A 56,651-nucleotide genomic window follows, 5' to 3' on the forward strand; every position below is an offset into this window, starting at 1 on the left:
GGACGGTATCTCCGGCTCCTGCCGGCTGTCGCAGCCGGCGGCCGCGGCAAGGGTCAGGGTGAGGGCGACCGCCACGGTGGTGGCGACGGACCGGGCCCGGGACCGGGTGAGGAACTGGCTCATCGGCGACCTCGCTGACCAATCACCTGTGGAAAACCGAGAGTAGCGGTTCCGGGCTACCCTTGTGGTCGCGCGGCGGTCGCGCCGGTCGTTTGTGGACCTTCGGACACCGGCGGGTTGACAGGCGCGCCATCCTTGACGGGTGACTCGAATCCCTCGGCCCACCGCGCTCGCCGTGGCGGTCGCCGCGGCGCTGGCGGCGGCGTCCCTGGTGGTGACGCTGCTCGCGTGGCGCCCGAGCAGCATGGTCTCCGTGGTCCTCGCCCTGCTCTGCGTCCTGCTGGCGATGATCGCCGGAGTGGCGGCGACGGACGTCCGGCAGCGCCGCGAGGAGGCGGGCCGGGACACCGGCCCGGAGTCGACGAAGGGGCCGGGCCAACCGGTCAGCGGCGGCGTGGACGCCGACACCGTGGAGGCGCTGGACAGCCGGGACGCGCTGCGCGCGGTCGAGGAGCGCCGCCGCGCGAACGGGCTCAGCGACCGGTGAGGGTGGGCTCGTACAGCCGGTCGACCCCGCGCCCGGCCAGGCAACGGTAGGTCCGCTGCGGGTCGGACTCCGGCGGCGGCAGGACCTCCAGGTGCCAGCCGCTGGTGTACGGGATCCCGCTGGTCAGCCGGAACGTCACGGGATTGCAGACCTTGCGCACCGCCGGGTCGGCGGTCACCTCGTCGTGTCCCGCGCCGACCAGGGCGGCGGGCAGCTCGCCCTCGGCGTACGTCTCCCAGGTGTGCCGCCCGTCGCAGGGCAGCCGCGGCGCCTCGGCCCGGCTGCCGCGCACCCGGATCGGCCCGAAGCACTCCAGTTCGGCGGCGCAGAACGCGCCCGCCGGCAGGGCCTTCGCCCCCGGCGAGCCGGCCACGCACCCGGGCAGGGTGCCCCAGCGGGCGGCCGGGGAGGTGCCGGCCGCGCTGGCCACCGGCGTGGGCGTCGGCGTGACGGGCGCGGCGCCGCTCGCGACCCAGGCGCCGGCGCTGGCCGAGGCGGCCAGGGCGAGCACCCCGGCGCCGCCGAGGAACCACCGCCGCCGCCACCGCCGGCGCGGGGTGGGCACGGTGGGGTGGCCGTCCTCGACCGGGGGACGCGGCACCGGGCGGCCGGACTGGCCCGTGCCGTACAGGCCGCCGGACGTGGACGGGCTGCCGGTGCCGCTCGCCGACCCCGACGAGCCGCCGGAGGCCGGGCCGCCCGCCGTCGGACCGCCGGAGACCGGGGCGCCGCTGACGGGCGCGCTCACCGGGTCCAGCGGCAGGCCGGCGAGCAGCCCGCGCAGCTCCACCGCCGACGGTCGTTCCCCCGGGTCGTTGGACATGCCCCGGCGGAGCACGTCGACAAGTTCGTCCGGCACGCCGGGCAGCCCGGGGATCGGCTGGTGGAACATCTCCAGGACGGTGACCAGGCTGGGATTGCGATCGGACTGCCAGCGCGGCGGCCGGCCGTGCATCACCGCGTAGAGGGTGGCGCAGAGCGCGTAGATGTCCACCGCGGGCGACGGCGGGCTGTGGTTGAACATCTCGGGCGGCGCGTACGCCGGGGTCAGCACCTCCAGGGTCACCGACGCGTCGCGCACCTCGGCCAGCACGGCGAGCCCGAAGTCGGCCAGCACCGCCGGGTTGAACTGGGAGTACAGGATGTTGGCGGGCTTGACGTCGCGGTGCAGCACCCCGTTCGCGTGGGAGTGGGCCAGCGCGTCGGCGATCTTCACCCCGAGGTCGCGGGTCTCCGCCGGGCCCAGCGGCGAGGTGCGCATCCGCTCGGCGTACGACCCGTCGCAGAGTTCCATGATCAGGTACGGGTGCCGGTCGACGGTGACCCCGACGTCGAACAGGTCCACGACGTGCGGGTGGGACGACATCTTCCCGGCGGCCCGCGCCTCGCGCAGGAACCTGGCCTGGTCGCGCTCGTTGTCGAGCGTGCGATTCTCGATCTTGACCGCGACCTCACGCCCCACGGAGATCTGGGTGGCGCGGTAGACGGTGGCATGACCACCCCGGGCAAAGACCTGCAAATCGGTCAGACCAGGCACAATGGGCAGCCGCAGGGCGCCGGGCGGGGTGTCGGTCACGGCTCGAAAATACCCAATCAGCCCGGGAACTCAGTGGTCCGCATTCGCGGGCGGACCGGCCGGCACCGCGGCGCGGCGGGCGTCCCAGCGCAACGCGAGGGCGGTGGCCAGCGCCCCGACGCCCTCCCAGGCGGCCACCGCCAGGAACCCGGCCGGTGCCACCTCGGCCAGCACCACGATGGTGAAGACGACACACGCGACCAACCGGAAGAAAACCGCGAACCGGTAGAACGGCCGCCACTCGGTGGCCGTCGCCAGCAGGTAGTAGACCCCCATGTTGAACGACGCCATGGCGGACGCGGTCAGGAACGTGCCCGTGTAGTCGCCGGCCGCGCGGCGATCCGGCACCTCGAAGCCGAGCAGCCGCAGCTGCGCCTCGGGCCAGAGCAGCCCGAGCGCGCCCATCAGCAGCGCCAGGACGCCGAAGACCGCGATCGTCCAGCCGGCGCTGGAGCGCGGCAGCCTCATCACGTCCTCCCGGTGTCCGGCACGGGCCACCGCAGCGGACGCCGTGGCGGACCTGACACGGTAACGGCTGCGAAGGATGTCCGCATCGGCGGAACCGGCAGACTCAGGACGCGGCGCGCCCGCCCGGGTCGGCCGTCGCCGCCAGCCGGTCCCGCAGCGCGTCCGCCGCGGCCCGCTCGCTGCGCTGCTCCGTCGCGTACGCCAGGCGGACCGCCTCGTCCACGCTCGCCAGCGCCTCGGCGAAGCGGCCGTCGGCGGCGAGCGCCTCGGCCAGCACGCTCGCCGCGATCACCTGGCTGCGCACGTCCTCGGCCGGGGCCGCGACGGCCCGCCGGGCCCAGTCGAGGGCCTGCTCGCGCTGGCCGTGCGCGAGCAGCGCCTCGGCGTACCGGGCCATGGTCTGGCGGCGGGAGAAGAGCATCGACGGCGCGTTGGCGGCGGCGGTGGCCACCGGGGCCAGCAGCCCGACGGCGGTGGCCGGGTCACCGGCGGCCAGCCGGGCGGTGGCCAGCAGCACCCGCGGGCCCACCTGGACGGGCGCCTGCGGGTTGTGCGGCTCGACGGCGGTCAGCACCGCCCGGGCCGCCCGCTCGGCCGTGGAGTGGTCGCCCAGGTCCAGCGCCACGAAGCCGCGCAGCGTGCCGGCCATCCCGGTGAGCAGCGGGTGCGAGGTCCGCTCGGCGTACGACACCGCGTCGGTGAGCAGGTCGGCGGCGTGTTCCGGCTCGCCCAGCCCCCGGGCGACCGCCCCGCGCACCACCAGGGCGAAGCCCTGCCCCCAGTCGTCGGAGACCGCGGCGAAGTCCCGGTACGCCCGGCGGGCCGCCCGGTCGGCCTCGGCCAGCTCGCCCAGCTCGGCGGCGGCGAACGCCTCGACCGCGCGCAACGTGCCGACCGCCCACGCCTCGCCGACCCGCTCGCCGAACGGCAGGAACACCCGCGCCATCCGGCACGCCTCCCGCAGCCGGCCGGCGAGCAGCCGGGCGAACGCGGTGGTGCCGCGCAGCCACGCCCGCCCGTACGGGTCCTTCAGCTCGGCGAAGAGCCGGGCGGCCCGGCCGAGCACGGCGTCCGTACCGGCGAAGTCGCCCCGCGTGGTGGTGACCCAGGCCAGGTTCTGCAACGACCACGCCTGCCCGCGCCGGTCCTGCGACGTGAGGCTGACCTGGTACGACGCCGCGAGCCGGCTGCTCGCCTGGCTCAACCGGCCGGCGATGAAGTCGGCCATGCCGAGCCGGCGCATCGCCGAGGCGCGCAGGTTCGGCAGTTCGCCGGCCGTGGCCACCTGCAACGCCTCCTGCCAGCAGGTCGTCGCCCGGGCCTGGTCGCCCAGCGTCTGGTGGGCCTGCCCGGCCAGCAGCAGGGCGCTGGCCCGGGTGCCCGCCTCGTCCCCCGCGTTGGCGGCGATCTTCTCGGCGTACGCGAGCGCGTCGGCCGCCCGGCCGACCTGGAGCAGGGCGCGGGCGTGCAGCACCCGCAGCGCCGCCGGGACCGCGCCGCGGGCCAGCTCGGTGGCGCGCTCGGCGTACTCGACGGCGGCGGCCGGCTCCCCGGCCTGCAGCGAGCGGCGGGCGGCCCGGCCCAGCGCGGCCACCCCCAGCGGGCCGACCGTGCGGGCCGGCGCGTCCGGGCGCAGCTTCACGGCGTCGGCGAGGGCGGTCGCCCGCTCGACGTGCTCGGCGACGAACGCGTCCCGGGCGGCGTCGCCGAACCCGCCCGGGGCGGCCGGCCCGCCCGGCTCGCCGGGCGCCGCCCAGCGGGCCAGCGCGGCGTGCCGCTCGGCCAGCTCGGCCTTGCTCACCCCGGAGTACGCCGCCTCCCGCATCAGCGGGGTGGCGAAGGCGTACCCGGCACGGGTGCGGTGCAGCATCCGGCGTTGCAGCAGCTCCTCGACGGCCCGTTCGAGTTCGACGGCCACCACGGCGGCGGGCCGGCCGTCCCGCCCGGCTCGCTGCTCGCGCAGCGCCGTCAGGGCCCCGCCCGGTACGGTGTCGCCGACGACGGCGGCGTCCCGCAGCACCGACCGGGCGTCCGCCGGCAGCGCGTCGATGCGCGCCGCGAGCACGGCGGCGAGGTCGCGGGAGAGCAGCCGGCTGCCGAGCGAGCCGGGGGCGAGCCGCCAGGTGGCGCCACCCGACCCGCCCCGCTCCGGGCCGACGGTCAGCGCGCCCCGCTCCATCAGCAGGGTGACCAGCTCGGCCAGGTAGAACGGGTTGCCCTGGGCGGTGGCGAGCAGCCGGTCGGCGTCGGCCTGCGGCAGCTTCCCGCCACCGAGGTAGCTGGTGAGCAGCCGCGCCGCGTCGGCACCGCGCAGCGGGGGCAGGGCGTGCACCTCGGCCTCCGAGACCCGGGTGAGCGCCCCGGCCGTGCGGACCAGCTCGGGGCGGCCCAGCAGCAGCACCAGGACCGGCCCGGCGAGGCGGTTGAGGGTCAGCGCGAGCGCCTTGATGGTCTCGGCGGTCGCGTCGTGCAGGTCGTCGACGACGATCACCAGCGGCGCCTCGCCGGCCATGGCGGTGAGCAGGGCGGCCACCGCGTTCGGCACGGCCTCCGCGTCGGCGGGCGGCTGGGCGCCGGCCCACTCGCCCTGGTCGGCCGGGCCGGCGCCGGGCAGCTCGGCGTACCCGAGCAGGGCCAGCAGCTGGTCGGCGGCGACCGGCGCGGGGTCGTCGCGCAGCCGGCCGAGGCGCTGGTTGAGCCGGCGCAGGCGCTCCTCGACGGCCGGCCGGGTCAGCGCGGTGGCCGGGTCGTTGGGCAGGCCGACGGCGGCCCGGACCAGGTCGGCCAGCGGGGCGAGCCGGCGACGCTCGCCGAACGCGGCGCAGCGCACCGAGAGCACCCGGGCGCCGCTGTGCGCGGCGTACCGGCCGGCGCCGACGTCGTAGCCGGCGGCGAGCCGTTCCACCTCGGCGGCGAACCGGGACTTGCCGATCCCCGCCTCGGCGGTCATCAGCAGCACCCGCGGTTCCGCCCGGTCGATCACCTCGGCGAGCCGGCCGGCGACCCGGCCGATCTCGGTCTCCCGGCCGACGAACGGCGCCTCGTCGCCCAGGCCCGACCGGGTGCCCGGGGCGTCCAGCAGCCCGAGCAGCTCGTACGCCTCGACCGGCTCGCGCTTGCCCTTGAGACGCAACGGCCGCAACGCCCGCCAGGAGGCCACGTGCCGGGTGGCCGCCGAGGTGCGGGCGCCAGCGTAGACCGCGCCGACGGCGGCGGCGTCGGCGAGCCGGGCGGCGGTGTTCACCGTGTCGCCGATGACCGTGTACTCGATCGCCGCCTGGATGCCGGCGATCACGTCCCCGGTGTTCAGCCCGACCCGCAGGCCCAGCGGCGCGCCGCCGCCGCGCTCGTCGTCGAGCACCCGGCGCACCGCGCGCTGCATGGACAGCGCGGCGCGGACGGCCCGCTCGGCGTCGTCCTCGTGCGCGACCGGCGCGCCGAAGACCGCCATGATCCCGTCGCCGGTCAGCTTGTCGACGTGCCCGCCGAACGTCTTGACCGCGCCGGCGAGGGCGGCGAGCACCCGGTCGGTGACCGCGCCGACCCGTTCCGGGTCGAGGTCCTCGGACCAGGAGGTGAAGTCGGACAGGTCGCCGAAGAGCACGGTGACCACCCGCCGCTCGGCGGCGGGCAGGGTGGCGGCGGCCGGCAGGGCGGCGCCGCAGTTGTGGCAGAACCGGGCGCCGGGCACGGCGACCGTCCCGCACACCGGGCAGGTCACGGCCGCTCCACCCCGAGGTACTCCAGCTGGGCCCGCACCGACCACTCGGCGGCCCACCAGAGCGAACGGTCCACGTCGGCGTACACCTTGGCCACCACCTCGCCGGCCGTGGTCGCCCCCTCGGCGACGGCCTGCCGGACCTGGTCGAGCCGGGCCCGGCGGTGGGCGAGGTAGAACTCGGCGGCGACGCCGCAGTCGGCCAGCGCCGGGCCGTGCCCGGGCAGCGCCGGCACCCCCCGGTACGTCGAGAGCAGCTCCAGGCTGGCCAGATAGTCGCCGAGGTGGCCGTCGGGGTGGGCCACCACGGTGGTGCCCCGGCCCAGGATCGTGTCGCCGGTCAGCACGACCCGCTCGTCGCCGCGCGCGACCAGGAAGCAGACCGAGTCGGCGGTGTGCCCGGGGGCGGGAACCGCGGTGACGGCGAGGCCGGCCTGGTCGAGCGGGGCGTTCGCGTCGAGCGGCGCGCCGCCGTGGCAGTGCGCGGGGTCGACGGCCCGCACGGGCGCGCCGCCGAGCAGCTCGCGCAGCCGGGGCGAGCCCTCGGTGTGGTCCGGGTGCCCGTGGGTGATCAGCACCGCGGCGACCGGGCCGTGCGCCGCGATCGCGGCCAGGTGGCCGTCGTCGGCGGGCCCCGGGTCGACCACGACCGCCGGCTCGCCGGGCCCGGACCGCAGCACCCAGGTGTTGGTGCCGTCGAGGGTCATCGGTCCCGGGTTTGGCGCGCGCAGCAGCGTCACCCACTCCGGCAGCTGGTCAGCCAGCGCCGCCACGGCTCCCGTGATGTGCCCGGTCATGCCAGCGATCGTACGACCCCGACCGCCACTCCCCGCGATCTTGCAGTTCCGGCCCCTGGTATGTGCCCGTTCACGGCTTTCGCCCGGGCCGCCACCGCAGGACCGCGGGGCACGGGACGGGAATCAGGCGACCTCGACGATCAGTTCGAGCTCGACCGGGGCGTCCAGGGGGAGCTCGGCGACGCCGACCGCGGAGCGGGCGTGCCGGCCGGCCTCGCCGAAGACGGCCCCGAACAGGTCGGACGCGCCGTTGATCACGGCCGGCTGGCCGGTGAACCCGGGCGCGCTCGCGACGAAGCCGGCCACCTTGACGATCTTGACCACGTTCTCCAGGCCGACCAGCGCGTCCACGGCGGCGAGGGCGTTCAACGCGCACCGCGCGGCCAGGTCCTTGGCCTGCTCGGCGGAGACCCCGGCGCCGACCTTGCCGGTGGCGAGCAGCTTGCCCTGCGCCATCGGCAGCTGACCGGAGACGTAGACGTGCTGCCCGGACTGGACGGCCGGCACGTAGCTGGCCACCGGGGGCACCACCTCGGGCAGTTCGAGCCCGAGTTCGGCGAGCTTCGCGTGCGGTCCGTTACTCATGCCGCCACCTCGCTCCGCTCGGCGTCGTCATGAGCTGACTTCGCGCCGGACCTGATGATTCGCTCACTCCGCTCGCTCATGCCCGCCACCTCGCTTCGTCCGCTCGTGCCGCTCATGCCTTCGGCCGCTTCAGGTACGCGACGAGCTGTTCCGGGTTGGGACCGGGGACCACGGAGACGAGTTCCCAGCCGTCCTCACCCCAGTTGTCGAGGATCTGCTTGGTCGCGTGGACCAGCAGCGGGACGGTGGCGTATTCCCACTTCTGCATCGGCGCAGGGCTCCCTAGGAGGCGACGAGTTACCGGGCACAGCCTACGATCCGGCGCCCGCCGTCCGACGCGGGACGCCGCTCACCGGGCGGCCGGTGGTTCCCCGCAGGCACCCTCGTGGTCGTACGGCTGGGGACAGCGGGACCGGTCCGGCATCAGCAGGTCGCAGAAGACGCGGTGGCGGTTGTTCTGGTCGTCGGCGGTGGAGACGGTGGTCTCCCCGGCGTCCAGCTCGCGCAGGAAGCCCAGCGAGACCGCGACCGTGCCGGCCAGCGCGGTGGCCGCCGCCAGGTCCGCGACCCGGATCGGCAGGTGGATGACGTAGCCGGGCCCCTCGTCGTCCGTGGACCGCTCGGCCGGTCGGCTCAGCACGCGCAGCGCCTCGCCCTGGTCGGCGAACCGCCGGTACGACCGCTCGTTGACCGGGTACGACCGCTCGGCCGGCTGGCCGGTGGCCGGGCCCTCCTCGTCGACGGAGGGGGTGCGCCGGCTCCGGCTGGCGCTACCGACGGGTGGAAACTGGGCTCGGGAGATGTTGTCCGTGTCGCGCATGCACTGCCTCCGGCCTCTCGCCTGATCAGGTCGCCATCAGGCTCGGACCATCCGTCCGGTCCGCACCCGCACGCCGGCCACAACGTAGGACCGATGCCGGACCGGAACAACAGGGCGCGCATGGAAGGCTACGCGAAGTCACATATGTGACACTTCGCCAGTCCGGCACCCGACGGCACCGGGCGCGCTCGCGCGATCCACCGTCGGCGCGGCCGGCCCGGGGACCACCCCGGGCGGCGGTTCACCGCTACCCTTCCCGTCGAAGGGGCGCGCAGGACGGCCCCCTTCGTCCGACCAGCCCGTCGCGTCCGGTGCGGACGTCGACGCGCCGCACCCCCGGGGGACCGACATGACCCAACCACCCAACGGCGGCGCCACCGGATCGCCCGGCGACCCGCCCATCGGCGACCGCGCCCCGGAACCGTTCGGCAGCCCGGTTCCCCCGGCTCCGCCGGGCGCTCCCGCGGGCTCCCCGGTTCCCCCCGGTCCGCCGGGCACCTTCCCGGGCGGCCCGGTCGCCCCGGGTCCCGCCGCCCCCCACCCGGCCGCTCCGGGCTTCGGCGGCGCCCCGGCCATCCACGGTGGTCAGCCGTCCCCCGGCCCGGTTCACGCGCCACCGCCCGCCGGGCCGTTCGCCGCGCCGCCGCCCGGCGCCCCGGTCCACGCGCCACCGCCCGCCGGGCCGCAGCCGGGTGCCCTACTGCCTGGCGCGCCCCAGCCCGGCGGGCCGCAGCTCAACGCGCCCCAGCCCGGCGGGCCCCAGGCGGGCTTTCCCCAGGCGGGCTTTCCCCAGGCGGGCCCGCCGCAGCCCGGCGCGCCGGGAGCCGTGCCGCCGGGATACCCGCCGTACCCGGCACCGGCACCGGCCCAGCCGCGGAAGAAGCGGGCTGTGCTCATCGCCTCGATCGTGCTCGCCCTGGCCGTCGTGCTCTGCGGCGGCGGGGGCGTCGCCGCGTTCCTGACCCTGCGCACCGTCGAGAGCGGGGAGGGCGCGAAGGAGCCGACCGCCGCGGTGCAGAACTTCCTCGCCGCCGTCTACCAGGAGCGGGACGCGAAGAAGGCGGCCGGCCACGTCTGCTCCGCCGCGCGGGACGACAAGCAGATCGCGGCGAAGGTGGCCGAGGTCAAGCGGTACGCCGAGGAGCACGAGGGCGCCCGGTTCCGGTGGACCGCTCCCAAGGTGGACAACCAGACCGACGACCGGGCGACCGTCACCACCAAGGTGACCATGACCACCTCCGACGAGAAGGTGGCCGAGCAGGACCTGCGCTTCACGGTCGTGCAGCAGACCGGCTGGTGGGTCTGCGAGATCGCCTGACCCGGGCGGAGCCGCCGCGCGCCGGTCGTGACCGGCCGCGGCGGCCGCCGCCGGGGACGCGGTCGGGTGGATAGGCTCGACGGGTGCGAGCAGCTGAGCGGCCGGCCGACCCGGCCGGTACGGAGTGGACGGCCCGGCTCCACGTGGTGACCGGCAAGGGCGGCACGGGCAAGACCAGCGTGGCGGCGGCCCTGGCGTTGGCGCTGGCCGCCGACGGCCGGCGCACCCTGCTGGTCGAGGTCGAGGGGCGGCAGGGCATCGCCCAGCTCTTCGGCACCGATCCGCTGCCGTACGAGGAGCGGCACCTCACCGACGCCCCCGGCGGCGGGGAGGTGCGGGCCCTGGCGGTGGACGCCGAGGAGGCCCTGCTGGAGTACCTCGACATGTTCTACAAGCTCGGCGCGGCCGGCCGGGCACTGCGCAAGTTCGGCGCGATCGACTTCGCCACCACCATCGCCCCCGGCCTGCGGGACGTGCTGCTCACCGGCAAGGTCAAGGAGGCCACCACCCGTACGGCCGGCCCGCGCCGGGCGTACGACGCGGTGGTCCTCGACGCGCCGCCGACCGGGCGGATCGGCCGGTTCCTCAACGTCACCGCGGAGGCCGCCCGGCTGGCCAAGGTCGGCCCGATCAAGACGCAGAGCGAGGGGGTCGCCGCGCTGCTGCGCTCCCCGATCACCGCCGTGCACGTGGTGACGCTGCTCGAGGAGATGCCGGTCCAGGAGACGGTGGACGCGATCGCCGAGCTGACCCAGCTCGGCTTCCCGGTGGGGCGGGTGGTCGTCAACGCGACCCGGCCGCCGCTGCCGGCGGGGCGGGCGGTGAGCTCGGCCGAGCTGCGGCGCGGGCTGCTCGCGGCGGGCCTGCCGGCGGACCGGGCGACCGTCGCCGGGCTCGCCGGGGAGGCGCGCGACCAGCTGATCCGCCGGGAGCTGGAGGACTCGCTCCGGGCCGACCTGGTGGAGCTGGGGCTGCCGCTGACCGAGTTGCCGTTGCTGCCCGGCGGGGTGGACCGGGCGGGCCTGGAGACGCTGGCGCGGGCGCTCGTCCGGGCGGATTGACTCACACTGGCGCCGGCACGGCACAGCGAGGCCCGGGAGCCCGATACGCTCGATTGGTGCCTTCCGAAGACGCGGCGCCGCAGCTGGACGTCGACCAGATCCTCGCCGACCCGGGCGTACGGATCGTGGTCTGCTGCGGGGCGGGCGGGGTGGGCAAGACGACCACCGCCGCGGCGCTCGCGCTGCGGGCCGCCGAGCAGCACGGCCGCCGGACGGTGGTGCTGACGATCGACCCGGCCCGCCGGCTGGCCCAGTCGCTCGGCCTGACCGAGCTGGACAACACGCCCCGGCAGGTCAAGGGCATCGACGCCGAGGCCGGCGGCGGCGAGTTGCACGCCATGATGCTCGACATGAAGCGCACCTTCGACGACGTGGTGCTCCAGCACACCGACCCGGCGAAGGCGGCGGAGATCTTCGCCAACCCCTTCTACCAGGCCATGAGCTCGACCTTCGCGGGCACGCAGGAGTACATGGCGATGGAGAAGCTCGGGCAGCTGCACGCGCGCGGCGAGTGGGACCTGATCGTGGTGGACACGCCGCCGTCGCGCTCGGCGCTGGACTTCCTGGACGCGCCGGCCCGGCTCTCCCGGTTCCTCGACGGGCGGATGCTGCGACTGCTGCTGGCCCCGGCGCGCAGCGGGGGGCGGAGCATGTTCAGCCTCGTCACCGCCAGCTTCGGCATGTTCTCGCGGGTGGTGCAGAAGGTGCTCGGCGCCCAGCTGCTCACCGACCTGTCCGGCTTCGTGGCCGCGCTGGACTCGATGTTCGGCGGCTTCCGGCAGCGCGCCGAGCAGACGTACCGGATCCTGCAGGCACGGGAGACGGCGTTCCTGCTGGTCGCGGCGCCGGAGCCGGACGCGGTCCGGGAGGCGGCCTACTTCGCGGGCCGGCTGCGCGAGGAACGGATGCCGCTGGCCGGCCTGGTGCTCAACCGGGTGCACCGGCCGGCCGTGGGGTCGCTGGACGCGGCCGAGAGCCTGGCCGCCGCGCAGCGGTTGACCGACCTCGGCGGGCACGAGGGCACCGTCGAGGTGCTGCGGGCCCACGCCGCGCTGGCCCAGCAGGCGGTACGCGAGCGGCAGGTGGCAGCCCGGTTCACCGAGGCGTTCCCGCAGGTGCCGTCGGTGTCGGTGACGGCGCAGCCCGCCGACGTGCACGACGTCGACGGGCTGCGGACGATCGGCGCGGCGGTCAGCCGGCCGTGACCGGCGTCAGCCGGTGGTGACGAGGACCTTGTCCTTGCCGGGCTTGTTGTCCTTGGCGTTCTTCTTCATCGCCGCCTCGAACATCTTCCGCCAGCTGGCGACCTGGGGGTGACGGCGCAGCAGGGCCCGGCGCTCCCGCTCGGTCATGCCGCCCCACACTCCGAACTCGATCCGGTTGTCGAGCGCGTCGGCCAGGCACTCGTACCGAACTGGGCAGCTCCGGCAGATCCGCTTCGCCACGTTCTGTTCAGCGCCCTGTACGAACAGCGCGTCCGGGTCCCCGTTCTGACACGCCGCCAGCGACGGCCAGTCAGTGATCATGCCCATGTGTACACGTCCCCCCTTGCAGTACCTACCGACGTCGCGCGACCAGCCGCCGATTCCCCCCGGTCGTCCGCCCGGCCTCCCCAGGGCGGCACGGACGACCAGCGACTCCGTCGCCGCCATCATCATGCTCTGTAGTTGGCTGATTACGCAACGTTGTCGGCTAAATCCATCATTACGGACACTCCCGGCTTCCCGGGCCTTCGGCCCCCGTCTACCCGGCCGGAGTACGTGAAAACGCTGCGCTGCCCCACCGATCGGTGGAGACTCGGCGCCGGATCCACGCAACCACGTACCGGGGTTCGTGCGTTTAGCACAACGAGGTGGGCGCGCGCAGGAAATGGGGAAAGTACGCCCCAGCGCCCCTCGTGACCTGTTCGCGTACCCTGTCGAGGTGACCTGGATGCGGAAACGTGACCACAATCTGCTGACCAACGCCGCATCGCTGCTCGTCTGTGGCCTGTTGGCCGGCGTGGTGGTCGCGGCGGCGGCCTTCCCCGCGGTGGCGATGTCCGGGCTGGCCGCGAAGGCCGGCGCCGAGACCTTCGGCGCGCTGCCCAAGGAACTGACGGTGGCCCGCGCGCCGCAGATCAGCTATCTGCTCGCGGCGGACGGCAAGACACCGCTCGCGACCATGTACGACGAGAACCGGCGGGACGTGAAGCTGTCCGACATCTCGCCGTACATGCAGAAGGCGATCATCGCCGCCGAGGACCACGACTTCTACAAGCACAACGGCGTCGACCTCAACGGCATCGCCCGCGCGTTCGTCAACAACCAGTCCGGCGCCAACTCGCAGCAGGGGGCGTCGACGCTGACGATGCAGTACGTCCGGCTGGCCATCGCGTACTCGGCCACCCACCCCGCCGACGTGGTCGCCGCGACCGAGGACACCAGCGCCCGCAAGCTGCGCGAGATGCGGCTGGCACTCCAGGTCGACAAGGAGTTCTCCAAGGACGAGATCCTCAACCGCTACCTGAACCTCGCCTCCTTCGGCAACGGCGCGTACGGCATCTACGCCGCCAGCCAGGTCTACTTCGGCAAGCCGCCGAGCAAGCTCACGATCGCCGAGGCCGCCCTGCTCGCGGGCATGGTGAAGGCCCCGAGCACCAACGACCCGACCACCAAGACCGGGTACCCGCTCGCCCTCGACCGGCGCAACTACGTCATCAAGAACATGGTCGAGATCGGCGCCATCACCAAGGAGGAGGGCGAGGCGGCCCAGGCCACCAAGCTGGTCGTGAAGGACAAGACCACCCCGAACGGCTGCGTCGCCACCAACAAGAAGGAGTGGGGCTTCTTCTGCGACTACTTCTACCGCTGGTGGTTGCAGCAGGAGACGTTCGGCTCCACCACGTACGACCGGGAGCGGCGGCTCAAGAGCGGCGGCTACACCATCACCACCACCCTCGACGTGCAGGCGCAGAACGCGGGCGACAAGGCCGTCCGCAGGAACCTCGGCGTGAACAGCAAGGCGGCCCGGATGGTCGCGGTCGTCGAGCCGGGCACGGGCCGGGTGCGGGGGCTCTCCGTCAACCGGAACTTCAAGATCGACGACCCGAAGCGCCCGCAGAACAAGATCTCCAGCGACCCGCGGAAGGCCAGGAAGAAGATCCGGGGCAACGTCCCGAACACGGTGATCCCGCTGTTCAGCGGCGGCGGTGACATCAAGGGCTACCAGGCCGGCTCGACGTTCAAGATCTTCACCATCGTGGCCGCGCTGGAGAAGGGCATCCCGCTCAGCTACACGATCAACTCGCCGAAGCAGTTCAAGTCCGAGTACATCATCGACAGCAGCAGTCCCGCGGCCTGCCCGGGCACGCACTTCTACTGCCCGACCAACTCCTCGGAGTCGATGGCCGGCCCGCACAACATGTGGAGCGCGTTCGGCAGCTCCGTGAACACCTACTTCGTCCCGCTCCAGCAGCAGGTGGGGGCGGAGAACGTCGTCAAGGCGGCGCAGAAGCTGGGCATCCAGTTCCGCTCCGCGGAGGACGCGAAGTTCGCCAACAGCAAGGAGGCGGCGCACCAGTGGGGCGCCTTCACGCTGGGCGTCTCCGCCACCACCCCGCTCGACCTGGCCAACGCGTACGCCACCCTGGCGGCGGACGGCAAGTACTGCGAGCCGATCCCGGTACAGAAGATCGTCGGCCCGGACGGCAAGGCCCTCGACGTGGCCAACCCGCGCTGTGAGCAGCGGATCAGCACCGAGGTCGCCCGGGCGGCCGTGGACGCCGCCCGCTGCCCCGTCGGCGACCGCTCCTCGACCTCGAGGTGCAAGGGCGGCACCGCCCGCAACGTGCGGGGAATCGTCGGGAAGCCGGTGGCCGGCAAGTCCGGCACCACCGACTCGGAGAAGACCGCCGCCCTGGTCGCGATGACCAAGCAGTACTCGGTGGCCGGCATCCAGGCCGACCCGGACTGGCCGCAGACCAACCAGAGGATGGGTCACAACGAGCCGACCGGCATCAACCCGCCGGTGTACGAGACGCTGCGCGACGCCATGAAGGGCAAGCCGGGCATCGAGTTCACCCCGCCCAGCGGCAAGATCATGGAGGGCGACCAGCGCTCGATTCCCGACGTGAAGTGCGTGGACATCGAGACCGCGAAGAACCGGCTCAGGGGCGCCGGCTTCCAGCCGGTGGTCGCCTCGAACCGGGTCCCGTCGAGCTGCGCCGCCGGCAAGGCCGCCGGGACCAGCCCGACCGGGCGCACCATCAAGGGCGGCGTGGTGACCATCGAGGTCAGCAGCGGCAGCGGCAACCCGGTCAACCCGCCGGTCAACGACGGCACCGGCGACGTGCCCGGGACCGGCAACGGAAACGGCAACGGCGGCCGGCCGGGTCGCCAAGGCTGACCGACCCGGCCATCCGTGAACGGGCGGGTACCCCTGCGGGGTGCCCGCCCGTTCACGTCACGGCATCGTCGAGAGCGTCAGAGGCCGAGCTGGCGACGTACCTCGGCGGCGACGCGGCCCCCCTCGGCCCGGCCGGCCACCGCGGCCTGGGCCGCCTTCATCGCCGGGCCCATCTGCGCCTTGCCGCTGAACCCACCCGCGGCGAGCGCCCCCGCGACCAGCTCGGCCAGCTCGTCGTCGGAGAGCTGCTTCGGCAGGTAACGCTCCAGCACGTCGCCCTCGGCGCTCTCCTTCGCGGCCTGCTCGGCGCGACCGGCGTCGGCGAAGGCGGTGGCGGCCTCGCGCCGCTTCTTCGCCTCCTTGGTCAGCACCGCCAGCACCTCGTCGTCGTCGAGCTCGCGCTTCTCCTTGCCGGCGACCTCGGCGTTGCCGACGGCCGCGAGGGCCATCCGCAGCGTGGAGGTGGTCAGCTCGTCGCGCGCCTTGAGGGCGGCGCGCATGTCGGCGGTCAGACGGTCCTTCAGCGTGCTCATGGACGGTCAAACTACCCTGAACGCCATGCGAAAGCGCACACTATTCCGGCTCGCGGCGGGGACCGCCGCGGTCGGCGCGGCCGCCCTGGCGTACGCGTCGCTCGTCGAGCGCAACATGTTCACCCTGCGCCGGTTCGACGTGCCGGTGCTACCGGCCGACACCGAGCCGCTGCGCGTCCTGCACCTGTCGGACCTGCACATGATGCCCGGGCAGCGGCGCAAGCAGGACTGGGTGGCGTCGCTGGCGGCGCTCGATCCGGACCTGGTGGTGGTCACCGGGGACAACATGGCCGACCCCGGGGCGGTGCCGGGCGTGCTGCGGGCCCTGCAACCGCTGCTGGATCTGCCCGGCGCGTTCGTGTTCGGCTCCAACGACTACACCGGGCCGGTGCTGAAGAACCCGTTCAGCTACTTCCTGCCCGACCGGGAGTACCGGGAGGGGGCGGAGCTGCCGTACGAGGAGTTGCGCGACGTCTTCACCGGCGCCGGCTGGGCCGACCTGAACAACGCCCGGACGACGCTCAAGGCGGGCGGGCGGCTGGTCGAGCTGGTCGGGGTCGACGACCCGCACGTCGCCCGCGACGACTACCCCTCCGTCGCCGGGCCGGTGTCCGCCTCCGCCGAGCTGTCGATCGGCGTTGCGCACTCCCCCGAGCCGGCCGTGCTCGACGAGATGGCCGCGGACGGGTTCGCCCTGCTGCTCGCCGGCCACACCCACGGCGGCCAGGTCTGCGTGCCCGGTGTCGGGGCGCTGGTGACCAACTGCGGCCTGCCCCGGTCGATGGCCAAGGGCCTGCACCGCTGGCCGGGCTCCAGCTCCTGGCTGCACGTCTCGGCCGGCCTGGGCACCCACCCGACCGCGCCGGTCCGGTTCGCCTGCCGCCCGGAGGCGAGCGTCCTCACGCTGATCCCGCGCTGAGCCGTCCCCCCACCCGCCCTGCCCGTCCCGCCTGCCCTGGCGGGCGGGACGGGTGTGAGGTGCGTCGCTACGGAGCTGCCCCGTCTGTGCTGTCGCTTACCTCGCGGCCAGGGCCGCGAGCCGGCCCGGGCACTTGGCTCACCCGGCCGGGTCCGGCCGCCCGACGCCGCCCGCCCTGATCAAACCGCATTTCGGGTACGCCACCGTCAGCGCCGCACGACCCGGCCCGGCGCGAGGGGGTACCGAGTTTGACCCTCGGGACGGGTGGGCTACTATTTGTCAGCACCTCGGGGTGTGGCGCAGTTTGGTAGCGCGCTTCGTTCGGGACGAAGAGGTCGTCGGTTCAAATCCGGCCACCCCGACCAGGTGAGAGGGCACATCCCATTTACGGGTGTGCCCTCTACTGTTTCCTGGGTGACCAACTGAGTGACTACGCTCCCGGCGTGGCCGCGAAGATGCGATCCATGACTGCCGCGCCTTGAAGCAGCACCGGCCGGAGTTGATGGCGGTAGACCAGCTCCGTCACGGTCGTCCCCGAGTGGCCGCACAGGTCCGCGATGTCTTCGAGGCTTACCCCGCTGTCGGAGAGGAGCGACACGAAGCTGTGTCGTAGCTCACGGGGCGTCCAGGCAGCCGGGTCGAGGCCGGCCAGGGTGACGACTCGGCGGAAGGCCCGGCGGACGTTGGCCGCATCGAGGGCGGTGCCGACGGTGGAGGCGAAGACCAGGCCGAGCGCGTGCCAGTCCTTGCCGGCAGCCTTGCGCTCCTGCTCTTGCCGCTGGCGGTGACGCGTGAGCGCGGAGACACACCGGGCCGGAAGGGCGAGAGTGCGTCGCGACTTACGGGTTTTGGTATCGCCACCATCTCGGTCAGAGCGCCATACCTGCATGGAGGGCGGTAGCGGCGGGTCGAAGTCGGGTTGCCCGCTGAGGTCTACGTGCTGCCAGGTGAGGGCGCGCAGTTCCTCGGTTCGGGCACCAGTCAAGAGCGAGAGCACGACGTAGGCGTGCAGGCGTGTCCCTTCGGCAGCGTCGAGGAGAGCCTTGGCTTGGTCGAAAGTCAGGGACTTGGAGGGCCTACCCTCCTGGCCGCGCGGGACGGAGCACAGCGCGACGACGTTGCGCTTCACCTTGTCCCGGGCCATCGCTCGATTCACCGAGCGGTTGAGGCACCCGAAGAGATCACGAAGGGTGCGGGTGCTGAGGGTGGTTGCCTTGTCGGCTAGCCACCGGTCGACGTCCTGGGCGCGAAGCTCGCGCAGCTTTCGAGCGCCCAACGCCGGGATGATGTGAGTGCGGCACAGAATCTCGCACTTGGTCTTCGTGCGATCCGATCGGCCGTTGAGTCCGTACGTCAACCAGTCGGTGACGGCTTCGGCGACGGTGTAGTGATGCTCGGCAATGGCGAGCCCGTCTTCGTAATCGCGGATCTTCTCGCGCAGCTTGGCGCGTGCTTCGGTCTTGGTCTTGCCGCTGCCTTTGCGCACGACGCGCTTGCCGGCCGGCGTGTAGCCGACGGTGATGGTGGCGATCCAGCGTTGCCGGGACTCGTCCCAGTGCAGGCCGCCTTCTCCTCGGGCGCGGCGGGTGGTCATCGGGTGCCTCCTTTCTGGGCTTCCTGTTCGAGCAGGTCGACGTAATCGGTGATGGCGGCGGCGGGCACGAGGCGGGTGCGGCCCTGCCGGACGGTACGCAGCCGGCCGGCGCGGATCTGTTCGTAAATCACGGACCGGGAGAGGCTGAGCAGCCGCATCGCATCGGTGATGCGGTAGAGCGCCCGTGCGGGTGCGTCGATGGCGGGTGCGGTCAAACGATGCTCCTTCCACTGAGGGACAGTTGGCCGTCAAGGCTGCCTTGACGGTGATTCGGTGGGCAGGTCAGGCGACGGCGCACAGTTCCTCTCGTGCGATCTCGCGTCGCTCCCGGGCCATGGCGGCGGCGGTGTTGGCCAGGAGGGCGTCTCCGGTGGTGCGCCAGCCGGAGCCGACGTAGGACAGCAGGCCGACGATCAGGGTGGTGTCGTCGCCCTGGTCGTCGGGGTACTCGTCGCCGGCCTCGGTGCGTCGCCAGATGACGCGGGCGTCGCGCAGGAGGCGGAAGGTGACGGAATAGCGGCGGCTCTTGGTGAGGAAGTGGCCGCCGAAGCCGAGCATGTGCGCCCACCTGCGGAGCTGTTGCCAGTCGCGGTGTTGGCCGAGGGTCCAGCAGGCGTCGATGAGCCGTTCGGGGTGGGTGCCGTGTTCGTTGGCGTAGAGGTCGATGGTGTCGCCGTCGAGGCGGCGGGACACGTGGCCGGTGGCCTCGGTGCTCTTGGTGGCGTACTTGGCGAGATAGCCGGCAACCTTGCCGTCGGTGATGTCGCCGTCGGCGTTGACCGGCCGCACGTCGACCTGTTCGCCCCAGACGATGCGCCAGCCGGTCGGCTGGACGGGGTGCGGGCGGGTGGTGAACGCGACGACGGCGGCGGCGTGTTCGACGGCGGCGACCAGGTCGTCAACGCCGAAGGCGTCCGGCGGCGGGATGACGGCGTCGGGGTGGTGCGGGTCGACGCCGTCGAGGCGGATGACGGCGTGGTAGTGGACCACGCCCCGGCGCTGCATCTCCGCGACCTTGCCGAACGAGAGTTTGACCGGCGGCACCCGGCGGACCCGACCGGAGTCGGTGACCTGGACGATCCAGGGTAGGCCGAGGGCGCGTGTGCGGGCGTGGATGTGGCGGGTGATGGCGATGGTGGTGCGGCGCCACAACTCCGGGGCGGAGTGGTTCCACACGACCTGGGCGTGGTGGTCGTAGCAGTCCAGGCACAACGGGATGCCCAACGCCGGGTCGTCGTCGGCGTGCCGCTCGTGGCAGCGCATGTCGACGCCGTGCGGGCACGGTTCGGGTTGGCGGCGGGGCCGGCACGGGATCGGCCGGCCGGCGCGGTCGGTGCGTTGGGTGTGCACGGGGCCGAACGACGGGGCGGTGAACGTGCCGAAGACCGCCGGATGCTGCGCCACCGACGCGGGGATGCCCTTGCCGCCGGCGAGGCCGGCGCGGACGAGCTGGTAGGCGTCGCGCTGGTAGGTCCGGGCGCAGGAGGGGCAGACGGCGTGGCGGCGGTTGCCGCACGGCTTGTAGATCTCCCCATCCGGCAGATCCGCCGTCGACACCGACGCCAGGAGTTGACCGGTGGCCCGGTCGACGGTGGCAACCTCACCCGTCAGCCGGATCGGGTGGGAACAGCCCGCGGCTGCCCTCACGTGCTCCAACCACCCGAAGTAGTCCGGGGTGGTAGCCCGGTGGAGGGCGGATTCGTCGCGGCCGACGAACGCCCCCGGCGAGCCGGCGGGGTGGCGGTGGGGCCGGTGCCCCGGACCAGACGGGTGAGCCTGGTCCGGGACAACGGTCGTGGTGAGGTCAGCGGCCACGGGTGCGGGCCGCCTTCATCGGGAGGTGCTGGACGTGGCCGGTGGCGAACGGGTTGGGTCCGTCGAAGATCCGGCCGAGCAGGGACGCCACGTGCGCGGGCAGGGTGGCCCGGTGGTGCTCCCACAGGTAGATGTCACGGATGAGTTGGTAGGTCTTCGGCAGCTCGATCCCGTCCCGTTGGGCGAGGATCTTCATGCGGCCGATGAGCTGGACGGGTTCCCAGCCCCGGGCAAGCCGGGGTTGACGCCAGCGGTAGGCGGCGGGTGCGGTGGTGGTCATGCCGTCACCTGGCCGCGAGCGATAGCCCGTGAGAGGCGATAGGCGAGGTTGGCCGCCGTCTGCTCCTGCTTGCCCGAGCCCCAGATACGGCGGATGGTGGCGACCTCGGCGCGTACGTCGGCCGAGTCGTCGTAGCGGGTCTTGTCGCAGTAGGCCCCGTTGGCCTGCCGCGACTCCGCGTCGAGACGGTAGATCTCGGCCAGGCCGAGCCGGGTGATACCCGCGACCGCGAGCGCCTTGATCTGCTCGGCGGTCAGTGAGGCCGCCTTGGCCGGAATGCCGGCGGCGTGGATGGCAACGGCGAGTTCGCCGTAGCTGAGCCTGTCCAGTCGGACAGGTGCCGGCACAGAGTGGCCGGCGGTGGGGACAGCAGTGGCAGCAGGGGTGTTCGTGGCGAGCACGGACAGGACATCCAGCAACGCGGTGCGATCGAGCACCACAGGCAGGTTCAGCGCCTTCCCAGGGGCCAACGCGTCTTGAAGCGTCGCCAGAGCAGACAGCAGGCGAGCATCAGACAGCGCCGAGAAGTTGCCCGAGGCGCAGAGAGCAGGGTGAACGGTAGGCTGGACAGGCATCGTGGGTTTCCTTTCGCGAGGACCGATGCACCGGCCTCAGCGGGTGGCAGCCCGCTGGGGCCTTTCGCGTTCTTCGCTGAACGCACCTCCAAGATATCTAGACGTCTTAGATATGTCAATGAGACGCCTATGTTGGCTATCCAAGATCTCCTAAACCCTCTAGCCTGCTCATATGGCTCTCAGGCAGGACGACCCCCGGCCGGCATACGTCCAGATCGCCGACGATCTCCGCGCCATGATTCAGCGGGGCGAGTTGGCTCCAGGCGAGCAGTTGCCTTCGACAGCGAAGCTCACCGAGCAATACGAAGTCGCCCACATGACGATCCGGAGCGCCTTCCGGCTCCTGCGGGACGAGGGCCTAGTAGTGGCCCGGCAGGGGCGAGGCGTCTTTGTCCGCTCGACCTACTCACCGAGCGGCGATGGCGGCCTGGAAGAACCCGCGTCAGCGGCCATAGCCGAAAGACTGACCACCATCACCAGGCAGTTGCAGCAACTGACGGAGCGGGTCAGCAAGATCGAGGCCCTGATTCGGCCGGCTGCCCCAGGAGGGGCAGGGACTCCAACCGGTCCAGGTCCTCACTAAGTTCGAACAGCCACCAATCAAGCTGATCGAGCAAGGACGCAAGTTGACCTGGGCGAGTCTTGGAAGCGGCTCCTATCGTCCGCTGCTGAATCTCCGGCTCCATGGTCAACAGCATGACTCTGCCATCGCTGGCGATGCATGTCCCCGGTGTCGCCCATTCGCCAGTTACCCGGTCAGACGACAGCAGGGAGGGTCGTCCCCGCGATGAACACCACCGATGCTGGACGCATGGAGGCATTCCCCGAATTCGGCAGGCTCCTGCGGCGCTTGCGAACTGATCGAGGCTGGTCCCTGCGCGATCTGGCCGACCGCATCCGGTTCAATCGCGGGTACATCAGCAAGGTGGAGCTAGGCGAGAAGTTTCCAGAGCAGCAATTCGCGCAGCTCGCAGACGGAGCCCTGGACGCGGGCGGCTTGTTGGTCGCCGCATGGGAGGCCGACGCTCACCAGCGCCGAGAGGCTGCCAGCGTCGGCCGCCTACTCCTCGCGTCTACCCGAGACTCCCTGCGACTGATCACCACCGACGAGGAGCGCATGGGGCTCGACGATCTCGACGAAGCCACTCGCGCTGTCGCAGTCGGGTACCTCGGGACTCCGCCCGCGCCGATGCTGCGCCAGGCGGTTGAACTTCGGAGCGAAGCACTCCGACGGATGAAGCAGCACCAGTACAAGCCGGGAGAAGTGGCTGACCTGTATCTCATTATCGGCCGGCTACAAGGCGTCCTGTCGTACTCGGCGCTCGACCTGGGCGACGCCGACGCCGCGATGGTCCATGCAGACGCGGCGATGGTCTGTGCCGAACGAGCAGGAAGCAATGAGCTACGGGGCTGGGTCCGGGGAACGCAGAGCCTTATCGCACGTTTCCGCAGCGACTACACCTCGGCCCTGAACTACGTGCTCGATGGGTTGCGAGGCGATGTCCCAGGCACCGGTCGATTGCGGCTGCTCTGCGGCTACGCGCAGTGCCATGCCAATTTGGGCGACTCCGCAGGTAGCAATCAAGCGCTCGACGCGGCTCTGAAGGCTCGCGACAAGGTGCGGGAGCCTGACAGCGTCGGCGGCATCTTCGAGTTCAGTGAGGCGAAGCAGCACTACTACGCGGGAAGTAGCCTCATCTGGCTAGACGGTGGCGCGGACGCCGAACGAGCTGCGCGAGAAGCAGGAGAGGCCATCAACCTATGGCGTAACGAGCCGCCAGAGACTCGCTCACTGGACGACGAGGCGCTCGCCCACGTCTACCAAGGCACGGCCTACCTCCAGCTCGGACAGCTCGACGCCGCCACAGCCGCCGTCCGGCCGATCCTCGAACTCCCGCCGGAACGCCAGATCTCCTGGATACACAAGCGCCTCGACCGCTTCGACGCCATGCTGCTCGGCCCGCGATACGCCGGGTCCCATGAGGCGAGCGAGCTGCACGACGAGATCCAAGCTCTCGCTGTCTGAACAGCCCGCCGGCCGGCTGCCGGCTAGGTGTGAGAACTTTCTGTACGTCTTCAAGGCGGCCCTTGGCGGGCCGCACGCGCCGCCGCCTGGGCGCGCGCCGGCCGCGCCGCTGTCGCTCTGCGGCCGTCACGCCTGATGCCCGTCGGCTGGCGCGGACAGCGGGAAGCCCGGAGGGCCGCCGCCGAACGACGGGGGCGTTGACGGGGGCGGGGTGGGCCGGCAGCCGGCCGGGCCGCGCGGCCACGAGCCCGCGCGGCGCAGGAGAGCGCACGCCGGCCGCGTCGGCGGACTGGCGGCAGTCGCGGGGTTGCGGTTACTGCGCCTCCGGCGGGGGCGCTCCGGCTCCAGGATGGCCGGGGCACCGTCGGCGCGTCGCGGTCCGTGGGCGGTTGCGGTGGGAGCCATCCCGCCAGCCATCGACCCGGGCGAGCCGAGCAGACCGCCGCCCGACCCGCCAGCGTCCGTACGAGCCGTCAAGGCCCGCTTGACGTGGCGGGCCGGGCGGCGGCCCGCTCCCCAGGAGGGCGGGTCGACGGCAGACGGGATGGCAGGAAGGCGCTGGTCGTCCAAGGTGGATACGATGACCGAGTGATCAAGTATGCATACGCTCAGCTCTTCACCTACGAGAAGGACGGCGACCGGACGGCGGCCTTTGTCGGTCCTGAGGGGCGCGCCCAGGAGTGGGCCGCCGAGACCTACGACGCTATCCACCTGAACCGGGCCGCCGCCGACGGCTGGCGCGTGGTCAACGTTCAAATCAACTCCGAAGAGGGCGTCGCCTATCTGCTGGAGACGCAGGTCAGCTCTCGACTTTGAAGCGACGGCCGGGGTGACGAACTGAGTGACAACGTGTGCCGACACCCGTGGACAACCCTGGACGCCAAGGGACGGTTGACGCAGCTCAGCGACGACACGCAGGCAGGCCAACGACACCTGATCATTCCTTCGGGACGAAGAGGTCGTCGGTTCAAATCCGGCCACCCCGACCAGGTGAGAGGGCACATCCGATCAACGGATGTGCCCTCTGCATTTCCCCGGTGGCCACCGGTGGACCTTTCGGTCACCGCCCCGAGCGCCCCGCAGAGATCCGCGATGCCCTCCAGGCTCGCCTCGCCGTCAGAGAGCAGCGAAACCGAGCCGTGGCGCGGTTCACGGGGGGCATCGGGTGGCGCACTGGCTACAGCTGCCACAGTCGGGCCGTCTTGTCGTTGCCGGCGGTGGCGAGGGTACGCCCGTCCGGGCTGAACGCGACCGCCTGCACCGGGCCGGTGTGACCGGTGAGGGTGGCCGCGAGCACCGGCTGCCTGGGATCGGTCACCTCCCACAGTCGGGCCGTCTTGTCGTTGCCGGTGGTGGCCAGGGTGCGCCCGTCCGGACTGAAGGCCACCGACAACACCTTGCCGGTGTGCTCGGTGAGGGTGGCGGTGTGCACCGGCCGGGCGGGATCGGACACGTCCCACAACCGAGCCGTCTTGTCGAAGCTGGCCGTCGCTAGGGTACGCCCGTCCGGACTGAACACCACCGACCCCATCGGGCTGGCGTGACCGGTGAAAGTGGCGGTGAGCGTCGGCCGGGCGGGATCGGACACGTCCCACAACCGAACCGCCTTGTCGAAGGCGACGGTCGCGAGGAGGCGCCCGTCCGGGCTGAACGCCACCGATGCCACCCAGCCCTTGTGATCGGCGAGGGTGGCGGTGAGCGTCGGCCGGGCGGGATCGGACACGTCCCACAACCGAGCCGTCTTGTCGAAGCTGGCGGTGGCGAGGAGGCGCCCGTCCGGACTGAGCGCCATCGATGCTATGCCCTTGCTGTGGCCGGCGACGGTCGCGGTGAGCGCCGGGTGGGCGGAGTCGGCCACATTCCACAACCGGGCCACCTTGTCCTGGCAGGTGACCGCGAGGGTGCGCCCGTCCGGGCCGAACACCACGGACCCCATGACGGTGAGCCAGAAGATCCCCCGCGGCTTGTCGGGGCGGCCGGCGAGGGTGGCGGTGAGCGCCGGCCGGGCGGAGTCGGCCAGGTTCCACAACCGGGCCGTCCTGTCCTGGCCGGTGGTGGCCAGGGTGCGCCCGTCCGGGCTGAACGCCACCGATATCACCGTGCCGCTGTGGCCGGTGAGAGTCGCGAGATGCGTACCAGGTGCCAATTGATTGCTCACCCTGGCAACCTACCGAGCGATATCGATATCGTGAAGACCGAATGTCCCACCGGAGGCCTGAGCCAGCGCAGGGAGGCGCGGCGGGCGTCTCGCACCGGATCGCGCCCATGCCGCCGGCCCGCCGACGGGGCCGGGCCGGCGGCGCGCTCGGCGGTCAGTACGCGTAGGTGACCGAGATGGTGCTGTTGGGGCAGGAGTTGGCCCAGCTGGTCAGGGCGTTCTTCTCGGCGCTGTCGACGGTCAGTCGCCAGCGGATCTTGGTGGCCACCCACTCGTTGACGTAGCGGCAGCGGGCGCCGCTGTACGGCGGCATCCAGGTGGCCGGGTCCTGGTCGCTCTTGGCCTGGTTGACGTTGTCGGTGACGGCGACCAGCGGCCGGTAGTCGCCGAGGTCGTTCGCGTACGCCTGCCGGCGGCTGGTGGACCAGTTGCGGGCGCCGGAGTCCCACGCCTCGGCGAGCGGGACCATGTGGTCGATGTCCAGGTCGCCGGTCAGCGTCCAGTAGGCATTGTCGTAGTAGGAGTACCACCGCCCGCCAGAGAGGCTGCAGCCGCTGCCGACCGAGGGTGCGGAGACGGCTTCGGCGAGCAGCACCTCGTTGCGGGTGTTGCAGCCGTCGCCGTCGGCGTCGATCCAGTGCGGGAAGAGGTCCCGGCTGTAGCCGGTGCGGTTCTCGCTGGCCACCGGCAGGGACGCCACGGCGGTCTGCAGCGGTGCCGAGTAGCTGGCGGCCCAGGCGGGGTTGGTCAGGCCGAGGGTGACGGCGAGGGTGGCGGCGAGGGTGGTCGCGGCCATGCGCAGGGTGCGGGTCATGGTGCTCCGTCCATTTCCGGGGGGGGGAAGGCATCATCGCCAGCCTTATATATAGACGGAGCTCAGATCATTTGCACCAGGGCACCCAGGTGAACGTCCGGAGAACCCGCGAATTCGGTCGCCCGCCCGACCCGTCGAACCTCGGCGGACGCGACGGCCAGCCGGCCGCCGGCGATCCGGTGAGCGGCGCCGACTGGGCACCATCACCCGGCCGCCCGTCCGGGCGTCGGGTCGCACGCGGGCCGGCGAGGGTGCGCTTCGTCACGCCAGGGCCCGGCCGAGCGCGGGTGGGCCGGCAAACGGCTCGCGGAGCGTCGTACCGGCCGCACAGAATCGGCGACATGCTGCGCCGATCCCTCCCCCGCCGTCCGGAAGCCCGACGATGCTCGTCGGGACCCTGCTCTCGGCGGTCGGCCGCGGCCTCACCCTGCCGTTCCTGTTCATCTACCTGACCGAGGTGCGGGGTCTCTCCGACACCCGCGCCGGCCTGGTGATCGGCTGGTACGGCGCGGTCACCCTCGCGCTGTCCCCGCTGGGCGGGACGCTGATCGACCGGTTCGGCGCCCGCCGGGTGGTGCTGCCCTGCCTGCTGATCGAGGCGGTGGGCACCGGCTCGCTCGCCCTGGTCGACTCGACCGCGTCGGCGTTCGCGGTCGCCACGGTCATCGCGATCGGCGGCTCGTCGATCTGGGCGGGGGTGACAACTGTTGGCGGAGCCTGCGGGTGGTGGCGTGGGCGCTCGCCGGCAACACCGTGATGATCGTGCTGGCCCAGCTGTTGGTGATCAAGCGGCTGGAGGGGCGCAGCCGCACGGGCGCGCTGGCCCTGGTCGGGGCGGTCTTCGCGGGCGCCTGGCTGGTCCTCGGCGCCGCCGGCCTGGTCGGCGCCGGGGACGCGCTGCTCGCCGCGCTCGGGGTGGTGGCCTGCTCGGCGATCTTCGGCTTCGGCGAGACGATGCTGTCGCCGGTGATGCCCGCGTTGACCAACGCGCTCGCCACGGACGAGCTGCGCGGCCGGTACAACGCGATGAGTTCCATGATCTTCGGGATCAGCGGCGTGATCGGCCCCGTGACCGCCGGCCCGCTGATCGGCGCGGCCGACGGCAAGGTCTGGGTGGCGTTCGTGGTCGGCGGCTGCCTGCTGGCCTCGCTGCTCGCCCTCTCCCTGCGCCGCCTGCTCACTCCCGGCCAGGACGGCCGGTCGCCGGCCGTCGCCCCGCCCGTTCCGGTGCCCGCGCCCGCCGCCTGAGACGGATCGGGCCCCGGAGCGTCCGCTCCGGGGCCCGGCGTGCGGGTGACGGCCGTCAGGCGGCCGGCACCTCGGCGGTGGTGCGGATGCGGTCGAGGGCCGGGGCCGAGACCGGGGACTGCGCGGTCAGGTACGCCACGAAGGCGTCCAGGTCGATCATGCCGGTGACCTGGTTCGTGGCGCCGGTGAGGACGCTGAACCCGTCGCCGCCGCCGGACAGGAAGTTGTTCACCGTGACCCGGTAGGTGGCGCTGTCCACGACGGCCGTGCCGCCGAGGGTCAGGCTGCCCCGGACCACCCGGGTGCCGGCGCACGGGGTGGCCGCCGGCGCGGTGGCGCCGTTCGGGTCGACCGTGTAGCGGACGGTCGCGGACGGGTAGAGCGTGCGGTTGGTGACGAACTGCTGCTCCAGCAGGCAGTAGAGCTGCGCGCCGGTCAGGTCGAGCGTCACCAGGTTGTTGGCGAACGGCTGGACCGTGAACGCCTCCTCGTAGGTGACGACGCCGGCGTCCAGGTCGGCCCGGACCCCGCCCGGGTTCATGAACGCGGCGACCGCGCCCTGCTCGTCGTCCGTGGCGGCCAGCTGGGCGTCGGCGATCAGGTTGCCCAGCGCCGACTCGCCCATCGACGTACCGAAGAGGACCTCCTGGGTACGGGTGATCGCCGCGGTGGTCAGGCCCACCTCCTTGGTGGCGACCGGGCCGAGGGCGGTCTTGTACCGGCCGATCAGCGCGGTCTGCGCCGGGTCCTTGGCGACGTCGCGGGTGACCACGACGTTGTTCGCCGAGGCGGTGAGCACGTCACCCGTGCCCCGGTCGATCTGGAGGTCGATGTCGGTGACCAGCCGGCCGAAGGAGCTGGCGCTGGTGACCAGCTTGCCGTTGATCTCGCAGTTGTACGCCTGGTGGGTGTGCCCGCTGACGACGACGTCGATCGACGGATCCATCCGGTTGGCGATGTCGACGATCGGGCCGGTGAACCCGGTGCAGTCGTTGATGCCGGCGCCGGCCGTCTGCTGGCCGCCCTCGTGCAGCAGCACGACGATGGTCTCCACGCCCTGGGCGCGCAGGATGCGGGCGTACCGGTTGGCGGTGTCCGCCTCGTCGGCGAAGGTGAGGCCGGCGACGCCGTCCTGGCTGACGATCTGCGGGGTGCCCTCCAGGGTCATGCCGATGAAGCCGACCTTGACGCCCTGGACCTTCTTGACCGCGTACGGGGGCAGCAGCGGCTCGCCCGTGGCGGTCCGGAACGCGTTCGCGGAGAGGTACTGGAAGCCGGCGCCCGCGTACGGGGTGCCGTCGGCGCAGCCGTCGACCGGGTGGCAGCCACCGTTCTGGATGCGCAGCAGCTCGCTGGCGCCCTCGTCGAACTCGTGGTTGCCGACGCTGGCGAAGTCCAGCCCGGCCATGGAGAGCGCCTCGATGGTCGGCTCGTCGTGGAACGCGGCCGACAGCAGCGGGGAGGCGCCGATCAGGTCACCGGCGGCGACGGTGATCGCGTTCTCCTCCTCGACCGCCTGCCGCAGCGCCGCGAGCTGGGTGGCCAGGTACTCGACGCCGCCGGCCGGCTGCCCGGCGATGGTGCCGCTGGAGCCGCTCGGCGGCTCCAGGTTGCCGTGGAAGTCGTTGATGGCGAGCAGCTTGACGTCGACCGGCTTGGGGCCGGCCTCCGCCTGGTTGGGGTTGACGGCGACCGCGCTCAGCGCGGTCGCGGCGAGTGCGGTCAGGCCGACGGCGGCCCGACGCATCCCGGGGACGGACATGGAACTCCTCGTGGGGTTCGAGCGTTGGACGCGGCCGGGCGCGAGTCGGCCCGGCGCCCCTGCTCCGTGCCGTGACAGGGGTCGATCGTGGGGTCGCGGCGGTCGGGGGTCGCCGCGGTCGTCGCAGACAGCGTCTCATCTTCCCCGGGGCAGGTCGATGGGGGAAAGCCCACCAGAACCGCCGGAACCCGGGACGAATCGGAGCGAACGGCCGGGCGGCCCGGACATGACGGGTTCCGATCGTCCCGGGGGCGCCGGCTCCCGGTGCGAGGAGCCGACGCCGTTCCCGGGACGGCCGGGCGTGGCACCGTTCCTGGCGGCGCCTGCCGGGGAGGTGACCTGAGGCTAGCCATGCACCGGGGCAATTGTGGAGGGCGGGATCTCTGCGTCGACAAGTATCGACCGGTGGAATGACCGGCCGTGACCGAACGGCGACACCGTCGCGACCGAACAGCGCGGGACGAACGTCCGCACGGCGGGGGCGGACCCACTCGACCCGTGCCGCTCGCCACGGCGCGCCGAAGGCCGGCATCGGTGCCCGTCGCGCGCGCCCTTCCGCCGGTCAGAACCCGCCGGTCAGAACCCGCCGGTCAGGCCGGCCGCGTGGCTGACCTGCACGGTGTGCGTGGCGCAGCCGGCCTTTGTGACGAGATGCAGCAGGAACGCGGTCGGTTCGAGGACGTACCCCAGCCGCTCCGCGGCGTCGAGGGCCAGCGACGACTGCCGCCACGTGCTCGGCGCGGTGGTCAGCACCGTTCCGGCGAAGTCGACGGTGACGGCCCGGTGCACGTGGCCGGCCAGCACCCGGACGACGTGCGGGTGGGCGGCGACGACCTTGGCCAGGTCATCGCCGTCGCGCAGCCGGATGCCGTCGAGGAAGGGCATGCCCACGGGGACGGGCGGGTGGTGCAGGCAGACCACGGCGGGCAGCCGCGGCCGGCGGGCCAGCACCTCGTCCAGCCAGGCGAGCTGCTCGGCGCCGAGCCGGCCGGCCCCGTCCGCACCGGCCGTGAGCGAGTCCAGTACCACCAGGGTGGCGTCCGGCCGCTCCACCACGTAGTGCGCGGAGTAGCCGCCGGCCAGGCACGGCGTGCCGCCGAAGATGTCCAGCAGCGACTCCCGGTCGTCGTGGTTGCCGGCGACCAGGTGCACCGGCAGCGGGAACCGGCCGACCACGTCGCGCAGCGCGACGTACTCGTCGGGGCGGCCGTGCTCGGTCAGGTCGCCGGTGATCACGACGTGGTCCGGTCGGGGGGTCAGGCCGAGCACCCGGCCGAGCGCCCGGTGCAGCCCGGCGGCCGGCTCGGCGGCGAGCGGCCCGGTGGTCAGGTGGGTGTCGCTGAGCTGGGCGATGAGCATCGCGTCCTCCAGGTCGACCGGCACGTCCCAGGCTATCGCCGTGACGTCGCGTGCACAGGCCGCGTCCACAGCCTGTTGATAGCACATGTGTACGATCACGACGATCTTGAGAAATGGGCAGTGAGCTGCGGGTGAGTACGCTTGACCGGACGACTCGCCCCTCCCCTCCCCCTGGAGCGACGTACGCGTGGATCACAGCCGGGTGCTCCGGGACGTGACGGTCCGCCTACCCATGGCGTCGACCGCCGTGGAGGCGTGTCAGTGGACGGTCACCGCGCTCGCCCGGTACGCGCCGGCCACCATCTCCGTACTGCTGGAGGTGGCCGGCCGGCTGCGCTGCGTCGCCGCCACCGGCGCCTGGCAGGTCTTCTCCACCGTCCCGCCGGGGACCGGCGTCGTCGGGCGGGTGTACGCCTCGGGCGAGGGGGCCACCGTTGCCGACGTGTCCGGGGATCCCGACCGCCTCCCGGTACGCCCCGACGTCACCGCCGAGGTCTGCGTACCGGTGCTCGACCCCGCCGGCCACCCGATCGGGGTGCTCGACCTGCAGTGGAGCGAGCCGGTCGAGCTGGGCCCGTGGCGGGAGACCGCCGAGGTGGTCGCCGCCCGCCTCGGCGCCCGGATCATGGCGCTCGGCGGCCCGCCCGAGGAGAGCCGCAGCGAGAAGCTGCTCCGGCACGCCGCCGCGCTGACCGCCGCCACCACCGAGCGGGACCTGCGGACCGTCGCCATCCGCGCCGCCCGCGAGGTCTCCACCCTCGGGGCGGCCGTGCTGCTGCTGGCGGACGGGACAGGCCCCCGGCTGAGCGACCCGGCGGACTCGCCGGACGAGCTGGGCGAGTTGGAGTCGCGCATCCGGGCGGCGCTGACCGGGGCGGGCGGGCCCGCGCTCGGCCGGATGATCAGCCAGGCCCACCGGCACGGCGCGGGATACACGCTCGGGAGGGCCGGGCATCCGCCGACGGAGGAGTACCGGCCCGTCGCCGACGCGGGGGCGCGGACGCTGGTGGCGGTGCCGGTCGGGCCGCCGGACGGCGGCGGGGTGCTGCTGGTCGCCGACGACCGGCTGCTGCAGCCGGACCCGACCACGGTGAACCTTTTGGAGCTGCTCGCCGGCCAGGCGTGGACGTGCCTGGACCGGCTGCGCACCCTGGCGCGGCTGCGCGAGCAGGCCAGCTCCGACCCGTTGACCGGGCTGCGGCACACCGGCCCGTTCGGGCAGCGGATCGCCCGCGCCACGCCGGGCCGGACGGCCCTGCTCGCGATCGACGTGGACGGCTTCAAGACCGTCAACGACACGTACGGCCACCAGGCCGGCGACCGGCTGCTGGTCGGCCTGGCCCGGGCCCTGGAGGCGGCGCTGCGCCAGGGTGACGAGCTGTACCGGATCGGCGGGGACGAGTTCGTCGCGGTGATCGAGGTGAACCGCCCCGAGGAGGCGGTCCGGATCGCCGAGCGGCTGACCGAGGCGGCGCGGAGTGTCGGCCGCACGATCAGCGTGGGCGTCGCCCTGCCCCGGTCGGGCGAACTACCGGAGCAGACGCTCCAGCGCGCCGACCAGGCCCTCTACGCGGCCAAACGCCAGGGCCGAGACGCCGTCCACCTCTCCGCCGCCTGACCGGGCCCCTGACGACCCCGCCCCTGACCGCCCCCGCGATCTTGCAGTTTCGGCCCCGACATGCCACCCCATGAGCGACATAACAGGGGCGCAAAGCGCAAGATCGCCGCAGGCATGAGGGCAGGGGCAGGGGCAGGGCGGGGCAGGGCGGGGGGTCAGGGGCGGGTCAGGTCCCTGGCCAGGAGCTCGGCGATCTGGGCGGTGTTCAGGGCGGCGCCCTTGCGCAGGTTGTCGCCCGTCACGAACAGGTCCAGGGCGCGCGGATCGTCGACGGCGCGGCGGATGCGGCCGACCCACGACGGGTCGGTGCCGACGGCGTCGATCGGCATCGGGAACTCCCCGGCGGCCGGGTCGTCGACCAGGATCACGCCCGGGGCGTTGCGCAGCACCTCGCGGGCCCCCTCGGCGTCCACCTCGGTGGCGAAGACCGCGTGCACGGCCACCGAGTGCCCGGTCACCACCGGCACCCGGACGCACGTCGCGGAGACCTTCAGGTCGGGCAGGCCGAGGATCTTGCGCGACTCGTTGCGCAGCTTCAGCTCCTCGGACGACCAGCCACCGTCGGCGAGCGAGCCGGCCCAGGGCACCACGTTGAGCGCCAGCGGGGCCGGGAACGGGCCCAGCTCGTCGCCGACGGCCTGTCGCACGTCGCCCGGACGGGAGCCGAGCATCCGGTCCCCGGCGATCTTGCCGAGCTGGGAGTGCAGCGCGTCCACCCCGGCCTGACCGGCCCCGGAGACCGCCTGGTACGAGGCGAGCACCAGCTCACGCAGGCCGTACTCGCGGTGCAGCGGGGCGACGGCCACGATCATCGCGAGGGTCGTGCAGTTGGCGTTGGCGATGATCCCCTTCGGCCGGTTGCGCACCTGCTCCGGGTTGATCTCGGGGACGACCAGCGGGACGTCCCGGTCCATCCGGAACGCCCCGGAGTTGTCCACCGCGACCGCGCCCCGGCCGACCGCGATCGGCGCCCACTCGGCGGAGACCTCGTCGGGCACGTCGAACATCGCGACGTCGACGCCGTCGAACGCCTCCGGGGTGAGCGCCCCGACGGTCAACTCCTCGCCCCGGCAACGCACCCGCCGCCCGACCGACCGCTCGGACGCGAGCAGCCGGATCTCACCCCAGACGTTGGCCCGGGACGAGAGCAGCTCGCACATCACCGTGCCGACGGCGCCGGTCGCCCCGACCACGGCCAGGGTGGGCAGCGACGGCACGGCTACCGTCCGGTGCCCGCGTAGACCACAGCCTCGGACTCGCCGCCCAGCTCGAAGGCGTCGTGGATGGCCCGGACCGCCTTGTCGAGGTCGGTGTCCCGGCACACGACGGAGACCCGGATCTCGGAGGTGGAGATCATCTCGATGTTGACCCCGGCCGCGCCGAGGGCGGCGAAGAAACCGGCCGCCACGCCCGGGTGCGACCGCATCCCGGCGCCGATCAGGGACACCTTGCCGACGTGGTCGTCGTACAGCAGGCCCTTGAACTTGACCGACTCCTGGATCTTGCTCAGCGCCGCCATCGCGGTGGGGCCGTCGGTCTTGGGCAGGGTGAACGAGATGTCGGTGCGCCCGGTGCCCTCGGTGGAGACGTTCTGCACGATCATGTCGATGTTGATCTCGGCACCGGCCACGGTGTCGAAGATCCGCGCGGCGGCGCCCGGCTCGTCGGGCACCCCGACGATGGTGATCTTCGCCTCGCTGCGGTCGTGGGCGACCCCGGTGATCAGCGCCTGTTCCACGGAAAGGTCCTCCATCGATCCGGTGACCATCGTGCCGGTGTTGGTCGAGTATGACGAACGGACGTGGATCGGCAAGCCCGCGCGCCGGGCGTACTCGACGCTGCGCAGGTGCAGCACCTTCGCGCCACAGGCGGCCAGTTCCAGCATCTCCTCGTACGTGATGTGCTTGATGTGCCGGGCGTTGGGCACGATCCGGGGGTCGGCGGTGAACACGCCGTCGACGTCGGTGTAGATCTCGCAGACGTCGGCGTCCAGCGCGGCGGCGAGCGCCACCGCCGTGGTGTCCGAGCCGCCCCGGCCCAGGGTGGTGACGTCCTTGGTGTCCTGCGACACACCCTGGAAGCCGGCCACGATGACCACCGCGCCCTCGTCGAGCGCTCCCTTGAGCCGCCCCGGGGTCACGTCGATGATCCGCGCCTTGCCGTGCACCGAGGTGGTGATCACGCCGGCCTGCGAGCCGGTGAACGACCGGGCCTCGTACCCGAGGTTGTGGATGGCCATGGCGAGCAGCGCCATGGAGATCCGCTCGCCGGCGGTGAGCAGCATGTCCAGCTCGCGGCCCGGCGGCAGCGGGCTGACCTGGTTCGCCAGGTCGAGCAGCTCGTCGGTGGTGTCGCCCATGGCCGAGACGACGACCACCACGTCGTCGCCGGCCTTGCGGGCGGCGACGATCCGCTCGGCCACCCGCTTGATCCGCTCGGCGTTCGCGACGGAGGATCCGCCGTACTTCTGCACCACGAGTGCCACGACGGTGCACTCCCTCCCAAGCGTCCCTCTTCGTGCCGACGCCGCCGGACCAGGCCCGGCGGCGCATGTCAGACCACCTCAGCGTATCCGGCGGACGGCGCGCCGGGGCCGGGTGATCCCACCATCCGGCCCCCGCGGACCGCGGCCGGCACCGCCCCGCCGGCCTCTTCCGGGGTACGTGACGCGCTCCGCGCGGCGTCCCGGCGGCTCTTCCCCGGGTACGCGACACGCCGCGCGGAGGCGTTTCCGGCGACCGTGCGACACGCCACACGGGCCGCCGCCGACGGGTATGCGACACGCCGTGCGGCGGGGCGTCGCGCGGGCCCCGGGCGGCGCCGGCGCACCGCAGAATGACCCCGTGCATGCCCACCTCCGCGGGGTCCGGCGCCTGACCGCCGCCCTCGCGCTCACCCTTCCGGCCCTGCTCGCCGCCTGCGCCGACGGCCAGCCGGCCACGCCGACCCCACCGCCTTCCGGCGAGCCCACCCCCGCCGCCATGGACGCGGCCCGGAACGAGCTGGCCGCCCTGGCCGCGGCGGCCCAGGATCGGCACTTCACCGCCCGCTACGCCCTCTCCGGGGGCGACGGCCCGGCCCGCTCGATCGTGGTGACCAGGGCGGCCGACGGCACATGGCGGGTCGACGTGCCGGGCTGGGCGCTCGGCGGCACCGCCGACATCGCGCTCGTCGCCACCGGCGACGGGCTCTTCCAGTGCGGTCTGCCGTCGGCCGGCCGGCCGGAGCCGGCGAGCTGCGTACGCCTGGGCGGCCGGACGGGCAGGGTCCCGCGCCGGCTGGACCCCTGGGTGCAGCACCCGTTCACGGACTGGCTGGAGGTGCTCACCGACCGGCGGGCCCCGCTCGCGGTCTCCCCGGCCAGGCCGCCGGCCGGGGCGACCGGCGCCTGCTACTCCGTCGACTCGACCTCGGCCTCGCTGACCGCCCCGCTCGGCGTGGGGATCTACTGCTACGCCCCCGACGGCACCCCGACCGCGGTACGCACCGACTCCGGGACCCTGACGCTGTCCGGTCCGGCCGGCCCGGCGCCGGCCTCCGTACGGCTGGCCGGGCCGGTCACCGACGCCGCGCCCCTCGGCACCGCCGCGCAGAGCCCCGACCCGTCGACCACGGGCACGGGAACGGGCTGACGCATCGGCCCGTACGGATCGCCGGCTCTCACCCCGAGCCACCCCAACTGGGAAAATGCGACGTCGGTCTCATAATTCGGGCCAGCCTTCCCGCCTCCCGCAACATCACGTAGGGTCACCCTGTCATGTGGCAGGCGTACCTCCTCCTTGGTCGCCGCGACGAGGCCTGATCGGCCGGCACCTCGTCGCGGGGTCTAACCGCGCCGTCCAGCACATCCGAACCTCCCGTCGGCGCTCTCCGCCGACCCGGCAACGTCGCCGGACCTTCCGATTGCTGACGCCACATGTTCCAGGGGGAGCACTCCGCCATGGCTCAACCAGCCACCGACGCCGAAACCGATCCGATCGCCCGGCAGCGCCCCAGCCGGATGCCGTACCGCCGCTACCAGCCGTACCAGCAGCAGTTCCGGATCGACCTGCCGGACCGCACCTGGCCGACGCGGCACGTCGAGGCCGCGCCGCGCTGGTGCGCGGTCGACCTGCGCGACGGCAACCAGGCCCTGATCGACCCGATGTCCCCGGAGCGCAAGCGCCGGATGTTCCAGCTGCTGGTGCAGATGGGCTACAAGGAGATCGAGGTCGGTTTCCCGTCGGCGAGCCAGACCGACTACGACTTCGTCCGGCAACTCATCGAGCAGGACCTGATCCCGGAGGACGTGACGATCCAGGTGCTCACCCAGTGCCGGGAGCACCTGATCGACCGGACCTTCGAGTCGCTGCGCGGCGCCCGGCGGGCGATCGTGCACTTCTACAACTCGACCTCCGTCCTCCAGCGCCGGGTGGTCTTCGGCCTGGACCGGGACGGCATCACCGACATCGCCACCACCGGCGCCCGGCTCTGCCAGAAGTACGCCGAGATCCACACCCCGGACACGGACATCCTCTACGAGTACTCCCCCGAGTCGTACACGGGAACGGAGCTGGAGTACGCGCTGGAGGTCTGCGCCAAGGTCATCGAGGTAATCGACCCGACCCCGGCGCGGAAGCTGATCCTGAACCTGCCGGCGACCGTCGAGATGGCCACGCCGAACGTGTACGCCGACTCGATCGAGTGGATGCACCGGCACCTGCCCCGGCGGGACAGCCTGGTGCTCAGCCTGCACCCGCACAACGACCGGGGCACCGGGGTCGCCGCCGCCGAGCTGGGCCTGCTGGCCGGCGCCGACCGGATCGAGGGCTGCCTGTTCGGCAACGGCGAGCGCACCGGCAACGTCGACCTGGTGACCCTGGGACTGAACCTCTTCTCCCAGGGCATCGACCCGATGATCGACTTCTCGCGGATCGACGAGGTGAAGCGGACCGTCGAGTACTGCAACCAGCTCCCGGTGCACGAGCGCCACCCGTACGCGGGCGACCTGGTCTACACGGCGTTCTCCGGCTCGCACCAGGACGCGATCAAGAAGGGCTTCGACGCCCTGCACGCCGACGCCGACGCCGCCGGCGTACCGGTCGACGAGTTCGCCTGGGCCGTGCCGTACCTGCCGATCGACCCCAAGGACCTGGGCCGCACCTACGAGGCGGTGATCCGGGTCAACTCGCAGTCCGGCAAGGGCGGCGTCGCGTACATCATGAAGAGCGAGCACCAGCTCGACCTGCCGCGTCGGCTCCAGATCGAGTTCTCCGGCGTCGTCCAGCAGGTCACCGACCACGACGGCGGCGAGGTCGACCCGGGCACGATGTGGGACATCTTCGCCCGCAACTACCTGGTCGACCACCAGCCCGACCCGGCCGTGGCCCTGACCGGCTACGCCATCGGCAGCGCCGACGGCAAGGTCGAGATCGAGGCCCAGGTGGCCCTCGGCGGGGAGCGCCGGTCGCTGGTCGCGGTGGGCAACGGCCCGATCGACGCGTACGTCAGCGCGCTGCAGGCGGTCGGCGTGGCCGTACGGGTGCTCGACTACCACGAGCACGCGATGTCCTCCGGCGGGGACGCCCAGGCCGCCGCGTACGTCGAGTGCGAGGTGGACGGCCGCACCGTCTGGGGCGCCGGGGTGGACGCGAACATCGTCACCGCCTCGGTGAAGGCGGTCACCAGCGCCGTCAACCGCGCCCGCGCCTGAGTCGCCCGCAGGGGCCCCGCGTCCGTGGGGCCCCTACGGCTCACCTGTCCGGTGGAGTCGAGGCCGGCAGCGAGGGGCAGGGCTGGGCGCCCGGCGCCCGGCGGGTCGGGCGGTGGATCAACAGCCCGGCCAGCGCCGCCCCGACGAGCAGCAGCCCGGCACACCACAGCATCGCCCCGCGGAACGCGCCGGTCAGCGCCGCCTTCTGCTCGTACCCGGTGCCGCTGAGGCCGACCAGCAGCGGCAGCGCGGCCACCGCCAGCAGGCCACCGGCCCGGGACGCCGCGTTGTTGAAGCCGCTCGCCACCCCGGCGAACCGGTCCGCGACGGCGGCCAGCACCGAGGCGGTCAGCGGCGCCACCACCAGGGTCAGGCCGAGGCCGAACAGCGCCACCCCGGGCAGCACGTCCGTCCAGTACGACGCGCCCGGCCGCACCCCGCGCAGCAGCAGCAGGCCGATCGCGGCGACGACCGGGCCGACCGTCAGCGGCAACCGGGGGCCGATCCGCGCCGACAGCGCCCCGGCGCGGGACGACCCGACCAGCAGCAGCAGCGTCATCGGCACGGTGGCCAGGCCGGTGAGCAGGGCCGACCAGCCCACCACGTTCTGCAGGTACACGGCGAGGAAGAAGGTGAACCCGCCCAGCGCCGCGTACACCACCACGGTGAAGACGTTCAGCACCGAGAAGAGCCGGCTGCGGAACAGGCCCGGGGGGAGCATGGCGCTGCCGCCCCGGCGGCGCTCCACCAGCACGAAGGCGACGATCGCGAGCACCCCGGCCAGCGCCGACACCGGCACCGCCGGCGAGCCGAGGCCGCGGGCCGGGGCGTCGATCAGGGCGTACGTCACGCCGCCCAGACCCAGCGCGCCGAGCAACGCGCCCAGCACGTCGAACCGCCGCCCCGCCCCCTTGCGCGAGACGTCCTCGTCCCGGCTCTCCGGCACCCAGCGCAGGGCGGCGAACACCACCGGGACGGCCAGCGACACGTTGAGGAAGAAGATCCACCGCCAGGAGAGGGTGTCGATCAGCCAGCCCCCGACGAACGGGCCGAGCGCGGTGGACACCCCGGCGAGCCCGGACCAGGTGCCGATCGCCCGGCCCCGGTCGTCCGGGTGGAAGCTGGACTGGATCACCGACAGCGAACCCGGCGTGAGCAGCGCGCCGCCGGCCCCCTGCAGGACGCGGGCCGCGATCAGCCAGGAGGTGCCCTGGGCGAGGCCGCACAGCACCGACGCGGCGGTGAACCAGACCACCCCGAGCAGGAACACCCGCCGCCGTCCGAACCGGTCGCCGAGCGCCCCGCCGAGCAGCACGAACGCCGCCAGCATGAGCAGGTACCCGTTGATCGTCCACTGGAGATCGGCCACGGTGGCGCCGAGGTCCGCGCCGAGCCGGGGCAGGGCCACGTTGACCACGGTGCTGTCCAGGAAGACCATGCCGGAGGCGAGGACCGCGGCGAGCAGCGTCCCCCGCCCCGCGGGGGTGGCCAGCCGGAGCGCGGGCGCGGGTTCGGTCATGGGTATCCATCTTCCTCGGATCGATTTGCCGGACGCCACGAATCACGGAAACGCACCCGGGGTACTGTGCGCAATCGCCGGGAGCCCGCAAGCTGGAGGGGTGTCGTCTGTGCGTACCAGATCAGGACGTCGCGCGGCCGGGGCGGCCGCGCTGACCGCGGTGCTCGCGGTCGTCGCGGCCGGCTGCGCCCCGGCGGAGGAGCCGGACGCCCCGCCGGGCAGCGGCGGCAACGCCAGCGAGAAGCTCGACCAGCTGACGGTGGCGAGCGCCGGCTCGATGCGGGGCTACAGCCGGGACCACTTCCCGCACTGGCGGGACACCGGCAAGAACTGCGACGTACGGGACAGCGTGCTGAAGCGCGACGGCCGGGACATCCGCCTCTCCGGCTGCAACGTCGTCGCCGGGCGGTGGGAGAGCGTGTACGACGGCCGGGTCCTCACCGACCCCTCCGACGTGGACATCGACCACATGGTCCCGCTGGCCAACGCGTGGCGCTCCGGTGCCGACGAGTGGGACGACGCCAAGCGCGGCGACTTCGCCAACGATCTGACGAGGCCGCAGCTCCTGGCGGTTTCCGCCTCCTCCAACCGGGCAAAAGGTGACCAGGATCCGTCCCAGTGGAAGCCGGCGAACCGGTCGTACTGGTGCCAGTACGCCGAGAACTGGGTGACGGTCAAGCACCACTGGCGGCTGACGGTGACCAGCGCCGAGAAGGCCGCCCTGACCGACATGTTGGAGGGCTGCACATGACCGAGCAAGCCGTGCCGGGGGCCGGCGGCGGCACCACGGCCGGGATGGACGTGGACGGCGCCCCGCCCACCCGGGCCGACGTCGCGGGCGCGGGGATGTCCGCCGACGCGGGGCCGGCCGGGGAGCCTGCACCAGCATCCGCCGGCCCGGCCGGGCCAGCCGCGGCGGCCCCGCCGGGAGGCGGCCCGCAAAGCCGCACAGCGGACATCGTGCCGGGGCCCGGCGGGGTGATGACCGACGAGGTCGGCGTGGTCACCGGCGAGCTGACCCTGCGGACGGAGTACGCCGACGGCCAGGTCACCCTGCGGGTGCAGTACCGGGAGGCCGACGAGTGGTACGCGGTCACCGGCGGGCGCGCCCCGCTGGCCGACCCGGCCGGGCTGGACGCGGTGCACACGATCGCGGTCGGCCTGCTCAACCGACCGGAGGGCTGACCCGGACGAGGCCCCGTCCCACGAAGGGGCGGGGCCTCGTCACGTCGTCACGGCGTGGGGATCAACTCGCCGGGGTCACCCGGCGCGGCCCCGTCGTCGGGCCGGACCAGCTCCGGCTCCACCTCGTGCGGCCGGATTCGCCCGGCCGCGATGTCCTCCGCGTAGTGGCAGGCCACCCGGTGCCCGGTGACCACCTCGCGCAGCGCCGGCCGCTCGTCCGCGCAGCGGGTCTTCTGCGCCCAGGGGCAGCGGGTGTGGAAGCGGCACCCGGCGGGCGGGTTGGTCGGCGAGGGCAGGTCGCCGGCCAGCAGGATCCGCTCGCGGCGGTCCTCCACCTGCGGGTCGGGCACGGGCACCGCCGACATCAGCGCCCTGGTGTACGGGTGCATCGGCTCCCGGTAGAGGTCGTCGCTCGACGCCTCCTCCACCAGCCCACCGAGGTACATCACGCCCACGGTGTCCGCGATGTGCCGGACCACCGCCAGGTCGTGCGCGATGACCAGGTACGTCAACCCACGCTCGGTCTGCAGGTCTTCCAGCAGGTTGAGCACCTGCGCCTGGATCGACACGTCCAGCGCCGAGACCGGCTCGTCGGCCACGATCAGATCCGGGTTGAGCACCAGCGCCCGGGCGATGCCGATCCGCTGCCGCTGGCCGCCGGAGAACTCGTGCGGGTACTTGCTCAGCGCCGACGCGGGCAGGCCGACCGCGTCCAGCGTCTCCCGCAGCTGCCGGCCGGCCGCCGCCTTGTCGGCCGCCAGCCCGTGCGCCTTGAGCCCTTCCACCAGCAGCGACTCGACGGACTGCCGGGGGTCGAGGCTGGACAGCGGATCCTGGAAGATCATCTGCATGCGGCGGCGGGCCCGGCGCATCGACTCGCCCTTGAGGGCGCGGATGTCGGTACCGTCGAAGACGATCTCGCCCGCGGTCGGCTCGACCAGCCGCAGCAGGCCCCGCCCCAGCGTCGACTTGCCGCAGCCCGACTCGCCGACCAGCCCGTACGTCTCACCCGCGTTGATCGACAGCGAGACGCCGTCGACCGCGTAGACGTACCCGACCGTGCGGTCGAAGAGCACGCCACTCTTGATCGGAAAGTGGACCTTGATGTCGCGCAGTTCGACCAGTGGTCCCGTCCGCTCGGTCACGGCACCGCCACCTCCTCGGAAACGGGGTTGTTGCACCGCAGGTCGCCGCCGGTCGCGGTGGGCTCCAACGGGGGCGACCCGTCCAGGCAGGCGTCCGCCACGTAGTCGCAGCGGGGCGCGAAGGCGCACCCCTCGGTCCACGGGATGTTGTCGGCGACCGAGCCACGGATCGCGTGCAGCCGCTCCCCGCGTACCGAGTCGAGCCGGGGCACCGAGTTGAGCAGGCCATGCGTGTACGGGTGCCGCGGGCGGGCGAACAGCTCGTGCCGGGCGGCCCGCTCGACCACCTTCCCGCCGTACAGCACGTTGACGGTGTCGCACAGGCCGGCCACCACGCCCAGGTCGTGAGTGATCATGATGAGCGCCGTGCCGGTCTCGTCGACCAACTGCTTGAGCAGGGTGAGGATCTGCGCCTGGATGGTCACGTCCAGCGCGGTGGTCGGCTCGTCCGCGATCAGCAGCCGCGGCTTGCAGGCCAGCGCGATCGCGATCAGCGCCCGCTGGCGCATACCGCCGGAGATCTGGTGCGGGTACTCGGAGAGCCGGCGCTGCGGGTCCGGGATGCCGACCGCGTCCAGCAGGTCCCGGGCCTCCCGCAGCGCCTGCTTGCGGTCGCGCCCCTGGTGCCGCTCCAGCACCTCGGCCACCTGGACACCGATCGGGATCACCGGGTTCAGCGAGGAGAGCGGGTCCTGGAAGATCATGCCGATGTCCCGGCCCCGCCGGTCCCGCATGTCGTCCGGCCGGAGCTTCAGCAGGTCGGCGCCCTCGAAGAGCACTTCGCCGGTGACCTTGTTGCCCCGCTTCGGCAGCAGGCCCATGATCGCCAGGCTGGTCACGCTCTTGCCGCAGCCGGACTCGCCGACCAGGCCGACGGTCTGCCCCGGCTCCACGCTGAAGCTGACCTTGTCGACCGCGGTGAACGGCCGCTCGCCCCGGCGTTGGAACACCACCGTCAGATCGCGTACGTCGAGCAGGCTCATCGGGTCACTTCCTCACCGTGCAGGTCTTCCGCTCGCGACTGCGCTGTCCTCAGCCCGCGACTGCGGGGCTCGCTTCGCTCGCTCCTCGCGCGGGCGAGTGGGGCTCGCAAGCTCACTCCTCGCGCTCGCAGGTGCTGGGTTGTGCTGATCCGGCCCACCGGGCTCACCGCCGGTTCTTCGGGTCGATGGCCTCGCGCATCGCCTCACCGAGCAGGGTGAAGCCGAGCGCGACGACGACGATCGCCGCCGCCGGATAGTAGGCCAGTTCGGGGCGGACCTCGAAGTAGCGCTGGCCGTCCACGCCGAGCATCAGGCCCCACTCGGCGCGGTTGATGTCCGGGTCGCCGAGGCCGAGGAAGGACAGCGCGGCCGCGTCCAGGATCGCCACCGCGAAGGTCAGCGTGGCCTGCACGATCACCGCGGTCAGCGAGTTGGGCAGCATGTGCCGCAGCACGATGTTGCGCTCCTTCACCCCGAGCGCGCGGGCGGCGAGCACGTGGTCGCTCTCCCGCTGGGCGAGCATCGAGCCGCGCAGCAGCCGGGCGAAGATCGGCACGTTGACGATGGCCACCGCGAAGATGACCGTCCACTGGCTGGACCTGCTCGCCATGGCCACCAGGGTGATCGCGAGCAGCAGGCTCGGCAGGGCCAGCATCACATCGGTCACGCGCATCAGGAGGACGTCCACCCAGCCCCCGAAGGCGCCGGCGACAGCCCCGAACAGCACGCCGAAGGTGAGACCGATGAGCGTGGCGAGCACGCCGACGAAGAGCGTCTGCCGGCTGCCGTGGATGAGCCGGGACAGGAAGTCCCGGCCCAGCGGGTCGGAGCCGAGCGGGAACTCGGCGCTGCTACCGGGGATGCTGTCGACGGTGAGGTTCTTCGTCAGCTCGTCGAAGCGTTGCGCCGGGTCGTGTGGCGCGATCAGCGGAGCGAAAACGGCGATCAGGACGAACAGCCCGACGATGGTGGCGCCGACGATGGCCACCGGGTTGCGACGCAGGCGACGCAGCGCATCCCGGACGAGGCTGACCCCGCCCTTGTCGGCGCTGGCCCGCGCCAACTCCCCCAGCCGCGCCTTCTTGCGCTCGCCAAGCAGACCAATGCTTCGTTCGCTCATCGCACACGCACCCTGGGGTCGATGAAGGCGTAGGAGAGGTCGACCAGCAGGTTGACCACCACGAAGACCAGCGCGGCGAGCAGGATCAGGGCCTGCAGCACCGGGTAGTCCCGGCCCCCGCTGATCGAGTCGGTGATGAGTGTGCCCAGGCCACCCCAGTTGTAGACCTTCTCGGTGAGCACCGCGCCGGAGAGCAGCGCGCCGGTCTGGAGGCCGATGGTGGTGACCACCGGCAGCAGGGCGTTGCGCAGGATGTGCCGGCCCCGGATGGTGCGGTGCCGCAGGCCCTTGGCCTCGGCGGTACGCACGTAGTCCTCGTTCAGCACGTCGAGGACGCTGGCCCGGGTGATCCGTACGATCACCGCCAGCGGGATGGTGGCCAACGTGACCGCCGGCAGGATCAGGTGCCACAGCGCGTCGGCGGTTGCGTCGAACTCCCGGGTGAGCAGCCCGTCGAGGACGAAGAACCCGGTGACCGTGGTGTTGTCCAGGCCCGTGGTCAGCCGGCCGGAGGGCGGGAACCAGTGGATGTCCTGGGTGAAGACGTCCTTGAGCAGGTAGCCCAGGAAGAAGATCGGGATCGAGATGCCGAGCAGGGTGCCGGCGATCGTCAGATTGTCGAGGGCGCGACCGCGCCAGCGGGCGGCCAGGTAGCCGAGCGGCACGCCCAGCCCGACCGCGATGATCATCGCAGCGAGGGCCAGCTCGATGGTGGCCGGGAAGGCGCGGGCGATCACGTCGGTGACCGGGTCGCCGGTCCGGATCGAGTTGCCGAAGTCACCACTGATGACCCGCTGCATGAACTTGCCGTACTGGACCAGGATCGGCTGGTCGTAGCCGAGTGCCTTGGTCAGTAGGGCACGGCGCTCAGGGGTGGCCCGCTCGCCGAGCAGCGCCTCGATCGGGCCGCCGGGCAGGTTCCGCAACCAAACGAAGATCAGCGCCGACAACGCTATCAGCGTCACCACCAACTGAAGTAGGCGGCGGACTATGACTCGCAACATCTCTCACGCACCAGACTCTCGATGTGTGCGGAATCGGCCCGGGCCAGGAGGGTCCTGGCCCGGGCCGACTCGCGCTACGGCGTCAGCCGATTGACGTCACTTGGAGACGCTGACGGTGTTGAACCGCTCGTCGGTCAGCGGGCTCGCGACGAGGCCCTTGACGTCCTTGGTGACGACGATGGCCGGCGGGGCGTGCCAGATCGGCACGGCCGGCAGCCACTTGCTGGCGATGTCCCGGTTGACCTGCTCCCAGGCCGCCTTCTTGCCCGCCTCGTCGACGGTGGCGTCGGCCTTGGCGATGGCGTCGAACATCTCGGTCATGGCCTGGTCGCCGAACTCGACCTTGCCCCGGCCGAAGAAGGTGCCGACGAAGTTGCCCGGGTCGTTGTAGTCACCGGTCCAGCCCAGGATGTGCAGGTCCTGCTTGCCGAACTGCTGGACGTCGTCCTTGAAGCCACCGTTCCACGGGCGCGGCACGCCGTTCACCTTGATGCCGACGGCCTGCAGGTCGTTCGCGAGGACGGTGAAGATCTCCTGTGGGTTCGGCATGTACGGCCGGGAGACGTCCGGCGGGTAGTAGAAGTTGAGGGTCAGCCCCTCGGCGCCGGCCTCCTTGAGCAGCTGCTTGGCCTTCTCCGGGTTGTGCTCGTACTTCTGCACGTCCGGGGCGTAGCCGAGCACGGTGTCCGGCATGAACTCGTCGGCGACCTTCGACCCGCCCGGGGCCTTGGTCTGCACCAGCTGCTGACGGTTGAGCGCATAGGCAATCGCCTGCCGCACCCGCAGGTCCTTCAGCTTCGGGTTCTTCTGGTTGATGCCGAGGTAGAGGATGTTGAACGCCGGGCGGTTGATGACCTGGAAGCCCTCACCCTCCAGCGCCTTGCGGTCGGCCGGGGCCGGGAAGTCGATGCCCTGGACGGTGCCCGCGCGCAGCTCCTGCTTGCGGGTGTTCTCGTCCTTGATGATCTTGATGATCATCTTGTCGACCTTGGCCTTCTCGCCCCAGTAGTCGGGGTTCTTGTTCAGCGTGATCTCGTTCTTGGCCTTGTCCCAGCCGCCGAATGTGAACGGACCCGTGCCGACCGGGTTGGTGGTGGCGAAGGCGCTGTACTCGAAGGAGTCACCGTTCTGCTTCACCGTGTCGGCGTCGTGCTTCTTCAGCGCCTCGGGGCTGGCCATCGAGAGCGAGGTCAGCGCGAACGCGCCCGGGAACGCGCCCTTGTACTGGTTGAGTGTCAGGACGGCGGTGGAGTCGTCCTTGGCCTCGCACTTGTTGTAGATCGACGTGCCGGCGCCCTCGGCCTCGTTCTTCGCGAAGCCACCGAAGACGTCCATGTAGTAGATCATCTGCGACTGGGCGGCGGCGCCCTTCATGTTGTACCAGCGGTCGAAGTTGAAGCAGACCGCCGCGGCGTTGAAGGGGGTGCCGTCGTGGAACTTGACGCCCTGGCGCAGCTTGAACGTCCAGACCTTGCCCTCGGCGTCGTGCTCCCAGCTCTCGGCCAGGCCGCCCTGGAGCTCCGCCGTACCCGGCTTGTGCGAGACCAGCGTGTCGAACATCTGCCGAACCGGCCGGAACGACTCGCCGTCGTCGTTGAAGATCGGGTCGAAGTTCTTGGGGTCACCGGCCCCAGCGAAGATGAAGGTGCCGCCAGTCTTGGCCTCGCCACTGTCACCGCCGCGGTCGCTCTCCGCGCAGCCGGCCGCGCCGACCGCAAGGGCGGTAACGGCCGCGAGGGTCGCCGCCGTCCTGAGCCTTCTCGCCTGCATCTCTCACCTCTGTCATCCGCGTGCCCACGCCGGGTTGGTGGCTCGCTCCGTGAGCGGGAGGCTATGACACGACACCGCGGAGCGGAATGGTCGTAAGTCAATCGCTATCAACCCGACACCAAGCGATCCGATCTGACACCGTTTGACGGAAGGCAAACAGGGGTGTCACAGGACGGCCGGTGGCGACCGGGACGGTAGGGCACGGCAGACCGGTGGCGGGCAATTCACCGCACGGAACCCAAGCCGTGCCCGTGAGATGGCGGGCGGGCCACAACCGACGGCGCGGCTGCGATCGAGGTCCGGGCGGCCACGCGTACGACCGGGACCTAGCCACCCCGGCCCAGGGTGCTCTCGCCGGCGCACTTCCCGATCCGCGCCGTCCCACCCGAGAAGCGGGCGCTTAGACTGCCCTGCGCCCCTCGAACGCGCGGCCGAGGGTGATCTCGTCGGCGTACTCCAGGTCGCCGCCGACCGGCAGCCCGCTGGCCAGCCGGGTCACCGCGATCCCCATCGGCTTGACCATCAGGGCCAGGTACGTCGCGGTCGCCTCGCCCTCGGTGTTCGGGTCGGTGGCGAGGATCAGCTCGCGCACCGTCCCGCCACCGAGCCGCGCCATCAGCTCCCGGATCCGCAGATTGTCCGGGCCGATCCCCTCCAACGGGTTGATCGCGCCGCCGAGCACGTGGTACCGGCCCCGGAACTCGCCGGTCCGCTCGATCGCCACCACGTCCTTCGGCTCCTCGACCACGCAGAGCACCTCCTCGGTGCGGCGCGGGTCGCGGCAGATCCGGCACTGCTCGGACTCGGCGACGTTGTAGCAACTGGTGCAGAAGCGCACCAGGTCCTTCACCTTGCGTAGCGCGCCGGCCAGCCGGTTGACGTCGGCCGGGTCCGCGGACAGGACGTGGAACGCGATCCGCTGGGCGCTCTTCGGGCCGACGCCCGGCAGCCGCCCCAGCTCGTCGATCAGGTCCTGGATTGCGCCCTCGTACATCTGTCGACCGGCTCAGAAACCGGGCAGCCCGAGGCCGCCCATGCCGCCCGCGACCGGGCCCATCTTCTTCTCGGTCAGCTCACGCGCCGCCTCGGCGGCGTTGTGCACGGCCGCGACGACAAGGTCCTCCAGGGTCTCCACGTCCTCCGGGTCGACGGCCTTCGGGTCGATCCTGATCGCCTTGAGCTCGCCCGTACCGGCGACGGTCGCGGTGACGAGGCCGCCGCCCGCGGTGCCGGTCAGCTCCGCCTCGGCCAGCTCGGCCTGCGCCTTGGCGATCTGCTGCTGCATCTTCTGCGCCTGCTTCAGCATCTGCTGCATGTTCGGCTGTCCACCTGGGCGCACGGATGGCTCCTTCTCGCACTCGTCTGCTCGGCCGCGCCCAGCCTAGTCGGGGCGCGGCCCGTTCCGCGGCACGGGCGACGCCTCGATGTCGGCGGCATGGGGCTGCCCGCGCATCCCGTGCCATGTCGGTGACGTGGGGGTGTCCGAGCCGCACGGATGCCGCCATGTCGCCGACATCGAGTAAATCAACCGGTCAGCGGGCGTCCACCTCGTCGATCTTCTCGGCTCCGAAGACCTCCCGGAGCAGCCGCACCGCCTGCTCCTCGCTGGACTGCCGGGCGGTCCGCTCGTCGATCACCTCGTCCAGCGGCTCGTCGCCCGGGTCGAAGCCCTCGTAGGTCGGGGTCGCCGGCGTCGCCGGTGCCGTCGGCCCCGGACGCCCCGCGCCGGGCAGCGGCCCGTCGTAGTCCGGGTCGTACGGCGGCTCGCCGGCCCAGTCGGCGTCCGCGGTCCTGCGCGCGGCGTCCGCCGGCTTCCGGGCCCCGTTCTCGGTACGCGGGCCGCGGCCGGCCGCGGCGGCCCGTGCGGCGGCGAGCCCGCTGCTGACCGGCGCGCCGCCGGCCCCGGCACCGCTCACGGCGGCACCGCCGCCGGGGCGGGCGGCCGGCGCCGGGCTCGCCGGGACGGCGGCGTGGGTCGGAGCGGCGGCGTGGGTCGGAGCGGCCGGAACCGGGCCGCTGGTCGAAGCCGGCTCGGTCGCCTGCCACGGCGTCCCCGTCGGGGCCGGAGCCCCACCCGGGCGGGCCGCCTCCGGCCAGTCCCCGTCCTCCGAGGCGCTCGCGGCGGACGTCGCCCCGCCGGGGCGGGCCGGCTCGGGCCAGTCCTCGTCGTCGCCGGCCGAAGCCGCCGACGGGCCGCCCGGCCGCGCGGCGGCACCGCCCCGGCCGCCCGTGGACCCGGCGCCGCCCTGCCCGGCGCCGGCCGTGGACGACCCGGCCGACGGACGGGCGGTTGCCGTGGTGCCCGGGGCCGTGGCGGCCGGCGACGGCTGGCGGGCAGGCGCGGGAGCCGCCGGCCGGGGACCGCCGCCCGACGCGACGCCGCCCCGCTCGCCGGAGACCTCGCAGCGGATCTGCCAGCGCCCGCCGAACTCCTCGTACAGCGCGTCGGCCAGGACCGCGGTGTGGTTGGCCATCATCTGGGCGAGCACCGGTGACTTGACGGTCAGCACAAGGGTGTCGCCGTCCACGTCGCGGACCACCGCGTCCCGCATCAGGGCCGCAGCCGGCTTCTTGATCCGGTTGACCTTGGCGACGATGTCCGGCCACACCCTGCGAACCGCGACCGCGTCCAGGGCGCCCGGGGACCCGGTGCCGGGGCGGGGCGGCTCGGGGGTGGCCGGGTCAGGCATGACCGCCTCCGGCGGAACCTCCCGCCGGGGCGCGACCGGAGCCGGCGCGGGGGCCGGCGCGCTGGACGGCGGCGGGTCACCCGCCGGGGCGGCGGCAGCCGCCGCCGGCGCGGCCGACGCGGCAGCCGCCGCAGGCGGGGTGGCGGGCTCCGGGCGTACCGGGACGGGCGGGGTGACCGGTGCGGGGCCGGCGGCGGGCGGGGTGACCGACGCAGGGCCGGCGGCGGGCGGGGCGACCGGGGCGGGGCCGGCGGCGACCGGGGCGACCGGGGCGGGGCCGGCGGCCGGCGGCGGCTCGGCGCCACCCAGGGTGAGCCGGCGCTCCATCCGCTCCAGGCGCTGGAGCAGGCCGCCGGTCGAGTCGTCCGCGCCGGGCAGCAGCATCCGGGCGCAGATCAGCTCCAGCAGCAGTCGGGGCGCGGTGGTGCCGCGCATCTCGACCAGGCCGTTGTGCACGATGTCGGCGCACCGGGACAGGGTGCCCGGGCCCAGCCGCTGGGCCTGGGCGGTCATCCGCTCGATCTGGTCGGCCGGGCCGTCGATCAGGCCCTTTCCAGCGGCGTCCGGCACCTGCTGGAGCACGATCAGGTCCCGCAGCCGCTCCAGCAGGTCGGAGGCGAACCGCCGCGGGTCGTGCCCGGCCTCGGCGACCCGGTCGACGGTGGCGTACGCGGCGGCGCCGTCCCCGACGGCCAGCGCGTCGCACATCTCGTCGATCAGCGCGGAGTCGGTGACGCCGAGCAGCGCGGCGGCCCGGGCGTAGCTGACCCCCTCGGGCCCGGCCCCGGCGATGAGCTGGTCGAGCACGGAGAGGCTGTCCCGGGCGCTGCCGCCGCCGGCGCGCACGACGAGGGGGAAGACCGCCGGCTCGACCGTGACGCCCTCGGCCTCGCAGAGCTGCTCGAGGTACGGCCGGAGCACCTTCGGCGGGATCAGCCGGAAGGGGTAGTGGTGGGTCCGCGACTTGATCGTGCCGAGGACCTTCTCCGGCTCGGTCGTGGCGAAGATGAACTTGACGAACTCCGGGGGCTCCTCGACCAGCTTCAGCAGGGCGTTGAAGCCGGCCGACGAGACCATGTGCGCCTCGTCGATGACGTAGATCTTGAACCGGCTGCGGGCCGGCGCGAAGAACGCCTTCTCGCGCAACTCCCGGGCGTCGTCGACGCCGCCGTGGCTGGCCGCGTCGATCTCGATGACGTCGATCGAGCCGGCCCCGTCGGTGGCCAGCGACCGGCAGGACTCGCACTGGCCGCACGGCTCGGGGGTGGGACCCTGTTCACAGTTCAGCGAGCGGGCGAGGATCCGGGCGCTGGAGGTCTTGCCGCAGCCGCGCGGGCCGGAGAAGAGGTACGCGTGGTTGAGCCGCCCGCTGCGCAGCGCCTGCGACAGCGGCTCGGTGACGTGCTCCTGCCCGATGACCTCGGCGAACGTACGCGGCCGGTACTTGCGGTAGAGGGCCAGTGTCACCCGTCCCGCCTCCTCTCGACCGAGCCATTCTGCGCCGGTCAGGCGCGGGTGACCACCCACCACCCCGTGACCGGACGGGCGGGGAGGTTGCCGGGCACCGGAGACAAAAAGGCCTCCCGTGCACCCGGCAGAGCTCGCTTATCCTTGCTGCCTTCCGGCCCTGGGGAGGTTCACGAGATACCGCCGCACGGGAGGTGCCACCAAGCCTACCCGATGTTCGGTGGATCTTCGGGGGGTGGTGGGGTGGCCGCCACGTCTGGGACCTGTATCCTGTTCCGCGGAGGATTCGCCTAGAGGCCTAGGGCGCACGCTTGGAAAGCGTGTTGGGTTCACACCCTCACGAGTTCGAATCTCGTATCCTCCGCTCGCTGAGCAGCACGAACGCGAGGGCCGGTCCCGTCGGGGACCGGCCCTTCGTCATCTCTACGGCCACCCCGTCCTAGCTGCCCCTTTGCCCTGTTCCGGCCGACCTAAGGGCGATGGGGGGATGTGTCGCAAAGACATCGCAAGAATCTCTCCGATCTTGGATCTCAGCCGCAGGAGGCTCGGTCGGTCTCCTGCTGGTTCAGGCAGGTGATGGACCCTCTCTGCTAACTGCAACCCCTAGGCTCCGCCCCAAATGAGCTCGGCCCGCCACACTTGCCGTCTCGTTCACTGGCGTTCAACAGGCCATCTATGCGAGGCACACACCAGTTGCGGAACCACCGGACCCGCGAATGGAGGTACCGTCGACAGTGGTTGCCCGCCACCCCAGTACTCTCCCTGGGAGTTCCCATGCCGGCCCGTGTCCGTACCGCCGTAGACCCACGATTCCCCGCCGAGTTGGCCCGGCTGCGCCGCGAGTGCGGCATGTCGCTGCGCGACCTGGCCCGGCGCGTCCACTACAGCAAAAGCTATCTGCACGATCTTGAGGTTGGCCGCATCCGGCCGACCTGCGACCTTGCCCGCCACCTCGACGACACCTTGCAGGCCGGAGGGACTCTCGCCGCGATGGTCGTGGACACGCCGGTCGTGACCACGCCCGACGACGATCAGCGCATCGCGTACGCGATCGCTCAACCGACCCGGCTGGACGCCGCGACCGTACGCCTGCTCGCCGACGTGTTGGCTGCGCAACGTCGCCTTGACGACACGATCGCCGCACAGATCATGCTGCCGGCGGCCGTGCCACAGTGGCGCACCATGCAGGATCTCGCGGCGCGAGCCCGGGGCCCGCACGCACCCGAGCTGCACGCCGTAGCCGCAGAATGGACGCAGTTCGTCGGCTGGCTGCACGCCGAAGCGCGCAACGACGCCGAGGCGGTACGGGTGCTGATCGAGGCCGCCGATGAAGCCGACGCGGTCGACAGCGGCCCGCTCGCCGCGCAGGTGGAGAACTTCCGTGGCTACCTCGAACGCCAGCGCGGCAATCCCCGCGGCATCATGCGGCATTTCCTCGCCGCGTACCACACGCCAGGATCGTCCGCCCTGCAACGGGTCGGCGACGCGGTGCAGGCCGCGCACGGATACGCGCTGCTTGGCGACCGGGCCGCCGCCGAACGCCTGCTCGGTGAGGCGAGCGACCTCACCGAGGCCGCCGAGTCTGAGTCCCCGCCGCTCGCCGCGTACTGGCTGTCGCCGACCTTCTCCCGGATGGGTCTCGGGCTGGCCTACCTGGCGCTCGGCGACAAGGCCACCGCAGCGGACAATCTCCGCGCCGGGTTGCGGGGCCTACCGGACGATCAGCGCGACGCCGAGTGGACAACGGAGTACCGGCAAGCCTTGACGGTCGCCGCCGCCTGACCTGTCCACGGACAGGCGTGGACAGGTCGCGGACACCGCACACCTACCGTGAACGCATTCCGTAACCGCACGATGCTCGTGGGTGGCGGCGGCGTCCAGTCATTGACCCGAACGATGAGTACGGGCACCGCCGCCACCCTCCCCCGGTTACGTGGATGAGGGAGGCAATCCGGTGACGATCTGGTCCGAGCTGCGCAACATCGTGCGGTGGCTGCTGCGGCGGTCCGACCCGCCCCCGCCGCCCGGCACCGCCCAGCGCCACCAGGCCGCCGAACAGGCAGCCGCGCAGCGGCGGCTGCTCGACCAGGCGCAGCGGTTGCGGAACAGCCGCTGGCACTGCGAGCCGACGCAGATCGTCCCGAACGTGCGGATGACCCTGGGCCAGCGCACCGGCTACGGGACGAGGTCCGAGCGGTGAGCCACGTCGAGGACCGCCTTTACCCCGACGACGTCCTGTTCGTCGCCAGCCTCGTGGTGGCCAACCACGACGACCGCCGGCCCTGCCAACAGTGCACCGAGCAGGGATGCGACCAACTCGCGTGGGCCAAGTCCCTGGTCGACCTGGCCGCCGCCAACATGGCGCAGTTCCGGGCGCTGGTGGGGTCGTGCTGACGGCTGGTGTGGTCCGGTGGGAGCAGCCGCCCCCGGCGGCTCGGCGCGGCAACAACGCACTCATGACGGAGGCCGCCCGGCGCGCGGCTTCTGAGTTGCGCGAGCAACCTGGGGCGTGGGGTGTCGTCGTCGAGGGCGCGGGTGCTCGGGTGCTGGTGACCCGGATCCGGCAGGGCCTGGACCTGGCGTGGCAGCCGGCCGGCGCGTACGAGGCGGTCTGCCGGACCGTCGACGGGCGGATCACGATTTACGCCCGTTACGTCGGCCTGGAGGAGTGACGGTGGAGATCAGGCTTCCGGCCGACACCCGGCTGTCCCTGCGCGCCGGCGAGTGGGCCACGCACGGCGGGCAGCTCGGCACGACGTATCTGGATCTGCGGATCGTCGATGTCGGCGGGGAGCCGACCGACGTGCCCGGCTGGGTGCGGGTCCGCGGCCACGGCCTGGAGTGCCGGTGGGCTTCGGTCGACTGCCCGGAGCCGTGGTGCATCGAGATCACGGCGCGCAGCGAGGCACTGTACGACGCGGCGAACCGGTAGGCCGGCGTGCGTCGGAGCCGAGCGCCGCCGCCCCGCCGGTAGACTGACCCGGCCCGTGAGCTGCCACGATCCCCGACAGATCAGGAGAGCGCCCGTGCAGGTAACCCAGGCCCTGGACATCATGGAAGCCCTCTTCCAGGCCGCCGAGCACCCGGACGTCACCGCCGTCGAACGGTACGGCCAGGACGCACAGCCCGGCGGCCAGTCGCCCCCGGGCGTCAAGGTGCTGCACCGGTCCGGGTCCGCCGCGATGCTGTGGGCCGCGCTGCCGCCGCGTGACGTCACGCCGGTGCCGCTGCCCAGCGAGCCGCTGCCGCCGAAGTGGCGTGCGGCTCGCATCCTCGTGCTCGCCCACCAACTGCTCGACGCCGCGCGGCCAGACGCCATCCGGTCGTGGGAGCTGTGCCGACAGGCCGGCGTCGAGTCGCCGGTCGCCGCCGCACTGGGGATCACCGCCAGTGACGGGTCCGTGATCTACCTGCGCGCGACCTCAGCGTCCGGCTCGGCGGCCGAGCCCGAGACCGACCCCTACCCGGACTACCAAATCCCCCAAGGAGTCCGCGAATGGCACCTCAGAGCAGGTGCTCCGTCTGCGGAGCCCGTGTCGGCGTAGCCCCCGGCGGTTCCTGCCCGCCGCACCAGGCAATAGGTAGCCGCGGCACCTGCCCCGGCACCGGCCGAGCCACGATGTAGCAACATGCGGCCCCGCTTTCGTCGCTGAGAGCGGGGCCGCGCCATTTCGGTGCCACGGGCCGTCGTTGCTCCGCCGCGTCGTCGTACTTGTCTGCACTCTCCGCCTTGATTGGCGCTTTCGCCCAGTTCACGAGGTGCCTTGCTCGCCGCCGGGCCGGTAACATCCCGCGTATTCGATCTTCGAGCGGCTCCCCCGGCCGCTCCTCGAACGGGGGTTCTCCGATGCGCAGAAGAGCGCTCACCACGGCCGCCGCCTGCCTCCGAGAACCAGGACTACTTCGGTGCCGCGTTGGCAGTCCTGGACACCGACAGGAACGGCAAGCCGGAGGTCTACGTGGGCGGCTACGGCGAGGACGGTCACCAGGGTCGCGTCTGGCAGCTCCAGACCGGCCCGGCCGGCCTGACCGGCACGGGCGCCACCAGCTTCCACCTCGGCACCCTCGGCGGCCCCACCGGCCGCGCCCACTTCGGTAACCACCTGGTCGGCTGACCGTCCCCCGAGTTCCTCCCACCGACGGACACACGGGGAAGGGCCGACCCCACCGGGCCGGTCCTTCCCCGTGGCACCGCGGCAGCCTGCTGGTCGGCCAGGCTGGCACCCTTCCCGCCAGCGCATTCGGCCTGCCCTGCGACGCGAACGCTCCTCCACTGTGGCGGATCGATGTCGCCCCCGATCGGTACCATCCACACACATCCTGGTCTCCCGGCGGCTTCCGCCGCCCATTCAACGGGGAAGTGCATGCACAAGAAGATGCTCGTGGCCGGCGTCTGCGCGGCCGCCCTACTCGGCGTCACCGCCGTGGCACCGACGGCGAGCGCGGTGCCGGGCGACACCGCGGCGAAGGGCAACCGCGCCGACTTCAACGGCGACGGATACCCGGATCTCGCCGTCAGCTCGCACAGCGCACCCGCCGGCGACGTCAAGCGGGCGGGCGTCGTCGCCATCGTGTACGGCTCGCCGGCCGGCCTGCGGTACGACACCGCCTCGATTGTCAGCAAGGACACGCCCGGCGTTCCGGGCGATGCGGCGGCGGACGAGACGTGGCGCGCCGTTGACGGCTTCGGCGACCTGGACGGCGACGGGTACGACGACCTGGTGATCACCTACGGCGACGACCCGTTCACGGTGCTCTGGGGCAGTGCGAACGGCATCACCGGAGCCGGCACCGCCATCCCGCCCGGCGACTTCACCCCCACTTCCCCGAAGCTGTTCGGCCGTGTCGGGGTGGGCGACGTCAACGGCGACGGGTTCGACGACATCATCAGCTACGCCCAGGGCGGCGAGCCGTGGATCCCGGAGAAGTCGTCCAGCGGGATCAGCGTCCTGCTCGGGCCGATCGACCGCAGCACGGGGGAGCCGGCCTTCCGTTGGTACCGCGACACGGCGAAGCTGGACGACCTCTGGACCCACGCCGTCTACGTGGCGGACCTGACCGGGGACGGCATCGACGACATCGCGGTCAGCGGCATCGTTCCGCAGGCTTTCGGCAAGACGGCCTGGACGGTGCTCAAGGGTTCGCCGACCGGCCTGGTCAAGGGCAGCGCGTGGGCCGGCCCGCACTCGTCCACCAACTCCTACCCCTCGGGGACCGGTGACCTGAACGGCGACGGCTACGCCGACCTGGTGGCCGGGTTCCCGTACCTGAGCCAGGTCTACGTGGTCTACGGCGGGCCCGACGGCATCAGCAGCACCCGGGCCCCGCGCTCCTACACGCAGGCCAGCAGCGGCGTACCGGGCATCGACGAGGCGGGTGACCGGTTCGGCTCGGCGGTGGCCGTCGGCGACACCGACCAGGACGGCTACGACGACGTCGTCATCGGCGCCTCGTACGAGACCGGCTCCGACCCGGCCACCACCACCGAGGCCGGCGCGATCACGATGCTGCGCGGCAGCGCCACCGGCATCACCACCACCGGCGCGAAGTCGTTCACCCAGAACGCCAGCGGCATGCCCAGCACCTCCGAGAACGACGACCACTTCGGCGCCACGGTGGAGATCATCGACACCGACGGCAACGGCAGCCCCGAGGTGTACGTCGGCGGCAACGGCGAGGACGGCTACCGCGGCCGGGTCTGGAAGCTCCTGAGCGACGCCACCGGCGTCACCGGCACGGGTGCCACCAGCTTCCAGCTCGGCACGCTCGGCGGCCCCACCGGCGGCAACTTCGGCGCGTACATGGCCGGCTGACCCGTGTCCCGCCCGAAGGGCCGGCGCCTGACGGGCCGGCCCTTCGGCGCCCCCGGCTCCGTGCGGACTCGACCGTGCACGCGCCGGTACGGTCCGAGTGGGCGCGATGTCGACAGTCTTCGGGGCGACGGATTCGGCCACGCCCGCCGGGGACGCGGCAGTCCTCGTACACATGTTCCATCCACAGGCTGTGGATGCCGGAGGGGTGCGATGAGTTACCAGCTCA

General features: G+C 72.5%; 54 protein-coding genes, 2 tRNA genes, 1 other RNA gene and 1 pseudogene (2 of these 58 cut by a window edge). 26 read left to right on the forward strand and 32 right to left on the reverse strand.

Translation table 11 applies throughout. From position 1 onward, the window contains the following. A protein-coding gene (locus ABGB16_RS05440) for a transporter substrate-binding domain-containing protein (RefSeq protein ID WP_347666840.1) crosses the window boundary here: on the reverse strand, positions 1-123 show its beginning. It extends 819 nt beyond the left edge of the window; 123 of the gene's 942 nt are visible here — the first part of the coding sequence; the start codon lies at positions 121-123; its stop codon lies off the left edge, out of view. Between the two features lie 139 nt (positions 124-262). On the opposite strand from ABGB16_RS05440, the gene ABGB16_RS05445 reads away from it, so the two are divergent. Next, positions 263-607, forward strand: coding sequence for a hypothetical protein (locus ABGB16_RS05445; RefSeq protein ID WP_347666841.1), 345 nt, complete (start codon positions 263-265; stop codon positions 605-607). Here the strand turns inward: ABGB16_RS05445 and ABGB16_RS05450 are convergent. The 8 genes from ABGB16_RS05450 to ABGB16_RS05485 all read right to left on the reverse strand — a co-directional run bounded on the left by ABGB16_RS05450 (position 594) and on the right by ABGB16_RS05485 (position 9,468). After that, positions 594-2,183, reverse strand: a complete 1,590-nt coding sequence (locus ABGB16_RS05450; RefSeq protein WP_347666842.1) for a serine/threonine-protein kinase — start codon at positions 2,181-2,183, stop codon at positions 594-596. The two genes, ABGB16_RS05445 and ABGB16_RS05450, sit on opposite strands and share 14 nt — an antisense overlap. A 30-nt stretch (positions 2,184-2,213) precedes the next feature. Next, positions 2,214-2,651, reverse strand: coding sequence for a hypothetical protein (locus ABGB16_RS05455; RefSeq protein ID WP_347666843.1), 438 nt, complete (start codon positions 2,649-2,651; stop codon positions 2,214-2,216). Between the two features lie 103 nt (positions 2,652-2,754). Then, positions 2,755-6,372, reverse strand: a complete 3,618-nt coding sequence (locus ABGB16_RS05460) for an adenylate/guanylate cyclase domain-containing protein (protein ID WP_347666844.1) — start codon at positions 6,370-6,372, stop codon at positions 2,755-2,757. Further along, a complete protein-coding gene (locus ABGB16_RS05465) occupies positions 6,369-7,166 on the reverse strand; it encodes an MBL fold metallo-hydrolase (protein ID WP_347666845.1) in 798 nt (265 codons plus the stop codon). The genes ABGB16_RS05460 and ABGB16_RS05465 overlap by 4 nt, the downstream gene beginning before the upstream one ends. Positions 7,167-7,289: 123 nt before the next feature. After that, positions 7,290-7,751: a RidA family protein gene (locus tag ABGB16_RS05470; protein WP_347666846.1), complete on the reverse strand. Its 462-nt coding sequence runs from the start codon at positions 7,749-7,751 to the stop codon at positions 7,290-7,292. Positions 7,752-7,863: 112 nt separating this feature from the next. Further along, on the reverse strand, positions 7,864-8,019 hold the full coding sequence (locus ABGB16_RS05475; RefSeq protein WP_013736319.1) for a DUF4177 domain-containing protein: 156 nt from the start codon (positions 8,017-8,019) through the stop codon (positions 7,864-7,866). Between the two features lie 81 nt (positions 8,020-8,100). Further along, a complete protein-coding gene (locus ABGB16_RS05480) occupies positions 8,101-8,571 on the reverse strand; it encodes a hypothetical protein (RefSeq protein WP_347666847.1) in 471 nt (156 codons plus the stop codon). Between the two features lie 606 nt (positions 8,572-9,177). Then, positions 9,178-9,468 carry a hypothetical protein gene (locus ABGB16_RS05485; RefSeq protein ID WP_347666896.1) on the reverse strand — a complete coding sequence of 97 codons (291 nt, stop codon included), beginning with the start codon at positions 9,466-9,468 and terminating at the stop codon, positions 9,178-9,180. On the opposite strand from ABGB16_RS05485, the pseudogene ABGB16_RS05490 reads away from it, so the two are divergent. The 3 genes and pseudogenes from ABGB16_RS05490 to ABGB16_RS05500 form a co-directional block, all read left to right on the forward strand. Continuing rightward, positions 9,437-9,889, forward strand: a pseudogene (locus tag ABGB16_RS05490) (hypothetical protein); the annotation flags it as partial. The gene ABGB16_RS05485 and the pseudogene ABGB16_RS05490 sit on opposite strands and share 32 nt — an antisense overlap. A gap of 83 nt (positions 9,890-9,972) precedes the next feature. Further along, positions 9,973-10,950, forward strand: coding sequence for an ArsA-related P-loop ATPase (locus tag ABGB16_RS05495; protein ID WP_347666848.1), 978 nt, complete (start codon positions 9,973-9,975; stop codon positions 10,948-10,950). Between the two features lie 53 nt (positions 10,951-11,003). Then, positions 11,004-12,155, forward strand: coding sequence for an ArsA-related P-loop ATPase (locus ABGB16_RS05500; RefSeq protein ID WP_347666849.1), 1,152 nt, complete (start codon positions 11,004-11,006; stop codon positions 12,153-12,155). Positions 12,156-12,161: 6 nt separating this feature from the next. On the opposite strand, the gene ABGB16_RS05505 is transcribed toward ABGB16_RS05500, so the two are convergent. Then, a complete protein-coding gene (locus tag ABGB16_RS05505; protein ID WP_145773991.1) occupies positions 12,162-12,482 on the reverse strand; it encodes a WhiB family transcriptional regulator in 321 nt (106 codons plus the stop codon). Between the two features lie 400 nt (positions 12,483-12,882). Here ABGB16_RS05505 and ABGB16_RS05510 point away from each other — a divergent pair, with 400 nt between their 5' ends. Next, a complete protein-coding gene (locus ABGB16_RS05510) occupies positions 12,883-15,336 on the forward strand; it encodes a transglycosylase domain-containing protein (RefSeq protein WP_347666850.1) in 2,454 nt (817 codons plus the stop codon). A 77-nt stretch (positions 15,337-15,413) separates the two neighbouring features. On the opposite strand, the gene ABGB16_RS05515 is transcribed toward ABGB16_RS05510, so the two are convergent. After that, on the reverse strand, positions 15,414-15,869 hold the full coding sequence (locus ABGB16_RS05515) for a GatB/YqeY domain-containing protein (protein WP_347666851.1): 456 nt from the start codon (positions 15,867-15,869) through the stop codon (positions 15,414-15,416). A gap of 25 nt (positions 15,870-15,894) precedes the next feature. Here ABGB16_RS05515 and ABGB16_RS05520 point away from each other — a divergent pair, with 25 nt between their 5' ends. Continuing rightward, positions 15,895-16,788, forward strand: coding sequence for a metallophosphoesterase (locus ABGB16_RS05520; protein ID WP_347666852.1), 894 nt, complete (start codon positions 15,895-15,897; stop codon positions 16,786-16,788). A 288-nt stretch (positions 16,789-17,076) separates the two neighbouring features. Further along, positions 17,077-17,153: transfer RNA gene (locus ABGB16_RS05525), tRNA-Pro, on the forward strand. 65 nt (positions 17,154-17,218) lie between these two features. Here the strand turns inward: ABGB16_RS05525 and ABGB16_RS05530 are convergent. From ABGB16_RS05530 to ABGB16_RS05550, 5 genes are all read right to left on the reverse strand, one after another. After that, complete coding sequence (locus tag ABGB16_RS05530) at positions 17,219-18,382, reverse strand: site-specific integrase (protein WP_347666853.1); 1,164 nt, start codon at positions 18,380-18,382, stop codon at positions 17,219-17,221. Continuing rightward, complete coding sequence (locus ABGB16_RS05535) at positions 18,379-18,597, reverse strand: helix-turn-helix domain-containing protein (RefSeq protein WP_347666854.1); 219 nt, start codon at positions 18,595-18,597, stop codon at positions 18,379-18,381. Before ABGB16_RS05535 ends, ABGB16_RS05530 begins: the two co-directional genes overlap by 4 nt. Before the next feature lie 67 nt (positions 18,598-18,664). Then, entirely contained in the window at positions 18,665-20,197 is a 1,533-nt protein-coding gene (locus ABGB16_RS05540; protein WP_347666855.1) for a replication initiator, read from the reverse strand. Next, positions 20,187-20,477 (reverse strand): hypothetical protein, encoded by a 291-nt coding sequence (locus tag ABGB16_RS05545; protein ID WP_347666856.1) that lies wholly within the window; start codon positions 20,475-20,477, stop codon positions 20,187-20,189. The genes ABGB16_RS05540 and ABGB16_RS05545 overlap by 11 nt, the downstream gene beginning before the upstream one ends. Beyond that, a complete protein-coding gene (locus tag ABGB16_RS05550) occupies positions 20,474-21,052 on the reverse strand; it encodes a hypothetical protein (RefSeq protein WP_347666857.1) in 579 nt (192 codons plus the stop codon). The genes ABGB16_RS05545 and ABGB16_RS05550 overlap by 4 nt, the downstream gene beginning before the upstream one ends. Before the next feature lie 787 nt (positions 21,053-21,839). On the opposite strand from ABGB16_RS05550, the gene ABGB16_RS05555 reads away from it, so the two are divergent. Both ABGB16_RS05555 and ABGB16_RS05560 read left to right on the forward strand, forming a co-directional pair. Then, entirely contained in the window at positions 21,840-23,078 is a 1,239-nt protein-coding gene (locus ABGB16_RS05555; RefSeq protein WP_347666858.1) for a helix-turn-helix domain-containing protein, read from the forward strand. 588 nt (positions 23,079-23,666) lie between these two features. Next, positions 23,667-23,894: a hypothetical protein gene (locus ABGB16_RS05560; RefSeq protein ID WP_347666859.1), complete on the forward strand. Its 228-nt coding sequence runs from the start codon at positions 23,667-23,669 to the stop codon at positions 23,892-23,894. A gap of 361 nt (positions 23,895-24,255) precedes the next feature. Here ABGB16_RS05560 and ABGB16_RS05565 read toward each other — a convergent pair whose 3' ends face one another. Both ABGB16_RS05565 and ABGB16_RS05570 read right to left on the reverse strand, forming a co-directional pair. Continuing rightward, entirely contained in the window at positions 24,256-25,236 is a 981-nt protein-coding gene (locus tag ABGB16_RS05565) for a WD40 repeat domain-containing protein (RefSeq protein ID WP_347666860.1), read from the reverse strand. Positions 25,237-25,390: 154 nt separating this feature from the next. Beyond that, entirely contained in the window at positions 25,391-26,050 is a 660-nt protein-coding gene (locus ABGB16_RS05570; RefSeq protein ID WP_347666861.1) for an HNH endonuclease family protein, read from the reverse strand. A gap of 382 nt (positions 26,051-26,432) precedes the next feature. Between ABGB16_RS05570 and ABGB16_RS05575 the strand changes: the two genes are divergently transcribed. Next, positions 26,433-26,807, forward strand: a complete 375-nt coding sequence (locus tag ABGB16_RS05575; protein ID WP_347666862.1) for an MFS transporter — start codon at positions 26,433-26,435, stop codon at positions 26,805-26,807. After that, positions 26,777-27,298 carry an MFS transporter gene (locus tag ABGB16_RS05580; RefSeq protein ID WP_347666863.1) on the forward strand — a complete coding sequence of 174 codons (522 nt, stop codon included), beginning with the start codon at positions 26,777-26,779 and terminating at the stop codon, positions 27,296-27,298. The genes ABGB16_RS05575 and ABGB16_RS05580 overlap by 31 nt, the downstream gene beginning before the upstream one ends. Before the next feature lie 55 nt (positions 27,299-27,353). On the opposite strand, the gene ABGB16_RS05585 is transcribed toward ABGB16_RS05580, so the two are convergent. Next, a complete protein-coding gene (locus ABGB16_RS05585; RefSeq protein WP_347666864.1) occupies positions 27,354-29,060 on the reverse strand; it encodes a bifunctional metallophosphatase/5'-nucleotidase in 1,707 nt (568 codons plus the stop codon). A 576-nt stretch (positions 29,061-29,636) separates the two neighbouring features. After that, positions 29,637-30,488, reverse strand: coding sequence for a phosphodiesterase (locus ABGB16_RS05590; protein ID WP_347666865.1), 852 nt, complete (start codon positions 30,486-30,488; stop codon positions 29,637-29,639). A 118-nt stretch (positions 30,489-30,606) separates the two neighbouring features. On the opposite strand from ABGB16_RS05590, the gene ABGB16_RS05595 reads away from it, so the two are divergent. After that, complete coding sequence (locus ABGB16_RS05595; RefSeq protein WP_347666866.1) at positions 30,607-32,037, forward strand: diguanylate cyclase; 1,431 nt, start codon at positions 30,607-30,609, stop codon at positions 32,035-32,037. A 155-nt stretch (positions 32,038-32,192) separates the two neighbouring features. Here ABGB16_RS05595 and ABGB16_RS05600 read toward each other — a convergent pair whose 3' ends face one another. Together ABGB16_RS05600 and ABGB16_RS05605 are read right to left on the reverse strand one after the other, a co-directional pair. Further along, complete coding sequence (locus tag ABGB16_RS05600; RefSeq protein WP_347666867.1) at positions 32,193-33,254, reverse strand: aspartate-semialdehyde dehydrogenase; 1,062 nt, start codon at positions 33,252-33,254, stop codon at positions 32,193-32,195. A 2-nt stretch (positions 33,255-33,256) separates the two neighbouring features. Beyond that, entirely contained in the window at positions 33,257-34,522 is a 1,266-nt protein-coding gene (locus tag ABGB16_RS05605; RefSeq protein ID WP_145773996.1) for an aspartate kinase, read from the reverse strand. A 358-nt stretch (positions 34,523-34,880) separates the two neighbouring features. Here ABGB16_RS05605 and ABGB16_RS05610 point away from each other — a divergent pair, with 358 nt between their 5' ends. Both ABGB16_RS05610 and leuA read left to right on the forward strand, forming a co-directional pair. Continuing rightward, complete coding sequence (locus tag ABGB16_RS05610) at positions 34,881-35,669, forward strand: hypothetical protein (RefSeq protein WP_347666868.1); 789 nt, start codon at positions 34,881-34,883, stop codon at positions 35,667-35,669. Between the two features lie 308 nt (positions 35,670-35,977). Further along, entirely contained in the window at positions 35,978-37,729 is a 1,752-nt protein-coding gene (leuA, locus tag ABGB16_RS05615) for a 2-isopropylmalate synthase (RefSeq protein ID WP_347666869.1), read from the forward strand. 40 nt (positions 37,730-37,769) lie between these two features. On the opposite strand, the gene ABGB16_RS05620 is transcribed toward leuA, so the two are convergent. Further along, positions 37,770-39,248: an MFS transporter gene (locus tag ABGB16_RS05620; RefSeq protein ID WP_347666870.1), complete on the reverse strand. Its 1,479-nt coding sequence runs from the start codon at positions 39,246-39,248 to the stop codon at positions 37,770-37,772. Between the two features lie 109 nt (positions 39,249-39,357). On the opposite strand from ABGB16_RS05620, the gene ABGB16_RS05625 reads away from it, so the two are divergent. Together ABGB16_RS05625 and ABGB16_RS05630 are read left to right on the forward strand one after the other, a co-directional pair. Beyond that, complete coding sequence (locus tag ABGB16_RS05625; protein ID WP_347666871.1) at positions 39,358-39,999, forward strand: HNH endonuclease family protein; 642 nt, start codon at positions 39,358-39,360, stop codon at positions 39,997-39,999. Between the two features lie 44 nt (positions 40,000-40,043). Further along, on the forward strand, positions 40,044-40,433 hold the full coding sequence (locus tag ABGB16_RS05630) for a hypothetical protein (protein WP_347666894.1): 390 nt from the start codon (positions 40,044-40,046) through the stop codon (positions 40,431-40,433). Positions 40,434-40,480: 47 nt separating this feature from the next. Here ABGB16_RS05630 and ABGB16_RS05635 read toward each other — a convergent pair whose 3' ends face one another. The 9 genes from ABGB16_RS05635 to ffs form a co-directional block, all read right to left on the reverse strand. Next, entirely contained in the window at positions 40,481-41,578 is a 1,098-nt protein-coding gene (locus ABGB16_RS05635) for an ABC transporter ATP-binding protein (RefSeq protein WP_347666872.1), read from the reverse strand. Beyond that, a complete protein-coding gene (locus ABGB16_RS05640) occupies positions 41,575-42,561 on the reverse strand; it encodes an ABC transporter ATP-binding protein (RefSeq protein WP_347666873.1) in 987 nt (328 codons plus the stop codon). Before ABGB16_RS05640 ends, ABGB16_RS05635 begins: the two co-directional genes overlap by 4 nt. A gap of 163 nt (positions 42,562-42,724) precedes the next feature. Beyond that, positions 42,725-43,666 (reverse strand): ABC transporter permease, encoded by a 942-nt coding sequence (locus ABGB16_RS05645; protein WP_347666895.1) that lies wholly within the window; start codon positions 43,664-43,666, stop codon positions 42,725-42,727. A gap of 11 nt (positions 43,667-43,677) precedes the next feature. After that, positions 43,678-44,685 carry an ABC transporter permease gene (locus tag ABGB16_RS05650; RefSeq protein ID WP_347666874.1) on the reverse strand — a complete coding sequence of 336 codons (1,008 nt, stop codon included), beginning with the start codon at positions 44,683-44,685 and terminating at the stop codon, positions 43,678-43,680. 96 nt (positions 44,686-44,781) lie between these two features. Further along, positions 44,782-46,455, reverse strand: coding sequence for an ABC transporter substrate-binding protein (locus ABGB16_RS05655; RefSeq protein WP_347666875.1), 1,674 nt, complete (start codon positions 46,453-46,455; stop codon positions 44,782-44,784). Between the two features lie 400 nt (positions 46,456-46,855). After that, positions 46,856-47,449, reverse strand: a complete 594-nt coding sequence (gene recR, locus ABGB16_RS05660; RefSeq protein ID WP_347666876.1) for a recombination mediator RecR — start codon at positions 47,447-47,449, stop codon at positions 46,856-46,858. A 12-nt stretch (positions 47,450-47,461) separates the two neighbouring features. Beyond that, positions 47,462-47,770 carry a YbaB/EbfC family nucleoid-associated protein gene (locus ABGB16_RS05665; RefSeq protein ID WP_246140594.1) on the reverse strand — a complete coding sequence of 103 codons (309 nt, stop codon included), beginning with the start codon at positions 47,768-47,770 and terminating at the stop codon, positions 47,462-47,464. A 217-nt stretch (positions 47,771-47,987) separates the two neighbouring features. Beyond that, positions 47,988-50,612 (reverse strand): DNA polymerase III subunit gamma and tau, encoded by a 2,625-nt coding sequence (locus ABGB16_RS05670; RefSeq protein ID WP_347666877.1) that lies wholly within the window; start codon positions 50,610-50,612, stop codon positions 47,988-47,990. Positions 50,613-50,719: 107 nt separating this feature from the next. Next, an RNA gene (gene ffs / locus ABGB16_RS05675) (signal recognition particle sRNA small type) lies at positions 50,720-50,809 on the reverse strand. A gap of 82 nt (positions 50,810-50,891) precedes the next feature. Between ffs and ABGB16_RS05680 the strand changes: the two genes are divergently transcribed. The 10 genes from ABGB16_RS05680 to ABGB16_RS05725 all read left to right on the forward strand — a co-directional run. Further along, positions 50,892-50,976, forward strand: a tRNA-Ser gene (locus ABGB16_RS05680). Positions 50,977-51,386: 410 nt separating this feature from the next. After that, positions 51,387-52,394, forward strand: a complete 1,008-nt coding sequence (locus ABGB16_RS05685) for a helix-turn-helix transcriptional regulator (RefSeq protein ID WP_347666878.1) — start codon at positions 51,387-51,389, stop codon at positions 52,392-52,394. Positions 52,395-52,566: 172 nt separating this feature from the next. Next, entirely contained in the window at positions 52,567-52,812 is a 246-nt protein-coding gene (locus tag ABGB16_RS05690; protein ID WP_347666879.1) for a hypothetical protein, read from the forward strand. Next, on the forward strand, positions 52,809-53,006 hold the full coding sequence (locus tag ABGB16_RS05695; RefSeq protein ID WP_347666880.1) for a hypothetical protein: 198 nt from the start codon (positions 52,809-52,811) through the stop codon (positions 53,004-53,006). The genes ABGB16_RS05690 and ABGB16_RS05695 overlap by 4 nt, the downstream gene beginning before the upstream one ends. After that, complete coding sequence (locus ABGB16_RS05700) at positions 53,000-53,284, forward strand: hypothetical protein (protein WP_347666881.1); 285 nt, start codon at positions 53,000-53,002, stop codon at positions 53,282-53,284. The genes ABGB16_RS05695 and ABGB16_RS05700 overlap by 7 nt, the downstream gene beginning before the upstream one ends. A gap of 2 nt (positions 53,285-53,286) precedes the next feature. Further along, positions 53,287-53,544, forward strand: coding sequence for a hypothetical protein (locus ABGB16_RS05705; RefSeq protein WP_347666882.1), 258 nt, complete (start codon positions 53,287-53,289; stop codon positions 53,542-53,544). Between the two features lie 94 nt (positions 53,545-53,638). After that, entirely contained in the window at positions 53,639-54,157 is a 519-nt protein-coding gene (locus ABGB16_RS05710; RefSeq protein ID WP_347666883.1) for a hypothetical protein, read from the forward strand. A 369-nt stretch (positions 54,158-54,526) separates the two neighbouring features. Beyond that, positions 54,527-54,727 (forward strand): hypothetical protein, encoded by a 201-nt coding sequence (locus tag ABGB16_RS05715; protein WP_347666884.1) that lies wholly within the window; start codon positions 54,527-54,529, stop codon positions 54,725-54,727. A gap of 249 nt (positions 54,728-54,976) precedes the next feature. Continuing rightward, positions 54,977-56,425, forward strand: coding sequence for an FG-GAP-like repeat-containing protein (locus ABGB16_RS05720; protein ID WP_347666885.1), 1,449 nt, complete (start codon positions 54,977-54,979; stop codon positions 56,423-56,425). A gap of 210 nt (positions 56,426-56,635) precedes the next feature. Then, positions 56,636-56,651, forward strand: the 5' end (the start) of a protein-coding gene (locus tag ABGB16_RS05725; protein WP_347666886.1) for a hypothetical protein. The gene runs 599 nt beyond the window's last position; 16 of the gene's 615 nt are visible here — the first part of the coding sequence; its start codon is at positions 56,636-56,638; its stop codon lies off the right edge, out of view.

Source organism: Micromonospora sp. B11E3 (genome assembly GCF_039871625.1).
Lineage (GTDB): Bacteria > Actinomycetota > Actinomycetes > Mycobacteriales > Micromonosporaceae > Micromonospora.

Coding starts and splice junctions, on each gene's coding strand:
- ABGB16_RS05485 (WP_347666896.1), bottom strand. CDS start 9,468: ATGAGCACAGCCCGCTTCTTCCGCGGCTGGGCCGGTGCCGGTGCCGGG.
- ABGB16_RS05685 (WP_347666878.1), top strand. CDS start 51,387: ATGCCGGCCCGTGTCCGTACCGCCGTAGACCCACGATTCCCCGCCGAG.
- leuA (WP_347666869.1), top strand. CDS start 35,978: ATGGCTCAACCAGCCACCGACGCCGAAACCGATCCGATCGCCCGGCAG.
- ABGB16_RS05470 (WP_347666846.1), bottom strand. CDS start 7,751: ATGAGTAACGGACCGCACGCGAAGCTCGCCGAACTCGGGCTCGAACTG.
- recR (WP_347666876.1), bottom strand. CDS start 47,449: ATGTACGAGGGCGCAATCCAGGACCTGATCGACGAGCTGGGGCGGCTG.
- ABGB16_RS05480 (WP_347666847.1), bottom strand. CDS start 8,571: ATGCGCGACACGGACAACATCTCCCGAGCCCAGTTTCCACCCGTCGGT.
- ABGB16_RS05555 (WP_347666858.1), top strand. CDS start 21,840: ATGAACACCACCGATGCTGGACGCATGGAGGCATTCCCCGAATTCGGC.
- ABGB16_RS05620 (WP_347666870.1), bottom strand. CDS start 39,248: ATGACCGAACCCGCGCCCGCGCTCCGGCTGGCCACCCCCGCGGGGCGG.
- ABGB16_RS05510 (WP_347666850.1), top strand. CDS start 12,883: ATGCGGAAACGTGACCACAATCTGCTGACCAACGCCGCATCGCTGCTC.
- ABGB16_RS05650 (WP_347666874.1), bottom strand. CDS start 44,685: ATGTTGCGAGTCATAGTCCGCCGCCTACTTCAGTTGGTGGTGACGCTG.
- ABGB16_RS05630 (WP_347666894.1), top strand. CDS start 40,044: ATGGACGTGGACGGCGCCCCGCCCACCCGGGCCGACGTCGCGGGCGCG.
- ABGB16_RS05455 (WP_347666843.1), bottom strand. CDS start 2,651: ATGAGGCTGCCGCGCTCCAGCGCCGGCTGGACGATCGCGGTCTTCGGC.
- ABGB16_RS05475 (WP_013736319.1), bottom strand. CDS start 8,019: ATGCAGAAGTGGGAATACGCCACCGTCCCGCTGCTGGTCCACGCGACC.
- ABGB16_RS05720 (WP_347666885.1), top strand. CDS start 54,977: ATGCACAAGAAGATGCTCGTGGCCGGCGTCTGCGCGGCCGCCCTACTC.
- ABGB16_RS05545 (WP_347666856.1), bottom strand. CDS start 20,477: ATGACCACCACCGCACCCGCCGCCTACCGCTGGCGTCAACCCCGGCTT.
- ABGB16_RS05665 (WP_246140594.1), bottom strand. CDS start 47,770: ATGCAGCAGATGCTGAAGCAGGCGCAGAAGATGCAGCAGCAGATCGCC.
- ABGB16_RS05575 (WP_347666862.1), top strand. CDS start 26,433: ATGCTCGTCGGGACCCTGCTCTCGGCGGTCGGCCGCGGCCTCACCCTG.
- ABGB16_RS05570 (WP_347666861.1), bottom strand. CDS start 26,050: ATGACCCGCACCCTGCGCATGGCCGCGACCACCCTCGCCGCCACCCTC.
- ABGB16_RS05465 (WP_347666845.1), bottom strand. CDS start 7,166: ATGACCGGGCACATCACGGGAGCCGTGGCGGCGCTGGCTGACCAGCTG.
- ABGB16_RS05530 (WP_347666853.1), bottom strand. CDS start 18,382: ATGACCACCCGCCGCGCCCGAGGAGAAGGCGGCCTGCACTGGGACGAG.
- ABGB16_RS05505 (WP_145773991.1), bottom strand. CDS start 12,482: ATGGGCATGATCACTGACTGGCCGTCGCTGGCGGCGTGTCAGAACGGG.
- ABGB16_RS05520 (WP_347666852.1), top strand. CDS start 15,895: ATGCGAAAGCGCACACTATTCCGGCTCGCGGCGGGGACCGCCGCGGTC.
- ABGB16_RS05550 (WP_347666857.1), bottom strand. CDS start 21,052: ATGCCTGTCCAGCCTACCGTTCACCCTGCTCTCTGCGCCTCGGGCAAC.
- ABGB16_RS05585 (WP_347666864.1), bottom strand. CDS start 29,060: ATGTCCGTCCCCGGGATGCGTCGGGCCGCCGTCGGCCTGACCGCACTC.
- ABGB16_RS05655 (WP_347666875.1), bottom strand. CDS start 46,455: ATGCAGGCGAGAAGGCTCAGGACGGCGGCGACCCTCGCGGCCGTTACC.
- ABGB16_RS05515 (WP_347666851.1), bottom strand. CDS start 15,869: ATGAGCACGCTGAAGGACCGTCTGACCGCCGACATGCGCGCCGCCCTC.
- ABGB16_RS05640 (WP_347666873.1), bottom strand. CDS start 42,561: ATGAGCCTGCTCGACGTACGCGATCTGACGGTGGTGTTCCAACGCCGG.